Raw genomic sequence first — 42,460 nt, 5'->3', positions numbered from 1 at the left:
GCCCCCGCCTGGTCGCCTGGGCCCACGCGGGCTGGTCGGGGGTGGCGTGCGGCGGCGGGGCGGCCGTGGCCCACGCGGGAGCGGCCTGCTCGCCCTGTGCGCCGGCCCAAGCCGGCTGGGGCTGGCCGTCGGCCGGGCCCCAGGAGGCGGGCGGGGCCTGGTCGGCCTGTTGTGGAGCCTGGCCGGCGCCCCAGGCGGGGCCGGGCTGCTGCTCGTTCTGCGCGGCCCAGGTGGGCGGGTTCGGCTGCCCCGACGGCGGCGGGGGCGCCCAGCCGAGGTCGGGTGCGCCGACGCCGTAGCCGTTGCCCTGCTGCGCCGGGCGGTCGCCGTACGGCGCCGGTCCGCCGGCGCCCGGCGACACCTCGTCCGGCTGCTGGCCGGGGTGGTGCGTGCCCTCGGACGTCATGCGTGCGCCTCCTCCATCACCTGTCGGCCGCCGCTGCCGATCGGTCTGCTCGGCAGGGTGGCCGGCGTCGCCGGTGTACCGGCCGTGCCGGCTCCCCGCACCGTATCCGGTGACCGCCCGAGGGCTTCCGGGGAGCACCGGCCGTCACTCCGCGTGGCCGGGCGGTGTCGAGTGGCTTCTATCGACTCGACCCGCTTCGGGCCGCGGGCGACGACCGAAGCCCACCGTACCGGGCGCTGCGGCGAGGTGGAATCCCGGTGTCAATCGGCGCGGAACGCCGATGGCCCGCCCGGGCGGACCGGGCGGGCCATCGATCTGGAGGAGGTGAGGAAGGTTCTGGGCGTCAGCTCATGTGACGCTGGGCGATGGCGAGGATCTCTTCGCGGACCGCGGGCGAGTTGGCGGAGCGCAGCGCGTGCTCGATGGCACGGGCGCGGCGGTTGGCGTCGCGGCGGTTACGGATTCGCTCGATCATGCTCACGGGTCTCTCCTCCTGGCTATTCGGTTGTCAGCCCCTTGATGTCTCTATTCAACCGCATGACGGCCTCAACTTCCATCGATTATTAGGTGAGCTGGGACACGAGCCTAACGATCGAAGGTCGGCGGACCTCGGGGCCGATGTTTCTGTCGCCCAACGGACACGGCCGGTGTGCCGGGCGTTCACCCGTGGCACACCGGCCGTGGCTGGCGTCGAGACCGGTCAGGTCCAGGCGAGCAGCGCCGCCTCCGGGTCGGCCAGGAAGTCCCCGATGTCGCGCAGGAACTTCGAGCCCAGCTCACCGTCGATGATGCGGTGGTCGAACGACAGGCCCAGCGTGGTGACCTGGCGCGGGCGGACCTTGCCCTTGTGCACCCAGGGCATCTCGCGTACGGCGCCGAATGCCAGGATCGCCGACTCGCCCGGGGGCAGGATCGGCGTGCCGGTGTCCACCCCGAACACGCCGACGTTGGTGATCGTCAGCGTGCCGCCCGACATGTCGGCCGGCGAGGTCTTCCCGGCCTTGGCCGTCTGCACCAGGTCCGTCATCGCGTCCGCCAGCTCGCGCAGCGAGAGCCGGCCCGCGTCCTTGATGTTCGGCACGATCAGCCCGCGCTCGGTGGCCGCCGCGATGCCCAGGTTGACGTAGTCCTTGACCACGATCTCGTCGCCGGCCCAGGTCGAGTTGACCATCGGGTGGCGCTTGACCGCCAACAGCACCGCCTTGGCGACCAGCAGCAGCGGCGAGACCCGCACGTCGCGCCACTCCCGCCGGTTGCGGAGCCGGTCCAGGGCCTTCATCGACCGGGTCACGTCGACGGTCAGGAACTCCGTGACGTGCGGCGCGGTGAAGGCCGAGCGGGACATGTTCTCGGCGGTGAGCTTGCGTACCCCCTTGACGGGGATGCGCTGCTCGCGGTCCGCGCCGAAGCTGGCCGCCGTGGTCGGGGCCGCCACCGCGAGCGGCTCGGCCGCCGCCGTGGTCCCGCTCGCCGCCCGCTGCACGTCCTCCCGGGTGATCGAGCCCAGCGGGCCCGAGCCGGTCAGCGTGGACAGGTCGACGCCGAGATCCTTGGCGAGCTTGCGTACCGGGGGCTTGGCCAGCACCGGGCCGCCGGCCCGGCCGTGGCCGTTCGACGGCGCGGTGGTCACCGGCGTGGCCGGGGCGACCGGGGCCGCCGGAGTGACCGGGGCCGCGGCCTGGGCCGGCACCGGGGCGGCATCCCTGCGCGGGCGCCGCTTGGCCGCCGTCGTCCGCGGGCCGTAGCCGACCAGCACGGCGGTACGCCCACCCGGGGCGGGACCGCCGATCAGGCCCGGCTCGACGGCGCCCTCGGTCGGCGCCACCTCGACCGCAGCCAGCGACGCCGCCGACGGGGTCGGCAGGTCGGCGGCCCGCGCACCGGTCGTCGACGGCTCGATCGGCCCGGCGCCCGGATCGGTGTCGATCGCGATGATCGGCGTGCCGACCTCGACCGTGGTCCCCTCCGGGTGGAAGATCGCCTGCACCTGGCCGGCCCACTTCGCCGGGATCTCGACGGCCGCCTTGGCCGTCTCCACCTCGACGATCGGCTGGTTCAGCTCGATGACGTCACCGACCTTGACCAGCCAGGCGAGGATCTCGCCCTCGGTCAGGCCCTCGCCCAGGTCGGGAAGGTTGAACTCCTTGATCCGCGACATGCCGCTCACCAGCCGAAGGTGCGGTCGACGGCGTCGAGCACCCGGTCGAGGTCGGGAAGGTACTCCTCCTCCACCCGGGAGGCCGGGTAGGGGGTGTCGAAGCCCGTCACCCGCAGCACCGGGGACTCCAGGGAGTAGAAGCACTGCTCGGTGATCCGGGCCGCGATCTCCGAGCCGAGGCCCAGGTTCCCCGGGGCCTCGTGGACGACCACGCAGCGGCCGGTGCGCCGCACCGACTCGTACGCGGCGGTCAGGTCCAGCGGCGAGAGCGTACGCAGGTCGATGACCTCCAGCTCGCGGCCGTCCTCGGCGGCGGCGGTCGCCGCGTCCAGGCAGGTCCGCACCATCGGCCCGTACGCCAGCAGGGTGCCGTCGGTGCCGGGCCGGACGACCCGGGCGGCGTGCAGCGGGTACGCCTCCGACAGCGGGGCGTCCAGCTCGACCGGACCCTTCTCCCAGTAGCGCCGCTTCGGCTCCAGGAACACGATCGGGTCGTCCGAGGCGATCGCCTGCTGGATCATCGAGTACGCGTCCTGCGGGCTGGCGCAGCTCACCACCTTGAGGCCGGCGGTGTGGGCGAAGTACGCCTCCGGCGACTCCGAGTGGTGCTCGACCGCGCCGATGCCGCCGCCGAAGGGGATCCGGATGACCATCGGGATCTTGACCTTGCCCTGCGAGCGGTAGTGCATCTTCGCCACCTGCGACACGATCTGGTCGTACGCGGGGTAGACGAAGCCGTCGAACTGGATCTCGCAGACCGGGCGGTAGCCGCGGATGGCCAGGCCGACGGCGGTGCCGATGATGCCGGACTCGGCGAGCGGGGTGTCGATCACCCGCTGGTCGCCGAAGTCCTTCTGCAGGCCGTCGGTGATCCGGAAGACGCCGCCGAGCTTGCCGACGTCCTCGCCCATGATGACGACCTTGGGGTCGTTCTCCAAGGCCCTGCGCAGGCCGGTGTTGAGGGCCTTGCCGAGGCTGAGCGTCTCCGTGGCCATCAGTGGGCGCTCCCCTCGAACGACTCCATGTACTTCGCGAACTGGGCCCGCTGCTCGTCGAGCTCCGGGGACCCGTTGGGGTAGACGTGGTCGAACATCGTCACCGGCTCGGGGTTGGGCATGGCGAGCACCCGCTCGCGCAGGTGCACCGACTCGGCGCGGGCCTGCTCGTCGACGGCGGCGAAGAAGTCGGCGTCGGCGATCTGCTGCTTCTCCAGGAACGCCTTCATCCGGGCGATCGGGTCCTTGGCCTGCCAGGCCTCGACCTCGCTGGCGATCCGGTAGCGCGTCGGGTCGTCGGAGGTGGTGTGCGCCCCCATCCGGTAGGTGTATGCCTCGATCAGGCTGGGGCCCTGGCCGAGCCGGGCGTTGTCGAGCGCGTGCCGGGTCACCGCGTACGACGCGAGCACGTCGTTGCCGTCCACCCGGACGCCGGGGAAGCCGAAGCCGCCCGCCCGCTGGTAGAGCGGGACGCGGGTCTGCCGCTCCAGCGGCTCGGAGATGGCGTACTGGTTGTTCTGGCAGAAGAACACCAGGGGGGCGTTGAAGACGCTGGCCCAGACGAACGCCTCGTTGACGTCGCCCTGGCTGGTGGCGCCGTCGCCGAAGTAGGCGATCACCGCCTCGCCGTCCTCGGTCCCGGTCTTGCCGTCCATGCTGACGCCCATGGCGTACCCGGTCGCGTGCAGGGTCTGCGCCCCGATCACGATCGTGTACATGTTGAACTTGAACTCGTTCGGATCCCAGCCGCCCTGGTCGACGCCCCGGAACAGGCCGAGCGGCATGATCGGGTCGATGCCCCGGCAGTAGAGGACGCCGTGCTCCCGGTAGGTCGGGAAGGCCATGTCCTGGGTACGCAGCGCGCGCCCGGAGCCGACCTGCGCGGCCTCCTGGCCCAGCAGGCTGGCCCACAGGCCCAGCTCGCCCTGGCGCTGCAGCGCGGTGGCCTCGGCGTCGAGCTTGCGGACCAGCACGAGGTCGCGGTAGAGCCCGCGGTACTCCTCGTCGGTGAAGTCGACGCGGTATTCCGTCCCGTCGGGGCCGGTCGCGCTCTCGATGCGCTCACCCTCGGGGGTGAGCAGCTGCACCAGCTGCGGGTCGCCGGTCGCGCCCTTCCTGGAGCGGGGTGCGGCCCGCCGGCCGCGGCTGGAGACCCCGGGGTCGCCCTTTGCCATCCGTCTCTCCCTGTCTGTCTGCGTCGGCACCGGGGGGTCACCCGGCCGCGCAACTCGTGCGCCTGTCCGGCTGGTGCCGGACCGGTTCCTGGCGGCCGCGCCTAGCCCCGGTGGGGGTTGCCGCGCGGCGTGAAGCCGGATTCTGGCCGAACCCGGTTCGGGAGCGCCGGCGCCCAGCCGCGCCTGCCGCGAGGGTGCGCGGAGGTCGTGGCTGCGTTGCCGTCGTGGTCCATATTCGCATCACACGTGAGCGCGCCCACAGTACGCCCGCCCCGCACCGGCCAGCCGCCCCGCTTCGTTACACGAAGCGCCGGGTGTCCGTTCCATCGACGCGCGGCCGATCCGGCGGTGGTTCGTCACCGTTCGGCCAGATACGCGTGTCGACACGCTGTGCGGGGTTGGCTGACGCAGCGTCACTGGGTCAGCCTGATTGTCGCGGGATCGCCCAGGTCGAGCGGTTTGCCGCTTCCCCCGGCCCAGCGGTGCTGTCGGGCGCCCGGTCGGTCGCCGTGGCGGCGACCGCCGCCGGACGGGTGGTCCCACGCTTCCCCGCCGGGCGGGAGGCCGACGAGGAGGAGTGTGCGGTGTCCGATCCAGGTGAAGGCCCCGGTGCCCCGTTCCTCGGCCGGCACCGCGCGACCGGTGGCTACCGCCGGATGGTGGGCGCGCACCGGGCGCCCGGGTCCGGCGGGCCGCCCCGGGGCTACCTGTTCACCGTCGCGCTGCTCGCCGGCACCGCGTCGATGCCGATCCTCGCCGCGATCAGCACCGGCTCCGCCACCGTCGGCAGCACGGCCCTGCCGGACAGCGGCACCGCGTTCCTGCCGACGCCCTCCGTGGGACCGGTGGTGATCCCGCTGCCGGCGACGAGCCAGCCCGCGGTCACCCCGTCGCCCCCGTCCCCCGCCGTGGCGACCCCGAGCGGTTGGCGCCCCGCCGCGCCGGTCCCGCGTACGCCGGTCGAGGTGCCGGAGCCGGGGTCGGCGGTGCGCCCGGCGCCTCCGCCCGCGGTGGTCCCGCCGCGCCCGCCGGCCGGGCGGCCGGTGCCGCTGCCCGTACCGAACCCGTCGCCCAGCCCGTCGCCGTCGCCCAGCCCGTCGGCCTCGCCGAGCCCGTCCCCGGTGGTGACGGCCACCGGCTCCTCACCTGCCGCTCCAACCTCGCCGGCCGCCGAACCGACCGTCGACCCGACCTCGCCCGAACCGACCGTCGATCCGACCTCGCCCGAGCCGACGAGCACGGTGTCGCTGCCGGCCCCCGATCCGACGCCGACGAGGACGCCCACCGTAACCCCGTCGCCGAGGGACCCGACGGACGCCCCGACCGCGACCAGCCCTCCGATCGCTACCGGCGGCCGGACCCGGACCAGCCCCCCGACCGCGACCAGCCCCCCGACCCGGACCGACGCCCCGACCTCGGCGGCCGGTGCCGGTCCGGCCCGCGCTCGCGCTCGCGCCCGGTGATCCCCCTGCCCCGGCCGTGCTCGCCGGCCCGGCCCCACCACCTGCGGATGCGGCCCGGACCGGGCGGCCACGCGGGTACGGTGACCTTCGGCGGCAGGTGAGGCACCGGGCGGTCGCGGCCCGGATCGGACTGCCGGTGGATGGCCGGGGTGGCTCCGGGCGGCGGCCCAGGGGCGGAGCAGAGGCGGGGGCGCTGAGCGGAGCGGACGGCACGGGCGCAGGGCCCTCGGCCCGCCCGGCCGCCGTGCCGCGTCCCGGTCGCGCGCTGCGGCTCGCCCGGCTCGTCACCGAGCTGACCGCCCCGGCCGTGCTGGTCTCCCTGCTGACGGTGGCGGTCGGTTGGCACAGCGCCCGGGGCGTGCACGGGCTGGCCTGGGGGTTGCTCGCCACGCTCTTCGCCACCGGCATCCCGTTCGCGTACATCGTCGGCGGGGTGCGCCGGGGCCGGTTCACCGACCACCACGTGGGGGTCCGCGAGCAGCGCCGCGTCCCGCTGCTGTTCGGCCTCTGCTCGGTGGCCGCCGGCCTGGCCCTGCTCGCGGTGCTCGGCGCGCCCCGCCCGGTGGTGGCCCTGGCCGCCGCCGGCCTGGTCGGCCTGGTGGTCGCCGTGGCGGTGAGCCACTGGTGGAAGATGTCGATCCACTCGGCGGTCGCCGCCGGCACGGTGGTCGTGCTGGTGCTGACGTTCGGGGTGGCGCTGCTGGCGACCGCGCCGCTGCTCGTGCTCGTCGGCTGGTCCCGGGTCCGCCTGCGCGACCACACCGTGCCCCAGGTCGTCGCGGGCGGCCTGCTCGGCGCCCTGGTCGCGGGGGTCGTCTTCGCCGCCCTGCGCTGAGCCGCCCGTCGGTGGAGGGAGTGCCGGACCGCGGGGACCGGCCGGGTCCGTCAGCCGGGGCCGGCCATCGCCGCGAGGCGGCGGGCGAGCAGGGCGACGGCCTCCCGCAGCTCCGGAGGCTCCAGCACCTCCGCCTCGAAGCCCAGCCGGGCCACGTGTACGGCGAGCGAGTCCAGGTGCTCCCCGCCGACGACGAGCACGCACCACCCGTCGCGATCGTCCTCGACGCGCCCCACCTGGGGCGGCACCAGCTCCCGCACCCGGTCGGGCCGGGCGTGCACCCGTACCCGGGCGAGATATCGGTACGGCGTCTCGGTCACGGACCGCTGCACGTAGGCGACCGGGTCCGGATGCTCCCTCGCCCGGAAGCGCCAGGTCGTCGCCACCGCCTCACGCATCCGGTCCAGCCGGAAGGTGCGCCAGTCGTCGCGGTCGACGTCCCAGGCCATCAGGTACCAGCGGCGGCCGGTGGTGACCATCCGCACCGGCTCGACCGTGCGCTCGTGCTCCCCGCCGTCGCGGCCGGCGTACCGGAACCGCACCCGCACGGCGTCGCGACAGGCCCGCGCGAGCGTCACCAGCAGCTCCGCGTCGATCTCGACCCCCGGGCCGACGAGGGTCTCGGTGGCGCCGTGCACCGCCCGCACCTCGGCGCGCAGTCGGGACGGCATCACCTGGTCGAGCTTCGCGAGCGCCCGCAGTGCCGCCTCGCCCGCCCCGGCGACCGTGCCCCCCGACGCCAGCCGTAGGGAGACCGCCGTCGCGATCGCCTCCTCGTCGTCGAGGAGCAGCGGCGGCAGCCGGGTGCCCGCGCCGAGCTGGTAGCCGCCGCCGACGCCGGCCGTCGAGTGCACGGGGTAGCCGAGCGCGCGCAGCCGCTCCACGTCGCGGCGCACCGAGCGGTCGGTGACCCTCAGCTCGGCGGAGAGTTCGGCGGCGGTCCAGGACGGCCGCCGCTGCAGCAGCGCCAGCAGCCGCAGCACCCGCTCGGTCGTCCCCTCGACGGTCATGCGCTCAGCGTTGCACAGATCGCGGAACGATCCTGTCCGCTATGGCCGCCAGGATGGCGCCATGACCGACCGGACCTGGAACCCGCTGCTCCGAGACCAGCTCGCCTGGCACTGGACCAACCAGCTGCGCGAGCGCCTCGACGGGCTCACCGACGACGAGTACTTCTGGGAGCCGGCGCCCGGCTGCTGGAGCGTGCGCCCGCGGGGCACCGGCACCGCACCGGTGCGGGCCGGCTCCGGCGCGATGACCATCGACTTCGCGATGCCGCAGCCCGACCCGCCACCGTTCACGACGATCGCCTGGCGACTCGGGCACGTGATCGTCGGCGTGCTCGCGGCGCGCAACGCCGCGCACTTCGGTCGCACGCCCACCGACTACCAGTCGTTCGACTACGCTGCGACTGCGGCCGAGGCGTTGGCCCAGCTCGACACCGAGTACGCCACGTGGCTGGCCGGGGTCGAGTCCCTCGGCGAAACCGGCCTCGCCCGCCCGTGCGGGGAGGCGGAGGGACCGTACGCCGACCGTCCGCTGGCAGCGCTGGTGCTGCACGTCAACCGCGAGCTGATCCACCACCTGGCCGAGGTGTGCCTGCTCCGCGACCTCCACCTGCACACCCGCCAGCAGACCCGGCAGGAGGCGAGCTGAGATGGCCCGCGACGTACAGATCACCTTCGACTGCGCCGACCCGGCCGGGCTGGCGGCGTTCTGGGCCGAGGCCCTCGGCTACCAGTTGCAGGCCCCGCCCGGGGGCTTCGAGTCGTGGGAGCAGGCGCTGGAGGCGATGGGCGTGCCGCCCGAGCGCCGCAACGACGCCTCCGGGCTGGTCGACCCCGAGGGCTCCCGGCCGCGGCTGTTCTTCCAGCGGGTGCCGGAGGGCAAGCAGGCCAAGAACCGCGTACACCTCGATGTGCGCGCCGCCCCCGGCCTCGAGGGCGACGCGCGGATGGCGGCCCTGGAGGCGGAGGCCGAGCGGCTCGTCTCCCACGGCGCCACCCGGCTCAGGCGCTTCGAGCCCGCTCCCCCGCTCGGCGCCGGCCACATCGTGATGGCCGACCCCGAGGGCAACGAGTTCTGCCTCGACTGATCGGCCACGCGGTGGGGTCGACGACGTCAGCGCGGCCTGTCGCGGCGCTGGCTGCCGAGCGGGCGACTTCGCCCGCGTCGTCGGCGACGGAGACCGGCACCGGAGGACCGGGCCCGCACGACGGCAGGTCGAGCGCTACCGGCGCGTCCCGGCAGGCTCCTGCCAGGCGGTGAGCGCGACCCGGGCCACGGCCGCCAGCTCGTCCACCGTGGCGCCGTCCCGGGCCTGCACCGACATGCCCTGGATGATCGCCCCGAAGTACCGGCCCAGTGCCCGCGGGTCCGCTCCGCGATCGAGCGTGCCCGCGGCCTGGGCGCGCCGGAAGTAGTCGGTGAGGAGACCCAGGGTCGTGTCGCGTCGGCCGGCGACGGCCCGGGCGACGGCGTCCGCCTGGGGTGGCAGTTCGAGCGCCGCCGTGGAGATCATGCACCCGCCCGGGCGCCCGGCACCGGTGAACTGGCGGGCCGCGCCGAGGAGGAACTCCGCCAGCCCGGCGCGGTCGGGAACCTCCCGGCTGAGCGCGTCGCTGGTGTACTGCCCGAAGTGCGCGACGTAGTGGTCGAGGCAGGCGGAGTACAACCCGGCCTTCGACCCGAACGCGTGGTAGATGCTCGGCGGGTTCAGGCCGGTGGCCGCCTGCAGCATCGCGAGGCTGGCGCCCTCGTAGCCGTGCGCCCAGAACACCTGCGTGGCCTGCTCCAGGACCTGCTCCTCGTCGAAGGACCGGGGGCGGCCCGGCCCCCGCTTCCCGCTTTTCATAGCGACCACTATAGTAGTCGCCAGTTCTGTAGTGGTCGCTACAAAAGGGGGAGTCATGGGGCAATCGGTGCTGGTCACGGGCAGTTCGCGGGGCATCGGCCGGGCGATCGCGGTGGCGCTTGCCGACGCGGGCGCGGAGGTGGTGGGGATCCACTACACGCGCGACGAGTCCGCCGCCCGGCAGGCCGCGGAACTGGTCCGCCGCTCCGGCGCGGTGCCGGTGCTGGTCCGGGCGGGCTTCGACGCCGACGGCGCGACCGCCGCCGAGCGGCTCGCCACGGCGTTCCTCGACCAGGTCGAACAGGCCGTCGGGCACCGCGAGATCGACGTCCTGGTCAACAACGCCGGCATCGGCGAGCCGCAGGGGCTGGGCTCGATCGACGAGGAGACCTACCGGCGGGTGGTGGAGGTCAACCTCACCGTTCCGCTCTTCCTCACCCAGGCGCTGTGGCCGCACATGCGCGACGGCGGCCGGGTGGTCAACATCTCGACGGGCTACACCCGGATCGCCGCCCCGACGCATCCCGTCTACTCGGCGACGAAGGCGGCGCTGAACGCGTTGACGCTGGCCCTGGCCCCGACCCTGGCCGCCCGCGGCATCACCGTCAACGCCGTGCTGCCCGGCGTCATCGACACCGACATGAACGCCGGCTGGCTCCAGCAGGGCGACGCCAGGGAGGCGGCCGCCGCGCTGTCGGTGTTCAACCGGGTCGGCACCGTCGAGGACGTGGCCGACGTGGTGCGGTTCCTCGCCTCGGAGCAGGCCCGCTGGGTCACCGGCCAGGTCGTCGACGCCACCGGCGGCTCGGCCCTGTGACGCTCCGGGCGCCACCGGCGGCTCGGCCCTGTGACGCTCCGGGCGCCCCTGACGGCGTACGCCAGGGGCGCCCGGAGCGCGGGATCCGTCAGGCGCCGTCGTCGGCCAGGCGGTGCCGGTTGGCCTCGATCCAGGCGTCCAGGGCGGCCGGGTCGTCCGGGTCGACGCCGTCGGCCATCAACTGGGCGACGGCGGCGGTGGCCGGGCTGCGCCGCTCGCCGGTGCTGTAGAGGCGGGCGAACTCGGGCACCATCTCCTCGATCGCCGTGTCGGTCTGCGCCGCCGCCCGTTCGGGCAGCCCGCGCTTGCGGGCGGCGTACGCGGCCCAGGCCCGCAGCACCCGGGGCAGCAGGGCGGCGTCGTCCATGTCCAGCACCGCCCGCCGATGCACCCAGTCGAGCAGGAACAGCCCCGCCACGGTGGGGCTCCACCGCATCGGGTCGGCGTCCGGGAAGCTGGCCGCGTGGTCCAGCAGCAGGCTGAGGCAGAAGTGCAGCGAGGCCAGCTCCGCCCCGTCGGCGACGTCCAGGCCGAACCGGGCCGCCTCGGGCGAGGCGAGGAACCGGCGGACCAGGTCCGTGCGCTCGGCGGCGGTGAGCGGTTCGACGGCGGGCGCGGGGGCCGCGTCGGCACGGTGGGGCAGCCGGGCCAGCCGGGCGCCGAGCAGGGCGCGGTCGGTGGCCAGCGAGCCCTCCCCGGGCAGCTCGCTGAGCGCGTCGGTGATCGCCAGGTGCCGGCTCACCTCGGCGTGCATCCGGTCCGGCTCCTCGTCGCGGAACCAGGTCAGCTCGTCCCCGGCGCACATCTGCCGGACCTGCCCGAGGATCCGCTCGGGCGGCCCGCCGACGAAGACGTCCTTGGTGATGCCGATGTTGTGGTCGAGCAGCGTCACCACCGCGTGCGCCGGCCCGCCGGCCGGGTCGTCGTACGCGAAGGTCGCGAGGTAGGAGGTCTGGTCGCCGTACACGTCGCCGTAGGACCAGCAGCCGGTGAGGTGCACCCGGCCGAGGTGGGCGGCCCAGTCGGGGGCGGCGGCGCCGGGGCGGATCCGGGCGGCGCCCTCGGCGTCGGGCACCAGCGCGGCGAAGACGGGGCGGATGGTGGTGGCGGCGGCCGAGCGGCGGCGGGAGGTGGCGGCCAGGAAGCCGGCCACGAAGTCCCGGACGGCGGCGTCGCGGTTGGTCTCCGCGACCGCGTAGACGCTGCCGAGCAGGGCCGCGCCGAGCATCTCCGCGTCGAGGGCGTTCTCCAGCTTGGCCACGTCGCGGGCGGCGTGCAGCACCGCGTCGTACGGGGTCTGAGGCGTTCCCATCCACCGACCCTACGCTGCCGCCCGGCTCGGGACGGTACGAGCGACCCGAGCGTCGCCCGCGTCGTGCCGCCCGCACGACCGTCCTGAGGCTGGCGTCGGGCGGGGTTCCCAGCTCAGCGGCCGGCGGCGTCCCCCAGGGCCGCCCGGGCCTCGGCGTAGGAGGCGAGCACCGCGCGGACCGGGGCCAGCACGTACTCCTCGCCGACCGCCGCCACCGCGTCGGTGAGCCGTCGCTCCGCCCGGCGGCGCGCCCGGCGGGCCGCCCAGCGGACGACCGGCCTGGTCAGGGCGGCCACCAGCAGCCCGGCGAGCAGGCCGCCCAGGAACAGCAGGGTGGGCAGCGGCACCTCGCCCACGGCCGGGTTGTCCAACGCCGGCAGGCCCAGCGCGCGCAGCCCGTAGTCGAGCGCCAGCCACCCGAGCCCGGCCAGCGCGGCCAGGGTCACCAGCCACTGGAGGCCACCGACGATCCGCCACCAGAGCGGCCGCCGGTCCATGCCGAGGTCGGTGCCGGCGACCGCGCGGTCCAGAGCGTCCGGCAGGTCGCCGAGGCGAGACCGGGCGGCGGCGGTCACCGCCGCCGGCCAGGAGGCGGGCAGGTCGGTGCCCGCCCGGTCGGCCACCGACCGGATCGCCAGGCCGAGCGCGGAGCGCTGGGCGGCGGTGGGGTCGGGCACCGAGGTCGCGGCGACCAGGCTCTCCGCCGGCTCGTCGCGGTCGCCGGCCGGGCCGGGCAGGTGCAGCCGGCGCAGCGGGTCGGGCCGCAGCCGGCGCCAGCCCCGGACCAGCGGCCAGCCGGTGGCCGCGCCGCCCCGGTGCCGGTACGCCCGCTCGACCGCCTCGGCGACCGCCGGCACCCCGGCCGCGCCGGCCAACGCCCGGTGCAGCGCGGTGCCGGCGGCGTCGTCGGGCCCGGCGGCCGGCGCGGCGCTCCCGACCAGCTCGTCGAGCCCGGCCACCACGGCGTCCACGTCGCCCTGGAGGCGGCGCAGCGCGGCCTGCCGCTCGGCCACCGTCCGTTCCAGTGCCTCCCGCAGCCCGACCATGCCCGCCGGGTCCACGGCGGTGGTGGCCAGCAGCGGCACGCCGTCCAGGCCGTCCGCGTCGAGCAGCCGGCGCAGGTCGGCCAGGACCCGGGGCAGCTCGGCCGGGGGCAGCCGGTCGGCCTGGTTGAGCACGACCAGGGTGACGTCGCGGTGCCGGTGGAACTCGCGCAGGTAGCTGGTGTGGATGACGCGGTCGGCGTACTTCTGCGGGTCGACCACCCACACCACGAGGTCGACGAGGCCGAGCAGCCGATCCACCTCCAGGCGGTGGGACCGCTGCACCGAGTCGAAGTCGGGCAGGTCGAGCAGGATCAGCCCGTGCAGGGCGGACTCGTCGTCGCCGTCGAGCACGCTCTCCCGCACGAACCGGTGCCGGGGCAGCACGCCGACCCAGTCGAGCAGCCGGTTGCCGCCGTCGAGCGGCCCCCAGACGCAGGCGTGGGTGACGCCGGTGGTGGGGCGGCGCACCCCGACCGGGGAGAGTTCCATCCGGGCGAGCGCGTTGAACAGGCTCGACTTGCCGCTGCCGGTCGCGCCGGCGAGGGCCACCACCGTGTGGTCGCGGGAGAGCGCCAGCCGGGTGCCGGCCCGCTCGACCAGGGTGTGCGCCGGCACGAGCTGCGAGTCCGGCAGGTGGCCGTCGACGACCGCGAGGAACCGGCGTACGGCGTCGAGGCGGGCGATCAGCGCGTCGGCGTCGACCCGCCGGTCACCGCGGAACGCCTCGCGCATGCGCCCGACGATGTTCGTCATGACTCTCCGCCCTCGGTGCCGGGGAGGCTCGCGGCGTCCGTGTCGGCGAGGCCGCTGCGGTGCCGCGCGATCTCCACCCGGTTGGCGGCCCCGCGCAGCGCCTCCGCGGTCTCCGCGGCGGGCCGGGACTCCGCCGTCCGGGCCAGGTAGCGGGCGGCCTCGTCGTCCAGCAGCGCCCGCACCCGGTCCAGCAGGTCGGCCCGGGCCTTGGCGGCGAGCGTACGCACGGCCTGGTCGCCGAAGATCGCCTGGAGCACGGTCTGCGCGGCGACAGTGGTGCCGGCCCCGGTGGCGACCTCCAACCCGGTCGGGATGAACGCGGTCGAGGCGAACACGGCGATCATCACAACGAGCCCCGTGGCGTTCACCGCGTACGCGGCCGTCCGGGCCACGAAGCGCCGGTCGCCGCCCTCGACCCGGACCAGCTCCAGCACGCCGCGCTGCCACTCCCGGACCAGCCGCTCGGCCCGTTCGGGCAGGTCGCCGGCGGGGTGGGCGAGCCCCGGTTCGAGCAGCGCCGTCCCGGCGGGATGCGCCTTCCACCCGGTGTACGCGTTCTCCGCCGCCTCGGCGGCCACGCCGCGCAGCAGGGTCACCAGCTGGGACTCGATGGCCTCCCGCAGCTCGGAGGCGGGCGCGGGCCGGCCGGTGACGGCGGCGACCACCCGGTCGCGGAGCCGCCCGATCCGGGCCTCCAGGGTGCGGAAGAACTCGCCGGTGCCGACGAACTCCTGCCACCGCGCGAGCACCTCGCCACGGAGCAGCCGACCGTCCTTCAGCCCCTGCTCGACGGTCCGGTGCGCCCCCCGGTACGCGGCCCGCACCCGCTCGTCGAGCGCGTCGGCGGCGGTCACCTGCTCGTCCGCGGCGTCGGCGAGCTGCTCGGCCGCCGGGCGCAGCGCGGCGAGCGCGCCGTCGAGGGTCTGCCGGACCACGGCCGCCCGGGCGTCGGCGTCGGCGGCCAGCCGGGCGAACCACGCGGAGAGCGGCGCGGTGACCCGGTCGGGCAGCAGGCCCTGGCCGTCGACCCAGGTCTCCGGCAGCACGAACAGCGGGGCCGCGCCGAGATCCTGGGCGGCGAGCATCTCCGACAGGTGGGCGGCGATCTCGTCGGCCGCCTCCGGGGGCACCCGGTCCAGCACCATGGCGATCACCGCGCCGCGGGCGCGGGCGCTGCGCAGCAGCTCCCAGGGGACGGCGTCCGCGTAGCGGGCGGCGGTGGTGACGAAGAGCCAGAGGTCGGCGGCGGCCAGGAGCTGGCCGGCCAGGGCCCGGTTGGCGTCGACCACCGAGTCGATGTCGGGGGCGTCGAGGAAGGCCAGCCCGGGCGGCAGGGCCGGGGCGGTGACCAGTTGCAGGGTGCGCGGGTCCTCGCTGGGCTCGGTGGTGCGGGTGAGGCCGGGCAGCAGCTCGCCCTGGCGGAACCAGCCGGAGTCGGCCGGGCTGCACACCAGCACCGGGGAGCGGGTGGTGGGCCGGAGCACCCCGGCGGCGCTCACCCGCGCCTGCACCAGGCTGTTGACGAGGGTGGACTTTCCCGCGCCGGTGGACCCGCCGACCACCACGAGCAGCGGCGCGTCGAGCCGGCGCAGCCGGGGGAGCAGGTAGTCGTCGAGCTGGTCGGTGAGGCTGCCGGCGGCCCGTCGGGCGGGCTCGGCGGAGGGCAGTGCCAGCGGGAACCGGGCCGCCCCGATCGCGGCGCGCAGGCCGGCCAGCGCGGCGGGCAGGCTGTCGTCCCCGGTGGTGGCGGGCCGGTCCTCCCCGGCGTCCGTGGGGCCGGTGCGGGCTGCGACGGTGGGCGCGCCGGCCTGGGTGGCGGAATCGCCGTGCGTCGTCACCGCTAAAGCGTGCCCGACCGACGCAAGGGAAAACAACCGGTCGGTAGCAACCGTGACTTGCGTCGGGTCGACTCAACCTCGACTTGACGATTTCCCGGGGCGTGGCACTATTGAGTCAAGTTCACTCAACTTGTGGTGGGGTCGCTGCGGGCGACGCCCGCCGAGCGGCTCAGGGGCGACGCCCGTGGGCGGCTCACAACGTCACGAAGCGAGGAAGCGAAGATGGCACGTGCGGTCGGTATCGACCTCGGCACGACGAACTCCTGCGTCAGCGTCCTGGAGGGCGGTGAGCCCACCGTCATCGCCAACGCTGAGGGCTCGCGGACGACCCCGTCGATCGTCGCGTTCGCCCGCAACGGCGAGGTGCTCGTCGGTGAGGTCGCCAAGCGCCAGGCGGTGACCAACCCGGACCGGACGATCCGCTCGGTCAAGCGGGAGATCGGCACCAACTGGTCCGTCGACATCGACGGCAAGAAGTACACCCCGCAGGAGATCTCGGCCCGCACGCTGATGAAGCTCAAGCGGGACGCCGAGGCGTACCTGGGCGAGCAGATCACCGACGCCGTGATCACCGTCCCGGCCTACTTCAACGACGGTCAGCGCCAGGCCACCAAGGAGGCCGGTGAGATCGCCGGCTTCAACGTGCTGCGGATCGTGAACGAGCCCACCGCGGCCGCCCTGGCGTACGGGCTGGACAAGGGCTCCAAGGAGCAGACCGTCCTGGTCTTCGACCTCGGTGGCGGCACCTTCGACGTGTCGCTGCTGGAGCTGGCCGAGGGCGTCATCGAGGTCAAGTCGACCAGCGGTGACAACAACCTCGGCGGCGACGACTGGGACCAGCGGATCATCGACCACCTGGTCAAGACCTTCCGTGGCGAGCACGGCATCGACCTGGGCCAGGACAAGATGGCCCTGCAGCGGCTCCGCGAGGCGGCCGAGAAGGCCAAGATCGAGCTGTCCGCCGCCACCACCACCAACATCAACCTGCCGTACATCACCGCCGGCGCGGCGGGCCCGCTGCACCTGGACGTGACGCTCAGCCGCGCCGAGTTCCAGCGGATGACGCAGGACCTGCTGGACCGCTGCAAGGGCCCGTTCGAGCAGGCCGTGAAGGACGCCGGGATCAAGATCTCCGACGTCGACCACGTCATCCTCGTCGGCGGCTCGACCCGGATGCCGGCCGTGACCGACCTGGTCAAGCAGCTCACCGGCAAGGAGCCCAACAAGGGCGTCAACCCGGACGAGGTCGTCGCCGTCGGCGCCGCCCTCCAGGCCGGCGTGCTCAAGGGCGAGGTCAAGGACGTCCTGCTGCTCGACGTGACCCCGCTGAGCCTGGGCATCGAGACCAAGGGCGGCATCTTCACCAAGCTGATCGAGCGCAACACCACCATCCCGACCAAGCGCTCCGAGGTCTTCACCACGGCGGACGACAACCAGCCGTCGGTGCTGATCCAGGTCTTCCAGGGCGAGCGCGAGATCGCGGCCTACAACAAGAAGCTCGGCACCTTCGAGCTGACCGGCCTCCCGCCGGCGCCGCGCGGCGTGCCGCAGATCGAGGTCACCTTCGACATCGACGCCAACGGCATCGTCAACGTCCACGCGAAGGACCTCGGCACCGGCAAGGAGCAGAAGATGACGATCACCGGCGGCTCCTCGCTGCCGAAGGACGACATCGAGCGCATGCGCCGCGACGCCGAGGAGCACGCCGAGGACGACAAGCGTCGTCGCGACGAGGCCGAGACCCGCAACCTGGCCGAGGCGCTCCAGTGGCAGACCGAGAAGTTCCTGGCCGAGAGCGGCGACAAGCTGCCGGCGGAGTCCCGTGACCAGATCAACGAGGCGCTCGGCGAGCTGCGCGGCGCGCTCGGCGGTCAGGACATCGAGAAGATCAAGTCGGCGCACGAGCGGCTGGCACAGGTCTCCCAGCAGGCCGGTTCCCTGCTCTACAACCAGCCGGGTGAGCAGCCGGGCGAGGCCGGTCCGGGTGCCACGGGCGCCGGGGCGACCGGCGGCGCGCAGGCCGGCGGGCCGGCCGGTGGCGCGGACGACGTGGTCGACGCGGAGATCGTGGACGAGGACAAGAAGTGACGATCCGTCCCGGACACGGAACCACGGCAGAGGGATGAGGTAGCCCAATGACGGAGAAGCCACGAGCCGCCGACCCGGGTGCGACCGGGTCGACGCCGGGTGGCTCCGCGCCCGCCGAGCAGGCCGGCGACGGGCCGCGGGTCGTCATCCGCAACAACCGCAAGATCAGCGAGTCCAGCGAGCCGGCCGCCGCCGACGCCGGGTCGGATGCCCCGGCCGAAGGGCTGGTCGAGGAGGCCGAGGTCGTCGTCGACGAGATCGAGGTCGAGGCGGCCGAGGTGACCGGCCCGCCGGTGGTGGACGCCCCGGCGCAGCCGGTCGACGGCGGCGGGACCGCGCTCGGCGCCGAACTCGAGGCGCTGCGTACGGAGCTCGACGAGCGGACCCGGGACCTGCAGCGGGTGACGGCGGAGTACGCCAACTACCGCAAGCGGGTGGACCGGGACAAGGGTCTGGTCACCGAGCAGGCGACCGGCGCGGTGCTCGCCGCGCTGCTGCCGATCCTCGACGACCTGGACCGGGCCCGCGAGCACGGCGACCTGGTCGGGCCGTTCGGCACGGTTGCCGAGCAGCTCACCACGGCGCTCGGCAAGTTCGGGCTGACGGCCTTCGGCGAGCAGGGCGACCCGTTCGACCCGACCCGGCACGAGGCGGTGGCGCACCAGACCTCGGCCGACGTCACCGAGCCGACCTGCGTGCAGGTGATGCGCCGGGGCTACCAGGTCGGTGAGCGGCTGCTGCGACCGGCGATGGTCGCGGTCGCCGACCCGGAGTAGTGCGCGACGACGACCGGGCCGTCCCGTCCACCCGCACCGGGTGGGCGGGACGGTCGGTCCCCAGGTAGGGAGGGGGTGGACCGGTGAGTTCCAAGGACTGGATCGAGAAGGACTTCTACGCCGTGCTGGGCGTGGACAAGGCCGCCTCCGCCGACGACATCAAGAAGGCATACCGGAAGCTGGCGCGGGATTCGCACCCGGACCACAACCCCGGTGATCCGAAGGCCGAGGAGCGCTTCAAGGCCGCCTCGGAGGCGTACGCGGTGCTCGGCGACGACGCCAAGCGCCGCGAGTACGACGAGCTGCGTTCGCTGTTCGGTTCGGGCGCGTTCCGGCGCAACGCGCGCGGCGGCCAGCCCGGCGGCATGCCGTTCGACGTCTCCGACCTGTTCGCGGGCGCGGCCGGCGGGGGTGGCGACCGCCGCTTCGGCGGGGCCGGCTTCCAGGACCTGTTCAGTTCGATCTTCTCCGGCGGTGGCGGCGCCGGCGGCGGGGCGGCGCCCCGTGGCCCGGCGCGGGGCCGGGACGTCGAGGCCGAGGTGGCCCTCGACTTCGGCGACGCCGTACGCGGGGTGACCCTGCCGTTGACGCTGCGCGCCCCGGGGGTCTGCGACACCTGCCACGGCGACGGGGCCAAGCCCGGCACCCAGCCGCGCACCTGCCCGGTGTGCCACGGCGCCGGGATGACCACCCGCAACCAGGGGTCGTTCAGTTTCTCCGAGCCGTGCCGCAACTGCCAGGGCGTGGGCACGGTCGTGGAGGAGAAGTGCCCGGAGTGCCAGGGCACCGGCGGCGTCACCAAGACCCGCACGCTGAACGTGCGCTTCCCCGCCGGGGTGGCCGACGGCCAGAAGATCCGGCTCGCGGGGCGGGGCGAGCCCGGCGCGCGGGGCGGTCCGGCCGGCGACCTCTTCGTGCACGTCAAGGTGCGGCCGGACGAGCTGTTCGGGCGTACCGGCGACGACCTCACGCTGACCGTGCCGATCACGTTCGCGGAGGCGGTGCTCGGCACGGACCTGCGGGTGCCCACCCTCGACGGCGCGGTGACCCTGCGGGTGCCGCCGGGCACGCCGAGCGGCCGGATCCTGCGGGCCCGCGGCAAGGGGGTGGTCCGCCGCGACGGTCGGGCGGGTGACCTGCTGGTGACGCTCGACGTGGTGGTGCCCGCGCGGGTGTCCGACGAGGCGCGCGCGGCGCTGGAGACCTTCGCCGCGCAGACCCCGCCGGCCGCCCGGGAACATCTCGACGCGCGGGTGCGTCGGTTCAGTTGACCCGGTGTTCAGTCGGCTCGGTGGAGTGCACGCGGAGGTGAGCGGGATGTCGGACGAGTTCGTCGGTTCGGGTGACCCTGCCTACGAGGCCAAGGTGCTGATGATCTCGGTGGCGGCGCGGATGGCGGGGATGCACCCGCAGACGCTGCGCCAGTACGACCGGCTGGGCCTGGTCCAGCCGGGGCGGGCGGCCGGCGGCGGGCGCCGCTACAGCGTCCGGGACGTGGTGCTGCTGCGCGAGGTCCAGCGGCTCAGCCAGGACGACGGCATCAACCTGGCGGGGGTCAAGCGGATCATCGGCCTGGAGCGGCTGCTGGAGCAGGCGCAGCAGCGGGTGGCCCGGCTGGAGGCGGAGCTGGACGCCGCGTACCGCCGGATCGCCGAGCTGGAGTCGCTGGCCCGCTTCCCGGGCAGTGACCTGGTGCCGACCAACCGCACCTCCACCGCGCTGGTGGTCTGGCGCCCGCGGCGAACCCCCGACCGCTGACCACACCACACCGCGCCCGGCCGCCCCTCCCCCGGCCGGGCGCGGTCGCCTTTCGCCGCTTTCTTCGGCGGGGCAGGTGCCGGATCAGCTAACCTACGAATCAGGCTCAACCGCCTCAATCCGGAACTCCGATGGCAGGGGGAGCCATGGCGGAATCGGTGAAGAAGGTTGCGCAGCAGACGGAGGACCGGCTCGACAAGGTGGCGAAGAACGTCCGGGAGAGGTTCGACCGGGTCACCGAGGGCCGCTTCACCGACAAGATCAAGAACGGCGCGTTCGCCGACCAGGTCGACCACGGCGTCGACCAGGGGCGCGACGAGGCGAGACACCGGAAGCAGGGTGGATCGGCACGCTGACGATCCGCCGACGTGCGGGCCGGGACCCACGGGGGGTCCCGGCCCGTTCGCCGTGGAGGCAGCCATTCCCGTGGCACGCCCGACTTCCGCGACCGCAAGTCGGCGGCGACGCCGCCGGTCGTCGCGTTCGTGTTCGGCACGACGCTCCGGCGACCGCGCGGCGGAGCGAACCGGTGGGCCCCGCGGTTTCCTCAGGCGATGCGGCGGTTCTCCCGGACCAGGCCGCCCTCGCACCAGTCCCGGTAGACGAAGAGTTCCGGCCGGGCCAGCAGCACCCGGCTGTTGTACGCCCAGGTGCGCATCAGGTCGTCACCGGTGCGCTCGGCCTGCTCGACCAGCTTGCGGAAGCGCCGCTTCGGATGGGCGCGGAAGTTCGTCCGGATGCCGTCGGCGGCGTAGATGTAGAGGCAGTGCAGCGCGAACCGGCGTGCCGGGCAGGCCTGGTCCATCGCCAGGTCGAAGAGCACCGCCACCAGCCGGTCGCCGGAGACCAGCAGGTCCCAGTCCGGCGGCATCGAGGTCAACGGCACCGAGTCCGGCTGGTAGGCCCACGCCCGCAGCTCGGCGGGGGTCGGGTCGACGGGGTTGGCAAAGCCGTGGAACGTCGACTCCTGCACGCTCACCGGCCAACCTTCCGCTCTCGTCCGCGGGGACACCGGCCACCCACGGGCCCTGGCTGCTGGGGCGAAACGGTAACCCGGTCGCGCTACCGGCGGTAGACCCCGCAGGGAGCAATTCGACAACCGTTGGCCGAGGGCCGGGCCGACCGTACGGTCGACCCGGCCCCCGGACGGCCACGTCGGTCAGTCCCGTACCGGCACCGGCCGGGCCCGCTGGGCCGCGGCGCGTTGCCGCAGCCAGCGCTTGAACCACGCGAAGTCGGGCAGCCGCGCCAGCATCGGCCCGGTCACGACCGTGATCAGCACGTACGCCGTGGCGAGCGCCGCCAGCCTCGGCTCGACGCTGCCGGCGGCCACGGCGAGCCCGGCGATGACGATGGAGAACTCGCCTCGGGGCACCAGAGCCAGGCCCGCCCGCCAGCGACCGGGCTCGGCGATGCCGACCCGGCGGGCCGCCAGGTAACCGGTGAGCGTCTTCGTCGCCATGGTGACGACGGCCAGCGCGAGCGCGGGCAGCAGCACCGGCGGGATGTCCCGCGGGTCGGTGACCAGGCCGAAGAAGACGAAGAAGACCGCCGCGAAGAGGTCCCGCAGCGGGCTGAGCAGCTCGGTCGCGTGGTGCGCCACCGGCCCGGACAGCGCGATGCCGACCAGGAACGCGCCGACCGCCGCCGACACCTGGAGCTTCGCCGCGATGCCCGCCACCAGCAGGGTCATCCCGAGCACGCCGAGCAGCAGCGCCTCCGGGTCCTTGGCCGACATGGCCGTGGAGATGAGGTTGCCGTACCGGATGGCGACCACCAGCACCAGCAGCACGGTGCCCACCGCGACGCCGAGCGCGATGCCGCCGCCCAGCAGGCCGCTGCCGGCGAGTACCGCCGTCGCCAGGGGCAGGTAGAACGCCATGGCCAGATCCTCGATCACCAGGACCGACAGGATCACCGGCGTCTCCCGGTTACCGAGACGGCCCAGGTCGGCGAGGACCTTGGCGATCACGCCGGACGAGGAGACCCAGGTGATGCCGCCGAGCACCAGGGCGGCGACCCAGTCCCAGCCGAGCAGCAGCGCGAACGCCGCCCCGGGCAGCGCGTTGAGCAGCCCGTCGATCAGGCCGGCCGGGGCCGCGGCGCGAAGGTTGCCGACCAGTTCGTTGGCCGAGTACTCGAGGCCGAGCATCACCAGCAGCAGGATCACGCCGATCTCGGCGCCGACCGCGAAGAACTCCTCGCTGGCGGCCAGGGGCAGCAGGCCGCCGTGCCCGAACGCGAGCCCGGCGAGCAGGTAGAGGGGGATGGGCGAGAGGCCGATCCGGCGGCTCAGCCGGCCGAGGAGGCCGAGCAGGAAGAGCAGCGCGCCGACCTCGACGAGCAGTGTTGTCGTTTCGTGCATCCGCGCCTCAGCCGTCCGGGTCACTGTCGGCGAGGATGGCGGTCACCCCGTCGAGGCCCTGACGGGTCCCGACCACGACCACCACGTCACCAGCGGCGAAGCGGAAGGAGGGCTCCGGCGAGACGATCACCTCGCCGTGGCGCAGCACCGCCACGATCGAGGCGCCCGTGCGGGAACGTGCCTGCGTGTCCCCGAGCTTCCGGTTGACGTACTTCGAGCCCGCCGGGATGGCGATCTGCTCGGTGAGCAGGCCGGCGGCCTGCTCCCGCAGCCCGGAGAGCTGACCGAGCATCAGCGACGCGCCGAGGATGTCGGCGAGCGCCTCCGCCTCGTCGTCCGTCAGCGGTATGTCGTGCTGACACGAGTCGGGATCGTCCGGGTCGTACAGGACGAGGTCACGGCGGCCATTGCGGTGGGAGACCACACCGAGGCGGCGACCGGACTCCGTCAACAGATCGTGACGGACCCCGATGCCCGGCAGGGCGGTCTGTTCGACACGTACGCGCACACGGGCCAGGCTACTCCTCGCCGGCACGCGCAGATCTTGACAGCGCGAGCCGTCGCAGGTCGACTCCGCTGCGTGGTCGGTCAGCGCTGCTCCGCCAGGAGACGCCCTCCGGCGTCGGCTCGTCGGGCGGGGTGGGGTCAGCTCAGGCTGAGGAAGAACTGCCGGATGTCGCCCACCAGGAGGTCCGTCGCCTCGTGGGCGGCGTAGTGCCCGGCGGCGTCGCGGGGGCCGCCGGCCGGCAGGCCCGGGTCGTACGAGTTCCAGCTGACGATGTTGCCGTGGTCCCGCTCGGCGAAGCGTCGGATCGACTGGAAGTCGCCCGCGAACATGGCCAGCCCCGTCGGGACGGTGGTGGGCTCGCTCGGCTGCCGGGGGGCGCGGGCGTCCTCGTAGTAGAACCGGGGGGCGGAGCCGGCCGTGCCGGTCAGCCAGTAGATCGCGACGTTGGCCAGGACGAAGTCGAAGTCCAGGCTCTCCCCGAAGAGCTGGGCGTTCCAGGCGAGCAGGCCGACCGGGGAGTCGCTCAGCGCGTACGCCAGGGTCTGCGGCTGCTGGCTGTGCAGGATGTTGAACGAGAACATGTTGTCGTAGAACCACTGGAGGTGCTTGAGCGCCGCCTGGTCGTCCTCGGAGAGGCCGGCGAACTCGGCCGGGTCCCCGGTGGGCATCGAGAAGAGCTGGGTGACGTGCACGCCGACCACACGTTCCGGGGCGAGCCGGCCCACCTCCGGCGAGATCATCGAGCCGGCGTCGTTGCCGACCGCGCCGTACCGCTCGTAGCCGAGGCGGTCCATCAGCTCCACCCAGGCGCGGGCGGTACGGTGGCAGCCCCAGCCGGTGCCGCGCGTCGGCCCGGAGAAACCGAAGCCGGGCAGTGACGGCACGACCAGGTGGAACGCCGGCGCCGCCGGGTCCTCCGGCTCGGTGAGCGGGGCGATCAGGTCGAGGAACTCGACGACCGTCCCGGGCCAGCCGTGGGTGAGGAGCAGCGGGACGGCGTCCGCCCGGGACGAGCGGACGTGCAGGAAGTGGATCTGCTCGCCGTCGATCTCGGTGACGAACTGCGGGTGGCTGTTGAGCCGCGCCTCCACCGCCCGCCAGTCGAACCCGTCGAGCCAGTAGGCGGCCAGCGCCCGAACCCGCTCGCTGGTCACGCCGTACGACGCGTCCATCCCGGCCGGGTCGGCCGGCCACAGCGTCCGGCGCAGCCGGTCCGCCAGGTCGTCGAGCTTGGCCTGCGGGATCTCGACGCGGAACGGGCGGATGGCGTGGTCCGTCATGGTGACTCCTTCAGAACGGAATGTTTCGTTCCCCATGACCGTAGCAGAGCGGAACGATCCGTTCCACTGCTATCCTCGGTCCATGACGAACCCGACCGGAAGTCCGGCTCTCGCGGGCCGCCGCGCCCAGGCCGCCCGCAACGACGCCGTCATCCTCGACGCCGCCCGCGCCGTCTTCCTCGACGATGCGAAGGCGCCGATCGCCGCCGTCGCCGAGCGCGCCGGCGTCGGCATCAGCGCCCTCTACCGGCGGTACGCCGGCAAGGAGGACCTGCTGCGGCGGCTGTGTCACGACGGGCTGCGCCGGTACGTCGCCGAGGCCGAGGCGGCCCTCGCCGAGCCGGACGCCTGGTCGGCCTTCGCCAACTTCCTGGCGCGGCTCGTGGACGCCGACGTGCACTCGCTGACCGTGCGCCTCGCCGGCACCTTCACGCCGACCGAGGAGATGGGCCGCGACGCCGTGCGCGCCGGCGAGTTGACCGAGGCGCTGGTCCGGCGGGCCCACGCCGACGGGCGGCTCCGCCCCGACGTGGGGGTCCACGACATCCCGCTCCTGCTCGAGGGGTGCGCGGCGATCCGCGTGCCGGATCCGGAGCGGACCGGGCAGTTGCGCCGGCGGCAGCTCGCGTTGCTGCTGGCGGGGCTGGTCGCGACCGCGCCCCCGCTCCCCGGCCCGCCGCCCGTGGCGGGCGAGTTCGGCCGCTGGTCGCGTCGGGAGTGATCCAGCTCACACGGTCAAGGTTGAGCGGAATAGGCTCAACTCTGGTTGTGTCCTTCCCAGTGGACACGCCGATCCGGGGGAGCCCATGAACACGGAACGACTCACCACCAAGAGCCGCGAGACCATCACCGGTGCCGTCGCGATGGCGAACCAGCGCGGTCACGCCACCGTGGAGCCCTGGCACCTGCTGCTGGCGCTGCTGGACACCGAGGGCTCGACCGCCGCCGGCCTGCTGCGCGCCGTCGGGGCCGACCCCGCCGAGCTGCGCCGGGTCGCCCAGCGTTCGGTCGACGCCCTGCCCGCCGCGCGCGGCTCCAGCATCGCCGAGCCGACCCTGGCCCGCGAGTTCGTCAACGCCATCGGAGCCGCCGAGCAGATCGCGCGTCCGCTCGGCGACGAATACACCTCCACCGAGCACCTGCTCGCCGGCCTGGCGCGGGTGGGTGGCGCGGTGTCGGGCGCGTTGAAGTCGGCCGGCGCCACCGAGGAGAACCTCGTCGCCGCCTTCCCGACCGTGCGCGGCGGGGACCGGCGGGTCACCACCGCCGACCCGGAGCAGACCTACCAGGCCCTGGCCAAGTACGGCGTGGACCTGACCGCCAGCGCCCGCGACGGCAAGATCGATCCGGTCATCGGCCGGGACTCGGAGATCCGCCGGGTGATCCAGGTGCTGTCGCGGCGTACCAAGAACAACCCGGTGCTGATCGGCGAGCCGGGCGTCGGCAAGACCGCGATCGTGGAGGGCCTGGCCCAGCGGATCGTGGCCGGCGACGTGCCGGAGTCGCTGCGGGACAAGAAGCTCGTCTCCCTCGACCTGGGGGCGATGGTCGCCGGCGCGTCGTACCGGGGCCAGTTCGAGGAGCGGCTGAAGTCTGTCCTGGAGGAGATCAAGAACTCCGACGGCCAGGTCATCACCTTCCTCGACGAGCTGCACACCGTCGTCGGCGCCGGCAAGGGCGAGGGCTCGATGGACGCCGGCAACATGCTCAAGCCGATGCTGGCCCGCGGCGAGCTGCGGATGGTCGGCGCGACCACCCTGGACGAGTACCGCGAGCACATCGAGAAGGACCCGGCGCTGGAGCGCCGATTCCAGCCGGTGCTGGTCGGCGAGCCGACCATCGAGGACACCATCGGCATCCTGCGCGGCCTCAAGGAGCGCTACGAGGTGCACCACGGCGTACGCATCACCGACGCCGCCCTGGTCGCCGCCGCCGCCCTCTCCGACCGCTACATCACCGACCGGTTCCTGCCGGACAAGGCGATCGACCTTGTCGACGAGTCCGCGTCCCGGCTCCGCATGGAGATCGACTCCCGGCCGGTCGAGGTGGACGAGATCGAGCGGGCGGTGCGCCGGCTGGAGATCGAGGAGATGGCGCTGGCCAAGGAGCCCGACGCCGCCTCCGCCGAGCGGCTGGAGCGGCTGCGCAAGGAGCTGGCCGACAAGCGCGAGCAGCTCACCGCGCTCTCCGACCGCTGGAAGCTGGAGAAGGACCACATCACCAAGCTCTCCACCGCGAAGGAGGAGCTGGAGCGGCTGGGCGGCGAGGCCGAGCGGGCCGAGCGCGACGGCGAGCTGGAGCGCGCCGCCGAGCTGCGCTACGGCCGGATCCCCGCCCTCAAGGCCGAGCTGAAGCAGGCCGAGGAGGAGCTGGCCCGGCTCCAGGCCGACGGCGCGATGCTCAAGGAGGAGGTCGGCGCGGACGACATCGCCGCCGTGGTCGCCTCCTGGACCGGCATCCCCGCCGGCCGGCTGCTCGAAGGCGAGACCGCCAAGCTGCTGCGGATGGAGGAGTCGCTGGGCGCCCGCGTGGTCGGCCAGGCCGAGGCCGTCGGCTCGGTCTCCGACGCGGTCCGCCGCGCCCGGGCGGGCGTCGCCGACCCGGACCGCCCGACCGGCAGCTTCCTCTTCCTCGGCCCGACGGGCGTCGGCAAGACCGAGCTGGCCAAGGCGCTCGCCGAGTTCCTGTTCGACGACGAACGGGCCATGGTCCGCATCGACATGAGCGAGTACGGCGAGAAGCACTCCGTCGCCCGCCTGGTCGGCGCCCCGCCCGGTTACGTCGGCTACGAGGAGGGCGGCCAGCTCACCGAGGCGGTGCGCCGCCGGCCGTACTCGGTGATCCTGCTGGACGAGGTCGAGAAGGCCCACCCGGACGTCTTCGACATCCTGCTCCAGGTGCTCGACGACGGTCGGCTCACCGACGGGCAGGGCCGCACGGTGGACTTCCGCAACGCCATCCTGATCCTCACCTCCAACCTCGGGTCTTCGGTGATCGGCGACCTGACGCTGGCCGAGGAGCAGCGCCGGGAGGGCGTCCTCGCGGTGGTCCGGTCGCACTTCAAGCCGGAGTTCCTCAACCGCCTCGACGACATCGTGGTCTTCGCCGCGCTGCGCGGTGACGACCTGCGGGCGATCGTCGACATCCAGCTCGACCGGATGCGAACCCGCCTTGCGGACCGCCGGTTGGCGCTGGAGATCAGCGACGCCGCCCGTGTGTGGCTCGCCGAGCACGGCTACGACCCGATCTACGGGGCCCGGCCGCTGCGCCGCCTGGTCCAGACGGCGATCGGCGACCAGCTCGCCAAGGCCCTCCTGTCCGGACAGGTCCGCGACGGCGACACGGTCCGGGTCGACCTCGCCGACACCAAGGACGCCCTCTCGGTCTCGACGGCCTGACCGCGTCGCGGCTCGACCGGGCCTGCCGTCCGCCCGGGTCGATCAGGAGGTTGGCGTCCCGGCGCCGCCCGCCGAGGACGCGAACCTCTTGATCGACAGGGTGGGCAGAGGCTCGGCGGGGAAGGAACGAGGGCATGTTCGGCATCGGGAAGAAGAAGGACCGGGAGCTGTCGGCGGCGGTCGAGGAACTCGCGCGCGCCGACACGGTGGCGTTCGGCGGGGTCGGTATCGCCGGCACGCTGCTGCCGGTGACCGAGGCGTACCGGCGGGTCGAGGCGGCGCTCGCCGACGACCCCGAGGGCGTACGCGAGCAACTCGACCGGCTGCTCGCCGAGGGCACCCCGGCGGGCCGTGTCTACGCCGCCACGCTGCTGGAACGCGTCGACCCGACCGCCGGGCGGGCGGCCTGGACGGCGCTGCGCGGCGACCCGGCCGAGTTCGGCACGTTCACCGGCTGCGTCATGGGCCGCGCCACCCTGGGCGGGTACGCGTCGGAGCGACTCGCCGGAGCATGATCCGTTCGCCGGCCGGCCCCGCCCGAACGGCCCTGCCGGCCATCGACGGCGGTCCGTAGCTTCCGTCCCATGACGCCGCCCGCCGACGCGCCCGTACGCCCACCCCGACCCGTCACCGTCACCATCGCCTTCTGGTTGCAGCTCGCGACCGTGCTGGTCCTGCTGGGGCTGGTGGCGCTGGTGGTCACCCAGGCGGTCCAGTGGGACGGCCACATCGACCGGGCCGTGCGGGCGGTGCCGGACGCCGACCCCGACGAGGTGCGCGGCGAGCGGTGGAGCAACGTCACCATGGCGGTGGTGCTCGGGCTGCCCACCCTGCTGCTCGCGCTCTGGCTGGCCGCCACCGCGCGGCCGGTGCGTCGCGGCGGCAACGTCGCCCGGATCCTGGTCTTCGTGTCCGGCGGCGTCCAACTGGTCGTCTGCTGCGGCCAGAGCTTCGTCGGAGCGTTCGTGTTCCCGCTGCTCTTCGCCATCGGCTTCGACGACGGCCCGTACGTGGAGGAGGGGTACCCCGAGGAGGGGCCGGCCGGACCGGAGGCCGAGATCTGGGCGGAGTCGAAGTTCTTCGAGGAACTCTATTCCCGGTCCGACCCCTTCGACGCGGTGCTGTTCCCGCTGGCCGGGCTCGGGGTGCTGACCGTGCTGGTGCTCACCCTCGCGGTGGTGCTGCTGCTGGCGCTGCCGCCTGCCCACCGGTGGTTCGTGCCCAGGGCCGCGCCCGCCGCGCCGATGCCGCCGGCCGGGTACCCCGTGGTCCCGGTCGCCTACGCCCCGCCCGTTCCCCACGGTTACCAGGTCGTTCCGCCCGGCTACCTGATCTGCCCCGATCCGGCGGCGCACCGGGCCCCGGGCGACGCCGCGCCGGGCCCGACCGAGGGCTGAGCGCCGCTCGGCGAGCGGGCACGCGCCGTAGTCGGACCATCACCCGTTCGACACAGGTTTCCCCAGGTGCGCGGGGTTGTTACCGTCTCCGCCGACGTACCTGGGGAGGTGGTCGGTGGACGGGTCGGTGGCGTACCTGCTGACGGCGGCGGGCTGTCTGGTCGGGGTGGCCGGGGTGGTGGTCGCGGTGGTGGCCCTGCGCCGGGCCCGGTCCCGGCCGCAGCGCCCCACGAGCCCGGGCGACCCGCTGCGGGACCGGGACGCCGACGCGCTGCGCGGCGACCCCCGCCGCCTGAAGCCCGGCGACATCGTCGAGATCCGCGGGACGTCGTACGCGGTGCGGGGCTCGATCCGTCTGGTCGAGGGCGGCTGGAGCTGGGCCGAGCACCTGCTCGACGACGCCGCGGGCGTGCGCCGCTGGCTCTCCGTGGAGGAGGACCCGGAGTTGGAGCTGGTGCTCTGGGCCGCCGAGCCGGGCGCCACGGTCACCCCGGGCGCCCCGACGATCGACTTCGCCGGCCGCCGCTACAACTGGGACGAGTCCGGCCAGGCCCGCTACACCGCGACCGGCACCACCGGCCTCGACCCGAACGGCACCATGCGGTACCACGACTACCAGGCGCCCGGCGGGGCCCGGCTCTCCTTCGAGGCGTACGGCGAGGCGGGCTGGGAGGTGGCGTTGGGCGAGGTGCTGCACCGCGCCGACGTGATGATCTACCCGCAGGCCGAGGCGGACTGATGCTGGTCACCCTCGACGCCCCGTACGTCGACACCAGCGCCGCCGACCTCAGCCTGGCCCTGGGCGACGACGAGCTGCCCGCGCTGCACGTGCTCGATCTGGACCTGCCCGGCGGCGTCCGGCTGCGGCTGCGCCTGCTCGGCGCCTCCCACCAGGTGGTCCTGCGCGCTCCCGGCGCCACGCTGACCGAGACGGTCGCCTGCCTGCCCGGCCGCCCGCCCGAGCTGCCCGAGGCGGTGCGGGACGAGACGAACGGCTACCGCTTCACCGCGACCGTCCTGCGGCCCTCCGGCACCGGGCTGAGCGACCGGGTCGCGGCGCTGCGCGCCGAGCTGGCCGACGACCCGTACGCGTTGGTGGGGGTCTTCCCCGGCGACGTCGACGCGGTCACTGCGCTGTCGGTGCGCCCCGACCCGCCGGACGGCGCCCTCGGCTGGCGCACCTGGCACGCGTATCCCCAGACCAACGAGCTGGTCCTGACCGAGACGGTGGTGGCACTGCGATGACGTACCGACGCTGGTTCGTGGTGGGGGTGGCGATCGCCGTCATCGGCGCGCTGGTCGCCGCCTTCGCCATCTTCTACGGCAACTTCTCGCCGCGCGGCTTCGTGGAGGACAGGTACACCCGGGCGGCGAGCCAGGACATCGGCAGGGACGCGATCGCCTACACCTCGTCCCGGACGCCGAGCCAGGTGGCGAAGGAGGTCACCGACGCGTGGACGCCGGCCGACCAGTACGTCGACGGCAGCGGCGTCTACCTGCGCTACGACGACGACTCGGTGGTGATCCTGCCGATCGCCGCCGGCTCGGTGATCCTCCTGGAGCGCCTCGGCACGGCCTACCCGCGCTACCACTCCACCGTGGGGAACCACTGGGGCTGGGGCCGGGGCAGCACCGTGCGCGGCGGCGGCCCGGGCTCCGGCAAGTAGCACCCCCTCACCCGACGAAACCCCTGGAGTCCCCTTGCAGACGCTGGTCACCGATCTGCTGGTCACGCTCGCCTACGGCGTGGTCGGTGTCGTCCTGATGGCCGTCGGCTACGCCCTCGTCGACGTGGCCACCCCCGGCAAGCTCCACGAGCTGATCTGGGTCGAGCGCAACCGCAACGCCGCCCTGCTGCTCGCCTCCAACCTGGCCGGCGTCGGCATCATCGTGGTGGCCGCCATCGCCGCCAGCGCCGACGACTTCGTGCTCGGCATCGTCGGCGCGGCGGCGTACGGCGTCCTCGGCCTGGTCATCATGGCGGCGGCGTTCCTGCTGCTGGACGTGGCCACGCCGGGCAGACTCGGGGAGATCCTGGTCGACCCGCAGCCGCACCCGGCGGTCTGGGTCTCCGCGGTCGTCCACCTGGCCACCGGCGCGATCATCGCCGCCGCGATCAGCTGATGTCCGACGCGAAGCAACCCGCCACGCCGGCCGGGAAGAAGTCGTCGACGGGGGTCTGGGTCTTCTGGCTGGTCACCAGCCTGGTCGTCCTCGGTTGCGTGGTGGCCGGGCTGGTCAACAGTGACTCGGGAGACGACGACGTGCCGGCGCCGACCGCGCAGGAGCGCGGCGACACCGTGCCGATCCTCCAGCGCTCCGCCGACAGCCAGGGCATCTGCTACGGCTGGGTGCTCCAGGACTACTTCAGCTACAGCGACCCCCTGAGCGTCGGTTCGAACCTCGGCGACGGGATCGCGGTCGAGGAGAACCCGGCCTGCCCCCGTTGGGTGCAGGTGGACGCCAGGGTCGCCTACACCTCGGAGAGCAGCGAGAGCGAGGACTTCGCGCGGATCGACGTGACGGGGTCCGCCGACATCACCACCAGTCAGCTGCTGCGCATCGAGCAGGGGCTGGAGCGGTTCGGGCTGACCGAGAAGGTCTTCATCGACGATCCGGGTTGGGCGGTCACCCGGGCCGCCGTGACCCTGCCGCTGCTCGCCACCGAGGCGGGACTGGTGGAGCCGGCCGCCACCCCGACCGTCGACGCGGCGGCCACCCCGGCGCCGCTGCCCGGCACCAGCAGCGACCTGTGGCGGGACCGCTGGGGCTACTTCCTCGCCGCGTTCGGCCTGCTGCTGCTCACCGCCCTGCTGGTCGCCGTCGGCCTGTGGCAGCGCCGCCGCCAGCTCCGCAGGGAGGCCGAGAAGCGCGGGGCCCGCGCGCAGCGGCGCGCGGCCGCCCGGCAGGCCGGCAAGCCCGACGCACGTACGCCGGAGAGCCGGTGACCGTCGAGGCGCCGGCGTCCGCGCGGTGGCGGCTGTCCCGCGCGGCGGTGCTCGTCGCGGTCTTCGTCTGCGCCGCCTGCGGCCTGGTCTACGAGCTGGCCCTCGTCGCCCTGGGCAGCTACCTGATCGGGGACACGGTCGGCCAGGCGTCGATCGTGCTGGGCGTGATGGTGTTCGCGATGGGCGTCGGCGCGCTCGCCGCCAAGCCGCTGCAACCGCGCGCCGCCGCCGCGTTCGCCGCGATCGAGCTGGCCCTGGCCCTGCTCGGCGGTCTCTCCGTCCTGGGCCTCTACGCCGCCTTCGCCTGGCTGGACCTCTACGGCCCGGCGCTGGTCGCCACGGCCTTCGTCCTCGGCCTGCTGATCGGCGCGGAGATCCCGCTGCTGATGGTGCTGCTGCAACGCATCCGGGAGCAGGCCGCCGGCAGCGCGGTGGCCGACCTGTTCGCCGCCGACTACGTCGGCGCGCTGCTCGGCGGGCTGGCCTTCCCGTTCCTGCTGCTGCCGGTCTTCGGCCAGCTCAAGGGCGCGCTGGTGGTCGGCGCGGTGAACGCCGTGGCCGGGCTCGCGCTGGTCTGCACGGTCTTCCGGCGGGAGCTGAGCCGCCGGGCGCGTGTCGCGCTCGGCGCCGGCACCGCCGTGGTCGCCCTCAGCCTCGGGTACGCGTGGGTGACCGCGCACGACTTCGAGCTGACCGCCCGCCAGCAGCTCTACCGGGACCCGGTGGTGCACGCCGAGCGCAGCCGCTACCAGGAGATCGTGCTCACCCGCTCGGTCGCCGAGACCGGGCGCGCCGGCACCGACCTGCGGCTCTTCCTCAACGGCGACCTCCAGTTCAGCTCCGTCGACGAGTACCGCTACCACGAGGCGCTGGTGCATCCGGTGCTGAACGGTCCGCGCGGCGAGGTGCTGGTGCTCGGCGCCGGGGACGGCCTCGCCGTACGCGAGCTGCTGCGCTACCCCGACGTCCGGCGGGTCACGGTGGTGGACCTGGACCCGGCGGTGGTGGCGTTGGCCCGCAGCGAGCCGCAACTGCGGGCCCTCAACGCCCGCGCGTTCGACGACCCCCGGGTCCGGGTGGTGCACGCCGACGCGTTCTCCTGGCTGCGTACCGCCACGGACCGGTTCGACGCGGTGGTCGCCGACCTGCCCGACCCGGACGAGACGGCCACCGCCAAGCTCTACACGGTCGAGTTCTACGCGCTGGTGCGCGCGGTGCTCGCCGAGGGCGGCCGGCTGGTCGTGCAGTCCGGATCGCCGTACTTCGCGCCCCGGTCGTACTGGTCGATCGAGGCGTCGCTGCGCGAGGCGGGCTTCGCCACCACGCCGTACCACGTGGACGTGCCGTCCTTCGGCGACTGGGGCTTCCTGCTCGCCGCCCCCGGCGCGACCGCGCCCGCCCTCGCCCTGCCGCCGGACGCGCCGGCGCTGCGCTTCCTCGACGCGGCGACGCTGTCCGCCGCCGGGGCCTTCCCCGCCGACCGCCGCCGCGTGGACGTGCCGGCCTCCACCCTGCTCCAGCCCCGCGTGCTGGAGTACGCCCGGGCGGAGTGGCGCGGCTACTAGCGCGGGATCGGTTTCCTCCCGGACGGGGTACTGCCACGCCGTACGGCGGGTCGGTGTCCGCTGTCGTGCCCGACTGGCCCGATCTCGATACGGTGTGACCGCGATCTAGGGAAGGAGAATCATGGTCGATTCCCACAACACGCCGGCCCGCACCCGGCCGGGTGTGGTGACCATTTCCACGTATCTGCTGTGGCTGTTCGCGCTCACCCAGCTCATCGGCATCATCATCACACTGAGCACGCTGGGCACCGTCTCGGAGGTGCTCGACGAGGCGTACCGGGGCACCGACGCCAACGGCACGCAGAACCTCGCCGACATCACCACCTTTATCACCATCGGCAGTTCCGTCCTCCTGCTCCTGCTCGCGGTGGCGCTCGCCGTACTGGGCGTGTTCAACAACCGCGGCAGCAACGGGGCGCGGATCACCACCTGGGTCCTCGGCGGCATCCTGGTCTGCTGCACGGGCGGCGGCCTGGTCGGCGGCCTGGCCGGCGGCGGCTTCGGCGGGGCCGGCCAGGGCACCGGTGACGGGCCGAGCCCGGAGGAGATCCAGCGCCGCCTGGACGAGGCCCTGCCCGGCTGGGTCAACCCGGTCTCCACGCTGATCGGCGTGATCGGGCTGCTCTCGCTGCTCGCCGCGCTGATCCTGTTGGCCCTGCCGAAGGCCAACGAGTTCTTCCGCAAGCCGAAGCAGGCATGGGAGCCGCCGGTGCCGGGCGGGTCCTACCCGGGCTACCCGCAGACCTCCGGCGAGCCCGGCTACCCGCAGGCACCCGGGTACCCGCAGACGCCCGGCCAGCCGTCGGCACCGGGTCAGCCGGGCCAGCCGCCGTCCGCGCCGTACGGCGGGGGCCAGCCCGGTCAGCCGGGAACGACGCCGGGTGGCGAGCAGCCCGGTTCGGACCGTCCCGGTCCGACGCCGCCGCCGGTGAGTTGACCGGCCGATAACAGCGACGCCGACGGTCCCTCCGAGTAGGTTGCATCCCGACGCCTACCGGAGGGACTCGTCGTGTCGCACCCCGATCAGGCAGCGGCCCGCCGCCCGGCCGCGGTCACGCTGGCCGTGGCGGTGCTGCTGCTGATGGCGGTCGCCGCGCTGGCGCACGCCGTCGCCGGCGCGGTGTCCCTCGGCGGCACCGTGGCCCGGTTCCGCGAGGCCGCCCAGGGCACCTCGGCGGGCCCGGACCAGATCGACCGGGTGGTCACCCTGCTGCGCGTGTCCACCGTGCTCACCGCGGTGGTGAGTCTGCTCGCGGGGCTGCTCCTCGCCGGCCTGGCCCTCGGCCTGCGGGCCCGCCGCTCCGGCGCGCGCACCGCGACCTGGGTGGTGTCGGGGCTCGGGCTCATCCTCGGCTGCTGCGCCCTGGCGTTGCTGGGCGTGCAGCGCGCCGCCCCGCTTCGCCTGGGCGAGGACGACCGGGCGACGGCGGAACTGCTCGGCCTCGTCGCCGACGCCCAGCCGTCCTGGTGGATTCCGCTGGGCGCGGGGCTTTCGGTCGGCCAGGTGCTCGGTTACCTTGTGGTAGCCGTGCTGCTGGCACTGCCGGCGGCGAACGCCTGGTTCCGCCGGCGACCCGCGGCGCCCGACCCGCAGCAGTCCCCGACACCGTCCGCACCGCCACCCGCTGAGCACCCGTGGCACCAGCCGCCCGGGGCGCCGCCCGCGCCCCCTTACCCGCCGAGGTGAGAACCGCCCGTGACGCTCGACCAGCCGACCGCCGGGCGGCGGGCCCTGATCACCGGAGCGACGGCCGGCATCGGCGCCGCGTTCGCCCGGCGGCTGGCGTCGGACGGTTGGGACCTGGTGCTGGTGGCCCGGGACGCCGCCCGGCTGACCGACACGGCGGCCGAGCTGACCGCGCGGCACGGCCGGCAGGTCGAGACGATCCCGGCCGACCTGTCCACCGACGACGGTTGCGCGGCCGTGGAGCGGCGGCTGGCCGAGGGGTCGCCGATCGAGCTGCTGGTCAACAACGCGGGCATCAGCCTGAACACCCCGTTCCTGCGGTCCTCCGCAGGGGACGAGGCGCGGTTGCTGCGGCTCAACGTGCACGCCGTGATGCGGCTGACCCTCGCGGCCCTGCGCCCGATGACCGAGCGGCGGCGCGGGGCAGTGATAAATGTCTCTTCCGTGGCCGGGTTCGGCGCGGTCATGCCGGGTTCGACGTACTCGGCCAGCAAGGCGTGGGTGACCAACTTCAGCGAGTCCGTCGGCCAGTCCGCGCGGCCGTTCGGCGTGCGCGTGATGGCGCTCTGCCCCGGCTACACGCGTACGGAGTTCCACGACCGGGCCGGCATCAACATGTCGAAGACCCCGGAGTGGATGTGGCTGCGGGCCGAGGACGTGGTCGACGAAGCTTTGCGTGACCTGCGAAAAGGCAAGCTGGTCAGCGTCCCCGCCTGGAAGTACAAGCTGGCCGTCGCCGGCCTGCGGCACGCGCCGCGGCGGCTGCTGGAGGCGGTGGCCCGCGACACGCGGGGCCGCATCGGTCGCGACGGCGGCTGACCCCCGGACCGGGCCCGCCCGACGCCCTCGGCCGGCGTCGACCGCCCGCCCCGCTGGCTGAACGGTCGCTCAGCGTAGCGGTCCATCGCCACCCATCGGTCGCCCCCAGGGTTGACTCGGGTGGACCCGGCACGCGGCTCACAGACTTGCGCAGTACCCTCTATCGCCATGGGGGACCACGACGACCTGCGTAAATTCATTACCGACCTGGCGGTGGTCCACGGCCGGGTGGTGCTCTCCTCGGGGCGTGAGGCGGACTGGTACGTCGATCTGCGTCGCGTCACGCTCCATCACCAGGCCGCTCCGTTGGTGGGCCGGGTGATGCGCGAGCTGACCGCCGACTGGGACTACGACGCGGTGGGCGGGCTGACGCTGGGCGCCGACCCCGTGGCGATGTCGATGCTGCACGCCGCGTCCGCGACTGATCACCCGCTGGACGCGTTCGTGGTCCGCAAGGCGGGCAAGGCGCACGGGCTCCAGCGCCGGATCGAGGGGCCGGACGTGGCCGGCCGGCGCGTGTTGGCGGTGGAGGACACGTCCACCACCGGGGGAAGCGTGTTGACGGCGGTCGAGGCCCTTCGTGAGGTCGGAGCCGAGATCGTGGGCGTGGCGGTTATTGTTGATCGTGGCGCCGGCGACGCGGTGCGAGCCGCCGGACTGCCTTATCGGGCGGCCTATACGTTGGCTGACCTCGGCCTTGTGGCGTAAAAGTCTGCCGATTCGGATTCGCCGATATGCAGGCGGATCGATGCTGCTGGTGGAAGGATGGAATACGTGGGAACTGCGTTGGCTGAAATGACCATGCCTCAGATCTCGCCGCTTGCCGGCGAGCCGATCGAACGTGCCGATGCCGAGCGTCTCGCCGGGGTCCTCAAGGCCCTCGCCGACCCCGCTCGACTGCGGCTGCTCAGCCTGATCCAGTCGGCGCCCGAGGGCGAGGCGTGCGTGTGTGACCTCACCGCGCCGCTCGGCCTCTCGCAGCCGACGGTCAGTCACCATCTGCGCATCCTCACCGAGGCCGGCTTGCTGGAGCGGGAGAAGCGCGGTGTCTGGGCCTACTACCGGCTGGTGCCGACCGCGATCGCCACGATCGCGGATCTGCTGACCCCGCCGCGCAAGCGCGCCACCAAGAAGGCTCGCTGACCTGTGCCGATCGTCCGGTGCCGTCCCCGACCGGGGACGGCACCGGACGGCCGGTTGGTCAGTGCTTGCCGTAGTGCTCGCGGGTCTCGCGGATCGCCTCCTCGGCGGCGGCCCGCTCCTGCGGGGTGGTGCCACGCTTGGCGGCCAGCCGCGCCCGGAGCAGCTCGACGGCGATCGGCACGACCGAGATGGCCACGATGGCGATCAGGATCATCTCGATGTTCGCCTTGACGAACGGGATCTGGCCCAGGAAGTAGCCGAGCACGGTCACGCCCGTGCCCCAGAGGACGCCGCCGATCACGTTGTAGATGACGAAGGTGCGGTAGTTCATCCGGCTGACCCCGGCCACGATCGGCGTGAACGTCCGCACGATCGGCACGAAGCGGGCCAGCACGATGGAGCGCGCGCCGTACTTCTCGAAGAAGTCGTGTGCCTTGAGCACGTTCTCCTGTTTGAACAGTTTCGAGTTCGGCCGGCGGAACAGCGCCGGGCCGACCTTGCGGCCGAACGCGTACCCGACCTGGTCGCCGGCGATCGCCGCGAGGGTGATGAGCAGGCAGACCAGCCACAGCGGGTAGGTGATGTACTTCCCGTCGGCGGTGAGCAGCCCCGCCGTGAACAGCAGCGAGTCACCCGGCAGGAAGAACCCGATCAGCAGGCCGGACTCGGCGAAGACGATGACCAGGATGCCGATCAGCCCGAACGTCGAGATCAACACCTCTGGATCGAGCCAGCTCGGCCCCAGGGCCAGGGTGGTGGTGGGCGTCGGCACGAGGTGACCTCCGATGGATGCCGGTCGGGTGACGGATCGTCCGTAGTCTAGGTGGCGGTCCGGCGCGCTGGTGCTCGACGTCACACCCGCGCCCGCGCCGGCCGGGCGGCGCGCCGGGACGCCACCGCCCGGGGTCGGCGGGAGCGCCCTGCCCGCCGGGGCCGGCCCGGCCGCCCTGCCGGGGAGGCGGGAGCGCCGCCTTACAGCCGGGGGTCCACCGGCTCGGACTCGCAGGCCAGGATCGCGAAGACCAGCTCGTGCCGGCGCCACAGCGGGGCGCCGGCGACCAGCGCGTCCAGCGCCGCCAGCCCCAGACCGTGCTCGCGCAGCGCCAGCCCCCGCTTGCGCCCCAGCGACCGGCGGCGCAGCGCGGCGAGCTGCTCCGGCTCGTCGTACCCGGGACCGTAAATGATCCGCAGGTACTCCCGGCCCCGGCACTTGATCCCCGGCTGGAGCAGCGAGCCCCGCTCCGTACGGGCGGCCGGCCCGGCGTACGGCTTGACCACCATGCCCTCGCCGCCGGCGGCGGTCAGCTCCAGCCACCACTGCGTCGCCGCGGCCTCGGCGGCGGGGTCGGCCAGGTCGACCACCTGCCGGCGGGTCGGGGTGAAGAACTCCGGGTCGGCCGCGCAGAGCCGGTCGGCCAGCCCGAGGTGCCAGCCGTGGTCCCGGTCGGCGTAGCTGGCCTTCGCGCCGGCCAGCACCGCGAACGGGGCCAGGGTCACCCCCCGCAGCCCGTCGGTCGGCCCCACGTACGCCCGGTAGGCCGCCGAGTAGGCCACGATCTCGTCGCGGCGGCGGGCCATCCGGTCGCGCAGGTCGCCCACCGGCAGGCCCCGGCCCACGGCCGCCTCCAGCGCGGCCAGCGCCGCGGGCAGCGCGGCCCGCCCGGCGGCGCCGACCCCCGCGTACTGCTCGCGGATCAGCCCGCCCGCCTTCGCCGACCAGGGCAGCAGCTCGCAGTCGAGCAGCAGCCAGTCGGTCTCCAGCTCCGCCCAGAGGCCCGCCCCGCCGACCGCCGCGCGCACCCGGTCGAGCAGCTCGGTGTCGAGCGGCTCGCCGAAGAACGGCCGGCCGGTGCGGGTGTGCACCACCCCGCCGCCGGGACCGAACGGCCCGCCGTCCGGCTCCCGGCAGACCAGCACCACCGCCCGCGAGCCCATGTGCTTCTCCTCGCAGACCACGCGGTCCACGCCCGCCGCGCGGTAGTCGGCGAACGCCTGCGCCGGGTGCTCCAAAAAACCGCCCACGGTCGCCGTCGAGCAGGGCGCCATCGTCGGCGGCAGCCAGGCCAGCCAGCGCGGGTCGACCGCGAACCGGCTCATCACCTCCAGCGCCGCCGCGGCGTTCTCCGCCGGCACCGTCAGCGACCCGTACGCGTGCTCGATGTGCCGCCGGCCGGACACGTCGGTCAGCTCGAGGACCTGGTCCGGCCGGGCCGGAGCGGCGGTCAGCGGGCGGGCCGGGGCGTACCACTCCCGCTCCGCCGGCACCGAGACCAGCTCCTTCTCCGGGTAGCGCAGCGCGGTGAGCCGACCACCGAAGACGCAGCCGGTGTCGATGCAGATGGTGTTGTTCACCCACTCCGGCTCGGGGGTGGGCGTGTGCCCGTAGACCACCATCGCCGAGCCCCGGTACTCCCGCGCCCACGGGTAGCGCACCGGCAGCCCGTACTCGTCGGTCTCGCCGGTGGTCTCGCCGAACAGGGCGAACGCCCGGACCCGGCCCGAGGCGCGGCCCTGGTACTCCTCCTTCAGCCCGGCGTGCGCGACCACCAGCCGGCCGCCGTCCAGCACATAGTGGCTGACCAGGCCGTCGACGAAGGCCGCGACCTCGGCCACGAAGGCGTCCGGTTCCGCCGCCAGCTGGGCCATCGTCTCGGCCAGGCCGTGGGTGAGCCGCACGTCGCGACCGCGCAGCCGGCGCAGCAGCTTCTGCTCGTGGTTGCCGGGCACGCAGATCGCGTGCCCGGCGGCGACCATGCCCATCACCAGGCGGAGCACGCCCGGGGAGTCCGGGCCACGGTCGACCAGGTCACCGACGAAGACGGCGGTACGCCCCGCCGGGTGCGTCGCGTCCACCGGCCGGCCGTGCCCGTCGCGGCGCAGCTCCCAGCCGAGCCGGGTCAGCAGCGCCTCCAGCTCGGCGCGGCAGCCGTGCACGTCGCCGACGACGTCGAACGGCCCGGTCAGCTCGCGCCGGTCGTTGAACAGCCGCTCGTAGCGGATCTCGGCGGCGTCGATCTCCTCGGTGCCGCGCAGCACGTGCACCTTCCGGAAACCCTCCCGGGCCAGCTGCCCGTACGAGCGGCGCAGGTCGCGCTGCATCCGGGCGAGCACCTGCCGGCCGAAGGTGCGGTCGGCGCGACCCTCGGTGCGCTCCCAGGCCAGCGCCTCCGGCACGTCCAGCACGATGGCCACCGGCAGCACGTCGTGCTCGCGGGCCACCCGCACCAGGGCGGCCCGGGCGTGCGGCTGGAGGTTGGTCGCGTCGACCACGGTGAGCCGGCCCCGCCGCAGCCGGGTGGCGGCGACGTGGTGCAGCGCGTCGAACGCGTCGGCGGAGGCCGACTGGTCGTTCTCGTCGTCGGCCACCATCGCCCGGAAGGCGTCGGAGGAGAGCACCTGGCTGGGCGCGAAGTGCCGGCGCGCGAAGGTCGACTTGCCGGAGCCGGAGACGCCGACCAGCGCGACCAGGGCCAGCTCGGGGATGTCGAGGGTGGTCACGGGATCTCCTTCCGGGTCAGCACGACGAGCTGGGTGGGGGCGCCGACCTCGGGATCGTCGTCGCCGACCCCGCTGATCGCGGCCGTGTACCCGTACGTGACGGCCACCCGCTCGACCCAGGCGGCGAACTCCGCGCGGGTCCACTCGAACCGGTGGTCGGCGTGCCGGAACCGCCCCACGGGCAGGCCCTCGTAGCGGACGTTGTACTCGACGTTGGGCGTGGTCACCACGACGGTGGCGGGGCGGGCGTGACCCAGGACGGCGTCCTCCAGCGCCGGCAGGCGGGGTGGGTCGACGTGCTCGATCACCTCCATGAGCACCGCCGCGTCGTAGCCGCGCAGCCGGTCGTCCCGGTAGGTCAGCGCGGACTGCCAGAGTCGGACCCGGTTCCGTTGCCGCTCGGGCAGCCGGTCCAGCCGCAGCCGCCGGGCGGCCAGGGTCAGCGCGTGCGGGGACACGTCGGTGCCGACGATCTCGGTGAACCGGCGGTCGCCGACCAGCGCGGCGAGCAGGGCGCCCCCGCCGCAGCCCAGGTCCAGCACCCGGCTCGCCCCCGCCCCGACCAGCGCGCCGAGCACCGCCTCCCGGCGGCGCGCGGCCAGCGACGCCCGGCGGGCCGTCACCCGCTCGTCGGTCCCGTCCACGGTCGCGTCGTCCACCGTCACCTCGTCGGCGGCCGGCTCGTCGGTCAGGCGCTGCTCGGCGAGGCGGGCCAGGGCGAGCCCGGCCAGCGCCCGCCGGTGCGCCAGGTAGCGGCGGCTGATCATGTCGCGCTCCGGGTGGTCGGCGAGCCAGCCCTCGCCGGCCCGGAGCAGCTTGTCCACCTCGTCCGGCGCCACCCAGTAGTGCTTGGCGTCGTCGAGGACCGGCAGCAGGACGTAGAGGTGGTTGAGCGCGTCGGCGACCCGCAACGTTCCGGTCAGGCTCAGGTCCACGTACCGGCTGTCGCCCCACTCCGGGTGCCGCTCGTCGAGGGGGATCGGGGTGGCGGTCACCGCCCAGCCGAGCGGGCCGAACATCCGGACGGCCACGTCCGCGCCGCCCCGGCAGCGCAGCACCGGCACCCGCACCTCCAGCGGGATCGGCGTACGCGCCAGCTCGGGGCGCTCCCGGGACTCGCCGCGCAGCGCGGACCGGTACAGCCTGGACAGCGCGGAGGAGAGCAGGCTGGACGCGGCGTACGGCCGGTCGTTGACGTACCGCCCGAGGGTGAAGCCCTCCGGGGTCGGGGCCTGCTGCCGGCCGCGGCCCTTGCCCCGCGCGCCGGCCAGCCGCAGCGGGTCGACGTCGAGCAGCAGGGCGGCGGTGCAGCGCTGCTCGCCCGCCTCCGGGTAGAACACGTGCGCGGTGCCGACCGGCACGTCGAAGGAGTGGGCGCGGTCGGGGTGCTTGACCAGCAGGTGACCGAGGTCGGTCGCCGGGCGGTGGGTGGTGGTCAGGGTGAGCAGCACGCGCCCATGGTGTCAGGACCTTCGATCTTGCGTCGTCCCGTTTTCGCCTTGTCTCGGGGTGGGTTTCCGGGGGAGCCCCGCCCGCTCCGGGCGGTCAGGCTTGATCCCTGCGCGGGCGGGGCTCCCC

Annotated in this window: 41 protein-coding genes and 1 pseudogene; 24 read left to right on the top strand and 18 right to left on the bottom strand. The window is 74.1% G+C overall.

The genetic code is table 11. From position 1 onward, the window contains the following. From ACSNOB_RS18420 to ACSNOB_RS18395, 6 genes and pseudogenes are all read right to left on the bottom strand, one after another. A pseudogene (locus tag ACSNOB_RS18420) lies at window positions 1–406 on the bottom strand (LppU/SCO3897 family protein); the annotation flags it as partial. 343 nt (window positions 407–749) lie between these two features. Further along, window positions 750–887 (bottom strand): hypothetical protein, encoded by a 138-nt coding sequence (locus tag ACSNOB_RS18415; protein WP_165947779.1) that lies wholly within the window; start codon window positions 885–887, stop codon window positions 750–752. A 219-nt stretch (window positions 888–1,106) separates the two neighbouring features. Next, window positions 1,107–2,564: a dihydrolipoamide acetyltransferase family protein gene (locus ACSNOB_RS18410; protein ID WP_436687776.1), complete on the bottom strand. Its 1,458-nt coding sequence runs from the start codon at window positions 2,562–2,564 to the stop codon at window positions 1,107–1,109. A 5-nt stretch (window positions 2,565–2,569) separates the two neighbouring features. Further along, window positions 2,570–3,559, bottom strand: a complete 990-nt coding sequence (locus ACSNOB_RS18405; RefSeq protein WP_436687775.1) for an alpha-ketoacid dehydrogenase subunit beta — start codon at window positions 3,557–3,559, stop codon at window positions 2,570–2,572. Further along, window positions 3,559–4,734 (bottom strand): pyruvate dehydrogenase (acetyl-transferring) E1 component subunit alpha, encoded by a 1,176-nt coding sequence (pdhA, locus tag ACSNOB_RS18400; protein WP_436687774.1) that lies wholly within the window; start codon window positions 4,732–4,734, stop codon window positions 3,559–3,561. The genes ACSNOB_RS18405 and pdhA overlap by 1 nt, the downstream gene beginning before the upstream one ends. Before the next feature lie 703 nt (window positions 4,735–5,437). Then, on the bottom strand, window positions 5,438–6,019 hold the full coding sequence (locus tag ACSNOB_RS18395; RefSeq protein WP_436687773.1) for a hypothetical protein: 582 nt from the start codon (window positions 6,017–6,019) through the stop codon (window positions 5,438–5,440). Between the two features lie 422 nt (window positions 6,020–6,441). On the opposite strand from ACSNOB_RS18395, the gene ACSNOB_RS18390 reads away from it, so the two are divergent. Then, window positions 6,442–7,032, top strand: a complete 591-nt coding sequence (locus ACSNOB_RS18390) for a phosphatase PAP2 family protein (protein WP_436687772.1) — start codon at window positions 6,442–6,444, stop codon at window positions 7,030–7,032. A gap of 50 nt (window positions 7,033–7,082) precedes the next feature. On the opposite strand, the gene ACSNOB_RS18385 is transcribed toward ACSNOB_RS18390, so the two are convergent. Beyond that, window positions 7,083–8,042, bottom strand: coding sequence for a helix-turn-helix transcriptional regulator (locus ACSNOB_RS18385; protein WP_436687771.1), 960 nt, complete (start codon window positions 8,040–8,042; stop codon window positions 7,083–7,085). A 61-nt stretch (window positions 8,043–8,103) separates the two neighbouring features. On the opposite strand from ACSNOB_RS18385, the gene ACSNOB_RS18380 reads away from it, so the two are divergent. Further along, window positions 8,104–8,688, top strand: a complete 585-nt coding sequence (locus tag ACSNOB_RS18380) for a DinB family protein (RefSeq protein WP_436687770.1) — start codon at window positions 8,104–8,106, stop codon at window positions 8,686–8,688. Between the two features lies 1 nt (window position 8,689). Further along, entirely contained in the window at window positions 8,690–9,127 is a 438-nt protein-coding gene (locus ACSNOB_RS18375; RefSeq protein ID WP_436687769.1) for a VOC family protein, read from the top strand. 135 nt (window positions 9,128–9,262) lie between these two features. Here ACSNOB_RS18375 and ACSNOB_RS18370 read toward each other — a convergent pair whose 3' ends face one another. Next, window positions 9,263–9,886, bottom strand: coding sequence for a TetR/AcrR family transcriptional regulator (locus ACSNOB_RS18370; protein WP_436687768.1), 624 nt, complete (start codon window positions 9,884–9,886; stop codon window positions 9,263–9,265). A gap of 55 nt (window positions 9,887–9,941) precedes the next feature. Between ACSNOB_RS18370 and ACSNOB_RS18365 the strand changes: the two genes are divergently transcribed. Next, window positions 9,942–10,703 carry an SDR family NAD(P)-dependent oxidoreductase gene (locus tag ACSNOB_RS18365; RefSeq protein ID WP_436687767.1) on the top strand — a complete coding sequence of 254 codons (762 nt, stop codon included), beginning with the start codon at window positions 9,942–9,944 and terminating at the stop codon, window positions 10,701–10,703. A gap of 88 nt (window positions 10,704–10,791) precedes the next feature. Here ACSNOB_RS18365 and ACSNOB_RS18360 read toward each other — a convergent pair whose 3' ends face one another. From ACSNOB_RS18360 to ACSNOB_RS18350, 3 genes are all read right to left on the bottom strand, one after another. Continuing rightward, window positions 10,792–12,015, bottom strand: coding sequence for a hypothetical protein (locus tag ACSNOB_RS18360; protein ID WP_436687766.1), 1,224 nt, complete (start codon window positions 12,013–12,015; stop codon window positions 10,792–10,794). Window positions 12,016–12,128: 113 nt separating this feature from the next. Further along, a complete protein-coding gene (locus ACSNOB_RS18355) occupies window positions 12,129–13,814 on the bottom strand; it encodes a GTPase (protein ID WP_436687765.1) in 1,686 nt (561 codons plus the stop codon). Continuing rightward, window positions 13,811–15,652, bottom strand: coding sequence for an ABC transporter (locus ACSNOB_RS18350; protein ID WP_436687764.1), 1,842 nt, complete (start codon window positions 15,650–15,652; stop codon window positions 13,811–13,813). The genes ACSNOB_RS18355 and ACSNOB_RS18350 overlap by 4 nt, the downstream gene beginning before the upstream one ends. 222 nt (window positions 15,653–15,874) lie before the next feature. Between ACSNOB_RS18350 and dnaK the strand changes: the two genes are divergently transcribed. The 5 genes from dnaK to ACSNOB_RS18325 all read left to right on the top strand — a co-directional run bounded on the left by dnaK (window position 15,875) and on the right by ACSNOB_RS18325 (window position 20,630). Continuing rightward, window positions 15,875–17,740, top strand: a complete 1,866-nt coding sequence (dnaK, locus tag ACSNOB_RS18345; RefSeq protein WP_436687763.1) for a molecular chaperone DnaK — start codon at window positions 15,875–15,877, stop codon at window positions 17,738–17,740. Between the two features lie 47 nt (window positions 17,741–17,787). Then, the gene (gene grpE / locus ACSNOB_RS18340; RefSeq protein ID WP_436687762.1) at window positions 17,788–18,516 is read left to right on the top strand and encodes a nucleotide exchange factor GrpE; all 729 of its coding nucleotides are present in this window, start codon (window positions 17,788–17,790) and stop codon (window positions 18,514–18,516) included. Between the two features lie 83 nt (window positions 18,517–18,599). Next, window positions 18,600–19,787: a molecular chaperone DnaJ gene (gene dnaJ, locus ACSNOB_RS18335; RefSeq protein ID WP_436687761.1), complete on the top strand. Its 1,188-nt coding sequence runs from the start codon at window positions 18,600–18,602 to the stop codon at window positions 19,785–19,787. Window positions 19,788–19,833: 46 nt separating this feature from the next. Continuing rightward, on the top strand, window positions 19,834–20,274 hold the full coding sequence (locus ACSNOB_RS18330) for a heat shock protein transcriptional repressor HspR (protein ID WP_436687760.1): 441 nt from the start codon (window positions 19,834–19,836) through the stop codon (window positions 20,272–20,274). Between the two features lie 146 nt (window positions 20,275–20,420). After that, on the top strand, window positions 20,421–20,630 hold the full coding sequence (locus ACSNOB_RS18325; protein ID WP_436687759.1) for a hypothetical protein: 210 nt from the start codon (window positions 20,421–20,423) through the stop codon (window positions 20,628–20,630). A gap of 191 nt (window positions 20,631–20,821) precedes the next feature. On the opposite strand, the gene ACSNOB_RS18320 is transcribed toward ACSNOB_RS18325, so the two are convergent. From ACSNOB_RS18320 to ACSNOB_RS18305, 4 genes are all read right to left on the bottom strand, one after another. Further along, entirely contained in the window at window positions 20,822–21,253 is a 432-nt protein-coding gene (locus tag ACSNOB_RS18320) for a hypothetical protein (protein ID WP_393108048.1), read from the bottom strand. 180 nt (window positions 21,254–21,433) lie between these two features. Beyond that, entirely contained in the window at window positions 21,434–22,639 is a 1,206-nt protein-coding gene (locus ACSNOB_RS18315; RefSeq protein ID WP_393108628.1) for a cation:proton antiporter, read from the bottom strand. A gap of 7 nt (window positions 22,640–22,646) precedes the next feature. Continuing rightward, entirely contained in the window at window positions 22,647–23,147 is a 501-nt protein-coding gene (locus ACSNOB_RS18310; RefSeq protein ID WP_350702229.1) for a cation:proton antiporter regulatory subunit, read from the bottom strand. Between the two features lie 137 nt (window positions 23,148–23,284). After that, the gene (locus ACSNOB_RS18305; RefSeq protein ID WP_436687758.1) at window positions 23,285–24,427 is read right to left on the bottom strand and encodes an epoxide hydrolase family protein; all 1,143 of its coding nucleotides are present in this window, start codon (window positions 24,425–24,427) and stop codon (window positions 23,285–23,287) included. Window positions 24,428–24,509: 82 nt separating this feature from the next. Between ACSNOB_RS18305 and ACSNOB_RS18300 the strand changes: the two genes are divergently transcribed. The 15 genes from ACSNOB_RS18300 to ACSNOB_RS18230 all read left to right on the top strand — a co-directional run bounded on the left by ACSNOB_RS18300 (window position 24,510) and on the right by ACSNOB_RS18230 (window position 37,384). Then, window positions 24,510–25,148 (top strand): TetR/AcrR family transcriptional regulator, encoded by a 639-nt coding sequence (locus ACSNOB_RS18300; protein ID WP_436687757.1) that lies wholly within the window; start codon window positions 24,510–24,512, stop codon window positions 25,146–25,148. Between the two features lie 85 nt (window positions 25,149–25,233). After that, on the top strand, window positions 25,234–27,825 hold the full coding sequence (clpB, locus tag ACSNOB_RS18295; RefSeq protein ID WP_436687756.1) for an ATP-dependent chaperone ClpB: 2,592 nt from the start codon (window positions 25,234–25,236) through the stop codon (window positions 27,823–27,825). Between the two features lie 134 nt (window positions 27,826–27,959). Then, entirely contained in the window at window positions 27,960–28,340 is a 381-nt protein-coding gene (locus ACSNOB_RS18290; protein WP_436687755.1) for a hypothetical protein, read from the top strand. A 69-nt stretch (window positions 28,341–28,409) separates the two neighbouring features. Next, the gene (locus ACSNOB_RS18285; RefSeq protein ID WP_436687754.1) at window positions 28,410–29,222 is read left to right on the top strand and encodes a hypothetical protein; all 813 of its coding nucleotides are present in this window, start codon (window positions 28,410–28,412) and stop codon (window positions 29,220–29,222) included. Window positions 29,223–29,337: 115 nt separating this feature from the next. Further along, window positions 29,338–29,961 (top strand): DUF4178 domain-containing protein, encoded by a 624-nt coding sequence (locus tag ACSNOB_RS18280; RefSeq protein ID WP_436687753.1) that lies wholly within the window; start codon window positions 29,338–29,340, stop codon window positions 29,959–29,961. Beyond that, window positions 29,961–30,467 (top strand): DUF2617 family protein, encoded by a 507-nt coding sequence (locus tag ACSNOB_RS18275; RefSeq protein ID WP_393108032.1) that lies wholly within the window; start codon window positions 29,961–29,963, stop codon window positions 30,465–30,467. Before ACSNOB_RS18280 ends, ACSNOB_RS18275 begins: the two co-directional genes overlap by 1 nt. Beyond that, a complete protein-coding gene (locus ACSNOB_RS18270) occupies window positions 30,464–30,889 on the top strand; it encodes a DUF4247 domain-containing protein (RefSeq protein ID WP_436687752.1) in 426 nt (141 codons plus the stop codon). The genes ACSNOB_RS18275 and ACSNOB_RS18270 overlap by 4 nt, the downstream gene beginning before the upstream one ends. A 34-nt stretch (window positions 30,890–30,923) precedes the next feature. Further along, complete coding sequence (locus ACSNOB_RS18265; protein ID WP_393108027.1) at window positions 30,924–31,346, top strand: DUF350 domain-containing protein; 423 nt, start codon at window positions 30,924–30,926, stop codon at window positions 31,344–31,346. Further along, a complete protein-coding gene (locus ACSNOB_RS18260; RefSeq protein ID WP_436687751.1) occupies window positions 31,346–32,170 on the top strand; it encodes a hypothetical protein in 825 nt (274 codons plus the stop codon). The genes ACSNOB_RS18265 and ACSNOB_RS18260 overlap by 1 nt, the downstream gene beginning before the upstream one ends. Next, window positions 32,167–33,735: a polyamine aminopropyltransferase gene (locus tag ACSNOB_RS18255; protein WP_436687750.1), complete on the top strand. Its 1,569-nt coding sequence runs from the start codon at window positions 32,167–32,169 to the stop codon at window positions 33,733–33,735. Before ACSNOB_RS18260 ends, ACSNOB_RS18255 begins: the two co-directional genes overlap by 4 nt. A gap of 121 nt (window positions 33,736–33,856) precedes the next feature. Beyond that, window positions 33,857–34,672 carry a hypothetical protein gene (locus tag ACSNOB_RS18250; RefSeq protein WP_436687749.1) on the top strand — a complete coding sequence of 272 codons (816 nt, stop codon included), beginning with the start codon at window positions 33,857–33,859 and terminating at the stop codon, window positions 34,670–34,672. Between the two features lie 72 nt (window positions 34,673–34,744). Further along, window positions 34,745–35,422, top strand: coding sequence for a hypothetical protein (locus tag ACSNOB_RS18245; protein WP_436687748.1), 678 nt, complete (start codon window positions 34,745–34,747; stop codon window positions 35,420–35,422). Window positions 35,423–35,431: 9 nt separating this feature from the next. Further along, window positions 35,432–36,241 (top strand): SDR family NAD(P)-dependent oxidoreductase, encoded by an 810-nt coding sequence (locus ACSNOB_RS18240; protein WP_436687747.1) that lies wholly within the window; start codon window positions 35,432–35,434, stop codon window positions 36,239–36,241. 168 nt (window positions 36,242–36,409) lie between these two features. Further along, window positions 36,410–36,949 (top strand): orotate phosphoribosyltransferase, encoded by a 540-nt coding sequence (locus tag ACSNOB_RS18235; RefSeq protein ID WP_350685601.1) that lies wholly within the window; start codon window positions 36,410–36,412, stop codon window positions 36,947–36,949. A gap of 57 nt (window positions 36,950–37,006) precedes the next feature. Next, window positions 37,007–37,384 carry an ArsR/SmtB family transcription factor gene (locus ACSNOB_RS18230; protein ID WP_007073957.1) on the top strand — a complete coding sequence of 126 codons (378 nt, stop codon included), beginning with the start codon at window positions 37,007–37,009 and terminating at the stop codon, window positions 37,382–37,384. 58 nt (window positions 37,385–37,442) lie between these two features. Here ACSNOB_RS18230 and ACSNOB_RS18225 read toward each other — a convergent pair whose 3' ends face one another. From ACSNOB_RS18225 to ACSNOB_RS18215, 3 genes are all read right to left on the bottom strand, one after another. Further along, entirely contained in the window at window positions 37,443–38,156 is a 714-nt protein-coding gene (locus ACSNOB_RS18225) for a DedA family protein (protein WP_393101855.1), read from the bottom strand. Between the two features lie 200 nt (window positions 38,157–38,356). Continuing rightward, the gene (locus ACSNOB_RS18220; protein WP_436687746.1) at window positions 38,357–40,882 is read right to left on the bottom strand and encodes a polynucleotide kinase-phosphatase; all 2,526 of its coding nucleotides are present in this window, start codon (window positions 40,880–40,882) and stop codon (window positions 38,357–38,359) included. After that, entirely contained in the window at window positions 40,879–42,333 is a 1,455-nt protein-coding gene (locus ACSNOB_RS18215) for a 3' terminal RNA ribose 2'-O-methyltransferase Hen1 (RefSeq protein WP_436687745.1), read from the bottom strand. The genes ACSNOB_RS18220 and ACSNOB_RS18215 overlap by 4 nt, the downstream gene beginning before the upstream one ends. Window positions 42,334–42,460: the final 127 nt, after the last annotated feature.

The organism is Micromonospora sp. URMC 106, from assembly GCF_051386395.1.
Lineage (GTDB): Bacteria > Actinomycetota > Actinomycetes > Mycobacteriales > Micromonosporaceae > Micromonospora.
Note: the sequence above shows the minus strand (reverse complement) of the source record. Positions and strands in the feature narration are given on the sequence as shown.

What these genes read in the sequence shown, in the direction of transcription:
- ACSNOB_RS18410 (WP_436687776.1), bottom strand. Translation starts at nt 2,564, where the DNA reads ATGTCGCGGATCAAGGAGTTCAACCTTCCCGACCTGGGCGAGGGCCTG.
- ACSNOB_RS18405 (WP_436687775.1), bottom strand. Translation starts at nt 3,559, where the DNA reads ATGGCCACGGAGACGCTCAGCCTCGGCAAGGCCCTCAACACCGGCCTG.
- pdhA (WP_436687774.1), bottom strand. Translation starts at nt 4,734, where the DNA reads ATGGCAAAGGGCGACCCCGGGGTCTCCAGCCGCGGCCGGCGGGCCGCA.
- ACSNOB_RS18385 (WP_436687771.1), bottom strand. Translation starts at nt 8,042, where the DNA reads ATGACCGTCGAGGGGACGACCGAGCGGGTGCTGCGGCTGCTGGCGCTG.
- ACSNOB_RS18380 (WP_436687770.1), top strand. Translation starts at nt 8,104, where the DNA reads ATGACCGACCGGACCTGGAACCCGCTGCTCCGAGACCAGCTCGCCTGG.
- ACSNOB_RS18375 (WP_436687769.1), top strand. Translation starts at nt 8,690, where the DNA reads ATGGCCCGCGACGTACAGATCACCTTCGACTGCGCCGACCCGGCCGGG.
- ACSNOB_RS18370 (WP_436687768.1), bottom strand. Translation starts at nt 9,886, where the DNA reads ATGAAAAGCGGGAAGCGGGGGCCGGGCCGCCCCCGGTCCTTCGACGAG.
- ACSNOB_RS18365 (WP_436687767.1), top strand. Translation starts at nt 9,942, where the DNA reads ATGGGGCAATCGGTGCTGGTCACGGGCAGTTCGCGGGGCATCGGCCGG.
- ACSNOB_RS18360 (WP_436687766.1), bottom strand. Translation starts at nt 12,015, where the DNA reads ATGGGAACGCCTCAGACCCCGTACGACGCGGTGCTGCACGCCGCCCGC.
- ACSNOB_RS18355 (WP_436687765.1), bottom strand. Translation starts at nt 13,814, where the DNA reads ATGACGAACATCGTCGGGCGCATGCGCGAGGCGTTCCGCGGTGACCGG.
- dnaK (WP_436687763.1), top strand. Translation starts at nt 15,875, where the DNA reads ATGGCACGTGCGGTCGGTATCGACCTCGGCACGACGAACTCCTGCGTC.
- grpE (WP_436687762.1), top strand. Translation starts at nt 17,788, where the DNA reads ATGACGGAGAAGCCACGAGCCGCCGACCCGGGTGCGACCGGGTCGACG.
- ACSNOB_RS18330 (WP_436687760.1), top strand. Translation starts at nt 19,834, where the DNA reads ATGTCGGACGAGTTCGTCGGTTCGGGTGACCCTGCCTACGAGGCCAAG.
- ACSNOB_RS18325 (WP_436687759.1), top strand. Translation starts at nt 20,421, where the DNA reads ATGGCGGAATCGGTGAAGAAGGTTGCGCAGCAGACGGAGGACCGGCTC.
- ACSNOB_RS18315 (WP_393108628.1), bottom strand. Translation starts at nt 22,639, where the DNA reads ATGCACGAAACGACAACACTGCTCGTCGAGGTCGGCGCGCTGCTCTTC.
- ACSNOB_RS18305 (WP_436687758.1), bottom strand. Translation starts at nt 24,427, where the DNA reads ATGACGGACCACGCCATCCGCCCGTTCCGCGTCGAGATCCCGCAGGCC.
- ACSNOB_RS18300 (WP_436687757.1), top strand. Translation starts at nt 24,510, where the DNA reads ATGACGAACCCGACCGGAAGTCCGGCTCTCGCGGGCCGCCGCGCCCAG.
- clpB (WP_436687756.1), top strand. Translation starts at nt 25,234, where the DNA reads ATGAACACGGAACGACTCACCACCAAGAGCCGCGAGACCATCACCGGT.
- ACSNOB_RS18290 (WP_436687755.1), top strand. Translation starts at nt 27,960, where the DNA reads ATGTTCGGCATCGGGAAGAAGAAGGACCGGGAGCTGTCGGCGGCGGTC.
- ACSNOB_RS18285 (WP_436687754.1), top strand. Translation starts at nt 28,410, where the DNA reads ATGACGCCGCCCGCCGACGCGCCCGTACGCCCACCCCGACCCGTCACC.
- ACSNOB_RS18275 (WP_393108032.1), top strand. Translation starts at nt 29,961, where the DNA reads ATGCTGGTCACCCTCGACGCCCCGTACGTCGACACCAGCGCCGCCGAC.
- ACSNOB_RS18270 (WP_436687752.1), top strand. Translation starts at nt 30,464, where the DNA reads ATGACGTACCGACGCTGGTTCGTGGTGGGGGTGGCGATCGCCGTCATC.
- ACSNOB_RS18260 (WP_436687751.1), top strand. Translation starts at nt 31,346, where the DNA reads ATGTCCGACGCGAAGCAACCCGCCACGCCGGCCGGGAAGAAGTCGTCG.
- ACSNOB_RS18250 (WP_436687749.1), top strand. Translation starts at nt 33,857, where the DNA reads ATGGTCGATTCCCACAACACGCCGGCCCGCACCCGGCCGGGTGTGGTG.
- ACSNOB_RS18235 (WP_350685601.1), top strand. Translation starts at nt 36,410, where the DNA reads ATGGGGGACCACGACGACCTGCGTAAATTCATTACCGACCTGGCGGTG.
- ACSNOB_RS18230 (WP_007073957.1), top strand. Translation starts at nt 37,007, where the DNA reads ATGGAATACGTGGGAACTGCGTTGGCTGAAATGACCATGCCTCAGATC.